This window comes from Acinetobacter sp. 1000160, assembly GCF_000588715.1.
Taxonomy (GTDB): domain Bacteria; phylum Pseudomonadota; class Gammaproteobacteria; order Pseudomonadales; family Moraxellaceae; genus Acinetobacter; species Acinetobacter courvalinii.
In genome coordinates this window covers 1-57,671 of sequence record NZ_JFWP02000005.1, presented here as the reverse complement: position 1 = coordinate 57,671, position 57,671 = coordinate 1, and the positions used below count along the sequence as shown (strand labels likewise).

At 43.4% G+C, this 57,671-nt stretch carries 47 protein-coding genes, 1 tRNA gene and 2 pseudogenes; 17 read left to right on the top strand and 33 right to left on the bottom strand.

All coding sequences use genetic code 11. The annotated features are described in order from the left end of the window. Positions 1-97: 97 nt before the first annotated feature. From pilB to coaE, 4 genes are read left to right on the top strand one after another with little or no spacing between them, the layout of a single operon-like run. Entirely contained in the window at positions 98-1,810 is a 1,713-nt protein-coding gene (pilB, locus tag J699_RS06985) for a type IV-A pilus assembly ATPase PilB (RefSeq protein ID WP_032870576.1), read from the top strand. 24 nt (positions 1,811-1,834) lie between these two features. Further along, positions 1,835-3,061, top strand: a complete 1,227-nt coding sequence (locus J699_RS06990; RefSeq protein ID WP_032882855.1) for a type II secretion system F family protein — start codon at positions 1,835-1,837, stop codon at positions 3,059-3,061. 5 nt (positions 3,062-3,066) lie between these two features. Then, positions 3,067-3,927, top strand: coding sequence for a prepilin peptidase (locus J699_RS19905; protein ID WP_032870575.1), 861 nt, complete (start codon positions 3,067-3,069; stop codon positions 3,925-3,927). Position 3,928: 1 nt separating this feature from the next. Further along, complete coding sequence (gene coaE / locus J699_RS07000; protein ID WP_032870573.1) at positions 3,929-4,534, top strand: dephospho-CoA kinase; 606 nt, start codon at positions 3,929-3,931, stop codon at positions 4,532-4,534. Here the strand turns inward: coaE and J699_RS07005 are convergent. From J699_RS07005 to J699_RS07015, 3 genes are all read right to left on the bottom strand, one after another. Then, on the bottom strand, positions 4,531-5,442 hold the full coding sequence (locus J699_RS07005; RefSeq protein WP_032870571.1) for a DMT family transporter: 912 nt from the start codon (positions 5,440-5,442) through the stop codon (positions 4,531-4,533). The genes coaE and J699_RS07005 overlap by 4 nt on opposite strands. 31 nt (positions 5,443-5,473) lie before the next feature. After that, positions 5,474-6,220, bottom strand: coding sequence for a 23S rRNA (guanosine(2251)-2'-O)-methyltransferase RlmB (gene rlmB, locus J699_RS07010; RefSeq protein ID WP_004774084.1), 747 nt, complete (start codon positions 6,218-6,220; stop codon positions 5,474-5,476). A 195-nt stretch (positions 6,221-6,415) separates the two neighbouring features. Beyond that, positions 6,416-6,742, bottom strand: coding sequence for a pyrimidine/purine nucleoside phosphorylase (locus J699_RS07015; protein WP_004774082.1), 327 nt, complete (start codon positions 6,740-6,742; stop codon positions 6,416-6,418). A gap of 656 nt (positions 6,743-7,398) precedes the next feature. Between J699_RS07015 and recN the strand changes: the two genes are divergently transcribed. The 3 genes from recN to ruvX all read left to right on the top strand — a co-directional run bounded on the left by recN (position 7,399) and on the right by ruvX (position 10,165). Continuing rightward, positions 7,399-9,060 carry a DNA repair protein RecN gene (recN, locus tag J699_RS07020; protein WP_032870566.1) on the top strand — a complete coding sequence of 554 codons (1,662 nt, stop codon included), beginning with the start codon at positions 7,399-7,401 and terminating at the stop codon, positions 9,058-9,060. 114 nt (positions 9,061-9,174) lie between these two features. Then, complete coding sequence (locus tag J699_RS07025; protein ID WP_004774079.1) at positions 9,175-9,729, top strand: YqgE/AlgH family protein; 555 nt, start codon at positions 9,175-9,177, stop codon at positions 9,727-9,729. Further along, positions 9,722-10,165: a Holliday junction resolvase RuvX gene (gene ruvX, locus J699_RS07030; protein WP_005226437.1), complete on the top strand. Its 444-nt coding sequence runs from the start codon at positions 9,722-9,724 to the stop codon at positions 10,163-10,165. Before J699_RS07025 ends, ruvX begins: the two co-directional genes overlap by 8 nt. Before the next feature lie 93 nt (positions 10,166-10,258). On the opposite strand, the gene J699_RS07035 is transcribed toward ruvX, so the two are convergent. From J699_RS07035 to J699_RS07045, 3 genes are all read right to left on the bottom strand, one after another. Continuing rightward, positions 10,259-11,260: an HlyD family secretion protein gene (locus J699_RS07035; protein WP_005280899.1), complete on the bottom strand. Its 1,002-nt coding sequence runs from the start codon at positions 11,258-11,260 to the stop codon at positions 10,259-10,261. Between the two features lie 63 nt (positions 11,261-11,323). Then, positions 11,324-11,530, bottom strand: coding sequence for a DUF1656 domain-containing protein (locus J699_RS07040; protein WP_005226435.1), 207 nt, complete (start codon positions 11,528-11,530; stop codon positions 11,324-11,326). Next, the gene (locus tag J699_RS07045) at positions 11,523-13,616 is read right to left on the bottom strand and encodes an FUSC family protein (RefSeq protein WP_032870562.1); all 2,094 of its coding nucleotides are present in this window, start codon (positions 13,614-13,616) and stop codon (positions 11,523-11,525) included. The genes J699_RS07040 and J699_RS07045 overlap by 8 nt, the downstream gene beginning before the upstream one ends. Positions 13,617-14,050: 434 nt before the next feature. Here J699_RS07045 and J699_RS07050 point away from each other — a divergent pair, with 434 nt between their 5' ends. Further along, positions 14,051-14,830 carry an IclR family transcriptional regulator gene (locus J699_RS07050; protein ID WP_005226431.1) on the top strand — a complete coding sequence of 260 codons (780 nt, stop codon included), beginning with the start codon at positions 14,051-14,053 and terminating at the stop codon, positions 14,828-14,830. A gap of 210 nt (positions 14,831-15,040) precedes the next feature. Here the strand turns inward: J699_RS07050 and J699_RS0218755 are convergent. The 7 genes and pseudogenes from J699_RS0218755 to J699_RS07080 all read right to left on the bottom strand — a co-directional run bounded on the left by J699_RS0218755 (position 15,041) and on the right by J699_RS07080 (position 23,026). Continuing rightward, a pseudogene (locus J699_RS0218755) lies at positions 15,041-16,201 on the bottom strand (hypothetical protein). Between the two features lie 113 nt (positions 16,202-16,314). Further along, the gene (gene pgsA / locus J699_RS07055) at positions 16,315-16,902 is read right to left on the bottom strand and encodes a CDP-diacylglycerol--glycerol-3-phosphate 3-phosphatidyltransferase (protein WP_104021904.1); all 588 of its coding nucleotides are present in this window, start codon (positions 16,900-16,902) and stop codon (positions 16,315-16,317) included. 103 nt (positions 16,903-17,005) lie between these two features. Then, positions 17,006-17,803: a thioesterase family protein gene (locus J699_RS07060; RefSeq protein ID WP_032870560.1), complete on the bottom strand. Its 798-nt coding sequence runs from the start codon at positions 17,801-17,803 to the stop codon at positions 17,006-17,008. Between the two features lie 104 nt (positions 17,804-17,907). Further along, positions 17,908-19,707, bottom strand: coding sequence for an excinuclease ABC subunit UvrC (uvrC, locus tag J699_RS07065; protein ID WP_032870557.1), 1,800 nt, complete (start codon positions 19,705-19,707; stop codon positions 17,908-17,910). A gap of 70 nt (positions 19,708-19,777) precedes the next feature. Continuing rightward, positions 19,778-20,944: a hypothetical protein gene (locus J699_RS07070; RefSeq protein ID WP_032870556.1), complete on the bottom strand. Its 1,167-nt coding sequence runs from the start codon at positions 20,942-20,944 to the stop codon at positions 19,778-19,780. 53 nt (positions 20,945-20,997) lie between these two features. Further along, positions 20,998-21,912 carry a lipid A hydroxylase LpxO gene (lpxO, locus tag J699_RS07075; RefSeq protein ID WP_005280919.1) on the bottom strand — a complete coding sequence of 305 codons (915 nt, stop codon included), beginning with the start codon at positions 21,910-21,912 and terminating at the stop codon, positions 20,998-21,000. A 145-nt stretch (positions 21,913-22,057) separates the two neighbouring features. Next, entirely contained in the window at positions 22,058-23,026 is a 969-nt protein-coding gene (locus J699_RS07080) for a hypothetical protein (protein WP_032870551.1), read from the bottom strand. 487 nt (positions 23,027-23,513) lie between these two features. Here J699_RS07080 and fadB point away from each other — a divergent pair, with 487 nt between their 5' ends. Together fadB and fadA are read left to right on the top strand one after the other, a co-directional pair. Then, a complete protein-coding gene (gene fadB / locus J699_RS07085) occupies positions 23,514-25,667 on the top strand; it encodes a fatty acid oxidation complex subunit alpha FadB (protein WP_032870546.1) in 2,154 nt (717 codons plus the stop codon). Positions 25,668-25,679: 12 nt separating this feature from the next. Continuing rightward, positions 25,680-26,852, top strand: coding sequence for an acetyl-CoA C-acyltransferase FadA (fadA, locus tag J699_RS07090; RefSeq protein ID WP_009514307.1), 1,173 nt, complete (start codon positions 25,680-25,682; stop codon positions 26,850-26,852). A 65-nt stretch (positions 26,853-26,917) separates the two neighbouring features. On the opposite strand, the gene J699_RS07095 is transcribed toward fadA, so the two are convergent. Further along, positions 26,918-27,436, bottom strand: a complete 519-nt coding sequence (locus tag J699_RS07095; protein WP_032870542.1) for a hypothetical protein — start codon at positions 27,434-27,436, stop codon at positions 26,918-26,920. A 252-nt stretch (positions 27,437-27,688) separates the two neighbouring features. On the opposite strand from J699_RS07095, the gene J699_RS07100 reads away from it, so the two are divergent. Next, positions 27,689-28,540 carry a hypothetical protein gene (locus J699_RS07100; protein ID WP_032870539.1) on the top strand — a complete coding sequence of 284 codons (852 nt, stop codon included), beginning with the start codon at positions 27,689-27,691 and terminating at the stop codon, positions 28,538-28,540. 104 nt (positions 28,541-28,644) lie between these two features. On the opposite strand, the gene J699_RS07105 is transcribed toward J699_RS07100, so the two are convergent. Together J699_RS07105 and J699_RS07110 are read right to left on the bottom strand one after the other, a co-directional pair. Further along, the gene (locus J699_RS07105; RefSeq protein WP_032882853.1) at positions 28,645-30,450 is read right to left on the bottom strand and encodes an ABC transporter ATP-binding protein; all 1,806 of its coding nucleotides are present in this window, start codon (positions 30,448-30,450) and stop codon (positions 28,645-28,647) included. A 54-nt stretch (positions 30,451-30,504) separates the two neighbouring features. Further along, on the bottom strand, positions 30,505-31,254 hold the full coding sequence (locus J699_RS07110; protein ID WP_032870533.1) for a hypothetical protein: 750 nt from the start codon (positions 31,252-31,254) through the stop codon (positions 30,505-30,507). Positions 31,255-31,430: 176 nt separating this feature from the next. Between J699_RS07110 and J699_RS07115 the strand changes: the two genes are divergently transcribed. From J699_RS07115 to J699_RS07130, 4 genes are all read left to right on the top strand, one after another. Next, the gene (locus J699_RS07115) at positions 31,431-32,126 is read left to right on the top strand and encodes a DsbA family oxidoreductase (protein WP_009514138.1); all 696 of its coding nucleotides are present in this window, start codon (positions 31,431-31,433) and stop codon (positions 32,124-32,126) included. Between the two features lie 586 nt (positions 32,127-32,712). Further along, positions 32,713-34,146: a hypothetical protein gene (locus J699_RS07120; protein ID WP_032870530.1), complete on the top strand. Its 1,434-nt coding sequence runs from the start codon at positions 32,713-32,715 to the stop codon at positions 34,144-34,146. Between the two features lie 208 nt (positions 34,147-34,354). Beyond that, a complete protein-coding gene (locus J699_RS07125) occupies positions 34,355-35,482 on the top strand; it encodes a hypothetical protein (RefSeq protein WP_032870527.1) in 1,128 nt (375 codons plus the stop codon). 135 nt (positions 35,483-35,617) lie between these two features. Continuing rightward, the gene (locus J699_RS07130; RefSeq protein WP_032870525.1) at positions 35,618-36,496 is read left to right on the top strand and encodes a hypothetical protein; all 879 of its coding nucleotides are present in this window, start codon (positions 35,618-35,620) and stop codon (positions 36,494-36,496) included. Between the two features lie 91 nt (positions 36,497-36,587). Here the strand turns inward: J699_RS07130 and htpG are convergent, their stop codons facing one another. The 5 genes from htpG to J699_RS07155 all read right to left on the bottom strand — a co-directional run bounded on the left by htpG (position 36,588) and on the right by J699_RS07155 (position 42,524). Beyond that, positions 36,588-38,516, bottom strand: a complete 1,929-nt coding sequence (gene htpG / locus J699_RS07135) for a molecular chaperone HtpG (protein WP_032870523.1) — start codon at positions 38,514-38,516, stop codon at positions 36,588-36,590. Positions 38,517-38,631: 115 nt separating this feature from the next. After that, positions 38,632-38,982, bottom strand: a complete 351-nt coding sequence (locus J699_RS07140; RefSeq protein WP_032870521.1) for a lysozyme inhibitor LprI family protein — start codon at positions 38,980-38,982, stop codon at positions 38,632-38,634. Positions 38,983-39,118: 136 nt separating this feature from the next. Further along, positions 39,119-39,721: an OmpW/AlkL family protein gene (locus tag J699_RS07145; RefSeq protein WP_032870519.1), complete on the bottom strand. Its 603-nt coding sequence runs from the start codon at positions 39,719-39,721 to the stop codon at positions 39,119-39,121. A gap of 384 nt (positions 39,722-40,105) precedes the next feature. Continuing rightward, positions 40,106-41,527, bottom strand: a complete 1,422-nt coding sequence (locus tag J699_RS07150) for a Na+/H+ antiporter family protein (protein WP_032882852.1) — start codon at positions 41,525-41,527, stop codon at positions 40,106-40,108. 121 nt (positions 41,528-41,648) lie between these two features. After that, positions 41,649-42,524 (bottom strand): alpha/beta fold hydrolase, encoded by an 876-nt coding sequence (locus tag J699_RS07155; protein WP_032870515.1) that lies wholly within the window; start codon positions 42,522-42,524, stop codon positions 41,649-41,651. A gap of 114 nt (positions 42,525-42,638) precedes the next feature. On the opposite strand from J699_RS07155, the gene J699_RS07160 reads away from it, so the two are divergent. Continuing rightward, entirely contained in the window at positions 42,639-43,130 is a 492-nt protein-coding gene (locus J699_RS07160) for a DUF4442 domain-containing protein (protein ID WP_005280965.1), read from the top strand. A 54-nt stretch (positions 43,131-43,184) separates the two neighbouring features. On the opposite strand, the gene J699_RS07165 is transcribed toward J699_RS07160, so the two are convergent. Then, a complete protein-coding gene (locus tag J699_RS07165; protein WP_004774022.1) occupies positions 43,185-43,544 on the bottom strand; it encodes a YMGG-like glycine zipper-containing protein in 360 nt (119 codons plus the stop codon). Between the two features lie 310 nt (positions 43,545-43,854). Between J699_RS07165 and J699_RS19415 the strand changes: the two genes are divergently transcribed. Then, complete coding sequence (locus J699_RS19415) at positions 43,855-44,256, top strand: hypothetical protein (protein ID WP_131224143.1); 402 nt, start codon at positions 43,855-43,857, stop codon at positions 44,254-44,256. A gap of 139 nt (positions 44,257-44,395) precedes the next feature. Here the strand turns inward: J699_RS19415 and J699_RS07170 are convergent, their stop codons facing one another. From J699_RS07170 to J699_RS07220, 11 genes and pseudogenes are all read right to left on the bottom strand, one after another. Further along, on the bottom strand, positions 44,396-44,761 hold the full coding sequence (locus J699_RS07170) for a hypothetical protein (RefSeq protein WP_004774021.1): 366 nt from the start codon (positions 44,759-44,761) through the stop codon (positions 44,396-44,398). Between the two features lie 163 nt (positions 44,762-44,924). Beyond that, positions 44,925-49,118, bottom strand: coding sequence for a DNA-directed RNA polymerase subunit beta' (gene rpoC / locus J699_RS07175; RefSeq protein WP_004774020.1), 4,194 nt, complete (start codon positions 49,116-49,118; stop codon positions 44,925-44,927). 141 nt (positions 49,119-49,259) lie between these two features. Next, positions 49,260-53,348 carry a DNA-directed RNA polymerase subunit beta gene (rpoB, locus tag J699_RS07180; RefSeq protein WP_005226395.1) on the bottom strand — a complete coding sequence of 1,363 codons (4,089 nt, stop codon included), beginning with the start codon at positions 53,346-53,348 and terminating at the stop codon, positions 49,260-49,262. A 309-nt stretch (positions 53,349-53,657) separates the two neighbouring features. Next, entirely contained in the window at positions 53,658-54,029 is a 372-nt protein-coding gene (gene rplL, locus J699_RS07185) for a 50S ribosomal protein L7/L12 (protein WP_004774018.1), read from the bottom strand. 42 nt (positions 54,030-54,071) lie between these two features. Continuing rightward, the gene (gene rplJ / locus J699_RS07190) at positions 54,072-54,578 is read right to left on the bottom strand and encodes a 50S ribosomal protein L10 (protein ID WP_004774017.1); all 507 of its coding nucleotides are present in this window, start codon (positions 54,576-54,578) and stop codon (positions 54,072-54,074) included. A gap of 313 nt (positions 54,579-54,891) precedes the next feature. Beyond that, entirely contained in the window at positions 54,892-55,587 is a 696-nt protein-coding gene (gene rplA / locus J699_RS07195) for a 50S ribosomal protein L1 (protein WP_005226393.1), read from the bottom strand. Between the two features lie 3 nt (positions 55,588-55,590). Further along, positions 55,591-56,019 carry a 50S ribosomal protein L11 gene (rplK, locus tag J699_RS07200; RefSeq protein WP_004637639.1) on the bottom strand — a complete coding sequence of 143 codons (429 nt, stop codon included), beginning with the start codon at positions 56,017-56,019 and terminating at the stop codon, positions 55,591-55,593. 112 nt (positions 56,020-56,131) lie between these two features. After that, entirely contained in the window at positions 56,132-56,665 is a 534-nt protein-coding gene (gene nusG, locus J699_RS07205) for a transcription termination/antitermination protein NusG (protein WP_004774016.1), read from the bottom strand. Between the two features lie 7 nt (positions 56,666-56,672). Then, positions 56,673-57,113, bottom strand: coding sequence for a preprotein translocase subunit SecE (secE, locus tag J699_RS07210; protein WP_032882851.1), 441 nt, complete (start codon positions 57,111-57,113; stop codon positions 56,673-56,675). Between the two features lie 76 nt (positions 57,114-57,189). Continuing rightward, a tRNA-Trp gene (locus J699_RS07215) sits at positions 57,190-57,265 on the bottom strand. A 54-nt stretch (positions 57,266-57,319) separates the two neighbouring features. Continuing rightward, positions 57,320-57,671: pseudogene (locus tag J699_RS07220) on the bottom strand (elongation factor Tu); the annotation flags it as partial.

The window sequence follows — 57,671 nt, the reverse complement described above, 5'->3', positions numbered from 1 at the left end:
AGGCAAAAACGACACTTTAGCTAGTGGCATTTTTGCCTAACAAAAGTATAATTTTTAGGATACATATTATAAACATTTATTGTCATAAGGCGGACAGATGTCAGGATTACATACGTCTCCAAAGTTTTCGGGGTTTATTCGACGGTTAGTTGAAGACAGTCATCTGTCTGCAACAACCATGCAAACAGCGATTGATACAGCTAAAAAAGCACGTCAAGATATCGTTGCACATTTAATTGAACATCATCGTTTATCACCACTCACCATTGCTGAAACCATTGCAGCCGAGTTTGGTGAGCCGCTATTTGATCTGGCCGTGTACGATACCGCCCTGTTACCGCGTGATCTGGCCGACAACAAACTGATTCAGAAACATCGAGTCGCGCCCCTGTTACAGCGGGGTCAGATTTTATACGTTGCGACCAGCAATCCAACCAATATTGAAGCGCTGGACGCCATTCGCTTTAACACCAAGCTCAATATCGAACCGATCATTGTTGAGCACACCAAACTCGAAAAACTGATTGAACAGCAATTTGGCGATTCAGGTAGTTTCGATTTTGGCGATAGTGAAGATTTTGATCTGGATATTGATGTAACTCAGGATCCAGCCAAAGAAGAAGACGATGCCCCACAAGGTGATGAGTCACCGATTGTTAAATATATCAATAAATTATTAATCGATGCGATTCGTATGGGTGCATCCGATTTACATTTTGAACCCTATGAAAAGATGTATCGGGTGCGTTACCGCGTCGATGGGGTGCTGCGTCAAATTGCCACGCCACCCTTACAAATGGCAACGCGATTAGCTTCTCGCTTGAAAGTCATGTCGCAAATGGACATTTCAGAAAAGCGAATGCCGCAAGATGGTCGTATTAAATTAAAACTGTCTAAAACCAAAGCCATCGACTTTCGTGTTAACTCACTGCCGACACTGTTTGGCGAGAAGCTGGTGCTGCGTATCCTTGATCCATCCAGTGCCATGCTCGGGATTGAAGCGCTGGGTTACGAGGACGAGCAAAAAGCCTTATTTATGGAAGCGCTGGATAAGCCTCAAGGCATGCTGCTGATTACCGGCCCAACCGGTTCCGGTAAAACCGTGTCTTTGTATACCGGTTTGAATATCCTCAATACTGAAGATACCAATATTTCTACTGCCGAAGATCCGGTCGAGATCAATCTGGAAGGGATTAATCAGGTCAACGTCAATCCTAAAACCGGTCTGACCTTCTCTGCTGCATTGAAAGCATTCTTACGTCAGGATCCAGACATCATCATGGTCGGTGAGATCCGTGACCTGGAAACCGCAGAAATTGCCATTAAAGCCGCCCAAACCGGTCATATGGTGATGTCGACACTGCATACCAACAGTGCCCCTGAAACCTTGACCCGTTTGCGCAATATGGGCGTGCCGTCCTTCAACATTGCCACTTCGGTCAATCTAGTGATTGCACAACGTCTGGCACGTCGCTTATGCTCGCAATGTAAGGCACCGATTGATATTCCAAAACAAAGCCTGTTAGAGCTTGGCTTTACTGAACAGGATATGGCCGATCCCGATTTCAAGATTTTTCAACCGGTGGGCTGTGCCGAATGTCGTGAAGGTTATAAAGGCCGTGTCGGCGTCTATGAAGTCATGAAAGTTACGCCAGAAATTTCCAGAATTATTATGGAAGACGGCAATGCCTTACAGATTGCAGCGGCATCCGAACAAGCAGGTTTTAATAATTTACGCCGTTCAGGTTTAAAAAAGGTGATGCAAGGAATTACCTCTTTGCAAGAAATTAACCGCGTGACAAGTGAATAAAATCAATAAAAAGGATTAATAATCATGGCAGCTAAAAAAGCGCAAATGATGCCAACTTTTGCTTATGAAGGGGTTGACCGGAAAGGGGCAAAAATTAAAGGGGAATTACCGGCACGTAATATGGCTTTGGCGAAAGTCACCTTACGTAAACAAGGGGTTACCATTAAGAATATTCGGGAAAAACGCAAGAATATTCTTGAAGGCTTGATGAAGAAAAAGGTGACCACGCTGGATATCACGATTTTTCCCCGCCAATTGGCCACCATGATGAAAGCGGGTGTGCCACTGGTACAGGGCTTTGAAATCGTAGCCGAAGGCTTGGAAAATCCCTCTATGCGTGAAGTGGTGTTGGGGATCAAGGGCGAAGTTGAAGGCGGTAATACGTTTGCCGGTGCCCTAAAAAAGTATCCGCAATATTTTGATAACCTGTTCTGCTCGCTGGTGGAGTCGGGTGAACAGTCGGGTGCGCTGGAAACCATGTTAGACCGCGTTGCGATCTACAAAGAAAAAAGCGAACTGCTCAAGCAGAAAATTAAAAAGGCCATGAAATACCCGGCTACGGTGATTGTGGTGGCTGTGATTGTGACCATTATTCTGATGGTGAAAGTGGTACCGGTATTTCAGGACCTGTTCAGTTCTTTTGGCGCAGACCTTCCGGCATTTACCAAAATGGTGGTGAACATGTCCAAGTGGATGCAAGAGTACTGGTTTATCCTGATTATCGTGATTGGTGCCATTATTGCTGCCTTTCTGGAAGCGAAAAAGCGCAGCAAGAAATTCCGCGATCTGCTCGATAAAATGGCTTTGAAAGCCCCTATTTTTGGCGATCTGGTTTATAAAGCCATTATTGCGCGCTATAGCCGTACCTTGGCCACGACGTTTGCTGCAGGTGTCCCACTGATTGATGCATTAGAATCAACGGCAGGAGCAACCAATAACGTGATTTATGAAGAAGCGGTCATGAAAATCCGCGAAGATGTGGCGACAGGTCAGCAACTGCAGTTCGCCATGCGTGTTTCGAACCGCTTCCCTTCAATGGCGATTCAAATGGTCGCGATTGGTGAGGAGTCTGGTGCTTTAGATAGCATGCTGGATAAGGTTGCCACCCATTATGAAAACGAAGTCGACAATGCCGTAGATGGTTTAACCTCTATGATGGAACCGCTGATCATGGCTATACTGGGTATTTTAGTCGGTGGTCTGGTTGTTGCCATGTATCTACCAATCTTCCAAATGGGTTCTGTGGTCTAATTCGCATGCAACAAATGATTAATTATTTTATTGAAAACCCGACTGCACTGTATCTTGCGGTTGGGCTTTTAAGTTTATGTATCGGCAGCTTTTTAAATGTGGTCATCTTCCGCACACCCAAGATGATGGAACAAGAGTGGCAGCAGGAATGTCAGATGCTCCTGCATCCTGAACAGCCGATAATTGACCAAAGCAAACTGACACTGAGTCAACCCGCTTCGACTTGTCCCAAGTGTGACACTCCTATTCGCTGGTACCAGAATATTCCTGTGATTAGCTGGTTAGCCCTGCGGGGTAAATGTGGCAGCTGCCACAATCCGATCAGTATCCGTTATCCGCTGATTGAACTATTGACCATGCTGTGCTCTCTGGTGGTCGTTGCGGTCTATGGCCCAACCCTACAAATGCTGTTCGGTTTAGTCCTGACCTGGGTTTTGATCACACTGACTTTTATTGATTTTGATACCCAATTGCTACCCGATCGCTTTACCCTTCCCCTCGCTGCCTTAGGTTTAGGAATTAATAGTTATGCCATTTATACCTCGGCCAGTCTGGCAATCTGGGGCTATATCATTGGTTTTTTATGTCTCTGGATCGTGTACTACATTTTCAAATTAATCACGGATAAAGAAGGCATGGGTTATGGCGACTTTAAACTATTAGCCGCCTTAGGTGCATGGATGGGGCCAATGCTGCTGCCTTTAATTGTGCTACTCTCTTCAATGGTCGGTGCGATTATTGGTATTATTTTGATGAAAATGCGTGGTGAAAATCAGCCATTTGCATTTGGTCCTTATATTGCAATTGCAGGCTGGATCGCCTTTTTATGGGGTGATCAAATCATGAAAGTTTATTTAGGTGGTTAATATGGGTTTTATCTTGGGGATTACAGGCGGTATTGGTAGTGGGAAATCAGCTGCGACCCAATGGTTTGAATCTCAAGGTATTAGCGTAGTCGATGCCGACATTGTGGCCAGAGAAGTGGTTGAGCCAGGCCAGCCTGCATTACAGGCAATACAGCAAGCCTTTGGCGACTGGGTCTTATTGGAAGATGGCAATTTAGATCGCAGAGCGCTGCGTGAGCATATTTTCCAGTTTCCAGAAGCTCGTCAAACGCTGGAAAAAATTACCCACCCAGCCATTCGCCAGTCTATTATTCAACAGTTACAACAGGCCGAAAGCCCTTATGTAATTTTGGTTTCCCCCTTACTTTTTGAAACCAACCAGCATCAACTCACACACCATACCTTGCTGGTGGATGCTGATGAACAAACCCAGCTACAACGGGCCAGTCAGCGAGATGGACAAAGCGAAGAACAGATCCGTAAAATCATTGCGGCACAAATGCCCCGTGCGCAAAAACAACAGCTTGCCAATGATATTGTCGTCAATGATGGTTTATTGGAGCATCTGCATCAACAACTAAAACCATTGCACTTGAGTTATTTACAACGCGCAGAACACGCCTTCTAACCTTGTTTCTGCCGGGCCAATTGTGCAGCCAGACTATCTTTACGCAACCAGCGCCATGGCTGCAATGCACCGATTCCCATCCCGATCAGGCCACACACAATCGCAGCATTCAACGGTTCATTCAATAAAGGCACGGCAATAAGCGCAGCAATGAAGGGGGCCAAGGTCACAATACTGCCTGTTTTAAATGCCCCTAATCGCTCAATGGCTGCCACATAAGTCAGGGTTGCCACAATAACCACCAGCACACCATGAAAAAGCCCCTGAATCAATAAATGTGCAGGCGTTGCTTCATGGAAATGCTTGGGAATAAATAGAAGATAAATAGGGAGATAGATAATTGCAGACCAGATCACCACACCTGCGGTTGCATGCCAGGCTGAGAGCTTCCACTGTTTCAGCAAAACCGTGAAAATCCCCCACCATATGGCACTGACAAATAGAAGTAGATCCCCGATACCTAATCCTGAGGCTTGATCATGCAGCATCAAATAGCTCATCAGCAGCAATGCACTCATCATGATGATCAGACTGGCCCAAGTATGCTTATCAAAAGGCTGCCTAAACAAGACATAAGCAGCGACGGCGGTACACAGCGGAATACAGCCATTCAGGAAAATGGCTGCATGGGCGGCGGGTGCATGTAAAAAGGCGCTATATACTGTAAGGCAATACACCAGTCCGCCAATCAGCGCCAAAATCACAGGTCGCGGATTCCATAAAAAAGCGAGATCTTTTTTATAGATCAAAACTGGCAATAAAATCAGGGAAGCAATGGCAAAACGCATGGCCACCAGATCCCAGACACTAACATGCCAGTGTGCGTTGAGGCGGGAAAAAATGGTAAATCCACCCCAGATACACATGGTGATCAGGACAAAGAAATAGCCTTGCGTACGAGCAGTCATCTGGGCTTACATAGAACAATATGAGCTTAAATTATACACCACGTTGACGGCAGGCTTCATACAGTGCCATACCTGTTGCCACGCTGACATTCAAACTTTGCAGGTCACCCGACATCGGAATATACACGGTATGATCACATTGTGACTGGGTAATCGGTCTTAAACCGGTATCTTCAGCACCCATCACGATCACTACAGGACCTTTAAAATCACATTGATGAATCGGTAATGCTTTTTCATCCAGCATGGTCCCAATTACACGGGTATGCGTGCTGTCTTTCAGATGTGCCAAGGTTCTTGCCAGATTGGTCACTTGAATAAATTTAACTTTCTCTGCCCCACCCGCCGCAACCTTACGTGCTGTCGGTGTCAGACTAGCTGAACGGTCACGTGGCACAATCACTGCCTGAACACCCATCGCTGCCGCGGTACGGATACACGCGCCAAGATTGTGCGGGTCAGTCACCTGATCAAGCGCCAGTAACAACGCATCTGGTGACTGCTGCATGAGTTCATCCAGATCTTTTTCATTCAAGGTCGGATGTGGGCGCACCGCAGCAACCACCCCTTGATGGAAAGGTAAACCTGCCAGTTTTTCCAGACTGTCACGACTGGCTTTTTGAATACTGATCCCGAAAGGTTCGGCCAGTTGCAATATCTTTTGCAAACGCTGGTCATCTCGACCTTTTAATGTAAATAAAGTCAAAACGCGTTCAGGCTCTAACTCCAACAATGACTCCACCGAATGAACGCCATAATAATATTCAGGTTTTGCCATGAACGACCTCGTTTAGCACGTCCTCTTTTGTATAAAAAAGAGTGTTAGGAATATTGAAAAATAAAAATCCTGCAAAGTGACTTTACAGGCGAGGAGCGATTATAGCTCCGCAAGAGTACCTAATAAAAAAATCCTGCAAAATGACTTTACAGGATTTCTATTGGCTCTAGTGTACTCGATTTAGAAAGGAATAGGTTAGCCTTCTAAATGACAGACATAATCAAGGACATCGTCTGCTTCAATCAGGAAGGTACTATTGCCAGGGACATAGAATGATTGCCCTGCACGGAATAATTCACTTTCTGTACTATCTGCGATTTTTACACGACATTCGCCAGAAATAATTTCCATACGCTCTGGCACATGTGTCTCAAAAGTTAAAGGCTGTTCAGTGGGTAAAATTACACCTAAAGTCTTTTTTGTACCATCTTCAAATTGTACGGTGTGGCTAATACATGCCCCGCCAAAATACACATTCGATTTCTTAATGACCGTTACATGATCAAACTGCACTGAACTCATGCGTACTCTCCAAATAATGCCGCATTTATATTAGGTTATGCTGGACGTAGTTTAATTGTGCCGTGGCAACTAATCAATCCATTTTCTGGGCTAAACATAGCAATTTTCATACCTGAGCGAGGAAAAGCAAAGTGAAACTTTGCCCGAGCGCAAGACGAGTAGCTCTGCTACGAGTGACGAGGATTAACAAAGCGAAGCTTTGTCCGATCGCAAGACGAGTAGCTCTGCTACGAGTGGCTAGGAAGCACAAAGCAAAGCTTTGTCTTGAGGAACGACTCAAGTTCCGCAAGAAGACGAGCAGCCAAGCTGCGAGTGGCGAAAGCTTTGCCTGAGCACAAAACCTTGCGCCATATATGGCTCATATGCTACGAGTGGCGAGGAACAGCAAACATTAATAATATTTACCTGAGCATAAGACCTTGCACCATATATAACTCATATACGGTACGTAGCGTCGAACAAACAAATTGGATTTACTCAACACAAAACCTGATCTCACTCGCTATAAATGTTGAAGAAAAAGCCAAGAGATCAAACACATCACAAAATAACCCTTTATCCGCACAGTAAATCAGGAAATTCCACCATTCAACTCTTGTAGCAACTTTAAAACTTCTCTATCTTTAAGCAAAAGATTCTGTGCATTGGATGCGTTTATGCTCACCCATTTAACTTTAATTAATTTTGCACTCGCCGACCACTTGGCTTTAGATATTGAACAAGGCTTCAATGTGTTGACCGGTGAAACTGGCGCGGGCAAATCATTATTGTTAGATGCGCTGTCTGCATGTCTGGGTGAACGTACCGATACCAACTATGTCCGCTATGGCGCTGACAAAGCCGATGTGACTGCCGTATTTAGCTATCAGGCGGACAGTGCCGAAGCACAATGGCTCGCCGAACATGAACTGGATGATGATTCAGGTGAAATCCATTTAAGACGTGTGATTTTTGCTACAGGCCGTAGCAAGGCCTGGATCAATGGTCGTCCCAGTAGTTTGGCCGAACTCAAAGAAATCGGCCGTTTACTGGTGCAACTTTATAGCCAGCACAGTCAGCAACAGTTATTAGAGCCGCCTTATCCAAAACGCTGGCTGGACCGTTATCACAATTTTGCTGAACCCTCGAATGCCGTTCGTGAAGCCTATAGTACCTGGCAAAAGAATATTCGCCAGCATCAAGCAGCGTTGGATGCACAGGCAACACGCATTCAGAAAATACAAAATCTCGAATCCCAGATTGAAGAACTCGAAGATGTGGTTCAAACCGATTATCGGGACATTGAACAGGAGTTTGATCGTCTCAGTCACCATGAACATATCATGCAGGACTGTAGCTATAGCCTGAATGTCTTAGATGAAGCGGAACAGAATATTACCCAGGAAGTGGCATCGATCATCCGTCGCCTAGAGTCTCATGCGGGTCGTAGTGAGCAGCTCGCCAATATCTATAATGCTTTGCTAAATGCCCAAAGTGAAATCGATGATGCTACGGCAAGCCTGCGTCAATTTATTGACCGTCAAAGCTTTGATCCAGAGCGGATGGAACAACTAAATGCGACGTTAGAGGTATTCCACCGACTGGCCCGCAAGCATCGTACCCAACCCGAATTACTGAAACAGGAATATGAAGCTTGGCAGCACGAACTAGAACAGTTACACCAGCTGGAAGATCCAGAAACACTGGCGGAACAGGTTGAAGTCTCCTATCAGGACTTTATGCAAAAAGCCCAACATTTAGATGAGATTCGTCGTGCAGCAGCGATTCCCTTAGCGAAACAACTTACTGAACAAGTCAAACCATTGGCACTGCCTGAAGCGCATTTTGAATTTAAGTTTGAACCCTTGGAACCTGCCAATGCAGAAGGCTTAAGCTTTATTCAGCTCTTATTTACTGCCAATAAAGGCATTCCGCCACAACCACTGGCACGCGTAGCATCCGGGGGTGAGTTGTCACGTATTGCCCTGGTCATGCAAGTCATGAATGCAGAAAAAACAGATGCTGAAGTGCTGGTATTTGATGAAATTGATGTCGGGATCAGTGGTGGGACGGCTGAAGTGGTGGGACGCTTACTGGCGGATCTCGCCCAGCACGTCCAATTATTATGTATCACCCATCAGGCTCAGGTTGCAGCACAGTCTGATCAACATCTGCTGGTGAAGAAACAACAAACCGATCCGGCCAGCAGTACCATTATCGAACTGGGCGAAGAGCAGCGTATTTTAGAGCTGGCGCGCATGTCGGGCGGCGTTGAAATTAGTGAGACCACTTTGCAACATGCCAGACAGTTACGACAGCTAAAATTTCAGTCGGCCTGAGCCAAGGCATAAAATATGAGAAAATAATTGGCGAAATCCGATTAACTCTTGTATGTTGATAAAAAGAACCTATATAGATAGATCAGCACCATACATTGAGGGAGAACCGCCTAGGTGACGAAACAATATCTAACTCACCGTTGTCTCATCGCCCCACCTGACATGGCCGATGACTTCTTTGCCAATACGGTCATTTACGTGGCTCGCCATGACGAAGATGGCGCTCAAGGTATTATCATCAATCGCCCTTCTGAATTACAGATCAAAGAATTACTCAATGATTTAGAAATTGATGCCGATAATGTGCATCCGCATGCGGTATTACAAGGCGGTCCATTACGCCCGGAAGCTGGTTTTGTGTTACATACCGGTCAACCGACATGGCATTCGTCTATTGCGGTGGGCGAAAACGTCTGCATTACCACCAGTAAGGATATTTTGGACGCCATCGCGCATAATGAAGGGGTGGGTCGCTATCAGATTGCTCTGGGTTATGCCAGCTGGAGCAAAAACCAGCTGGAAGAGGAAATTACCCGCGGTGACTGGCTGATCTGTGAGTCGGATATGGATCTGATTTTCAATCTGCCTTATGGTGACCGTTGGGATGCAGCCTACAAGAAAATTGGGGTAGATCGCACCTGGTTTGCATCCGAGATTGGTCATGCCTGATATGCAAACAGCTCAATCGATTATGGCCTTCGATTTTGGTACGCAGAAAATGGGGATGGCGATTGGACAATCCACGATTGAAAGTAGCAATCCCCTGCCCTTATTTGCCATGAAAGATGGTATTCCAGACTGGGATAAACTGTTAAAGATCGTCAAGGAATGGCAACCGACCTTATTTTTGGTGGGCTTACCGCTGAATATGGATGACTCTGAATCTGAACTGTCGGCACGTGCACGGAAATTCGCCCGTCGTTTACGTCATCAAACCAATATTCAAACCTGGATGGTAGATGAACGTCTGACCACACGTGAAGCCAGAGAAGAACTCGAATCTTATCAAAGTAAAGGTCAGGCCAAACGTTTATCTGCGGATAGCTTTGCCGCTGCATTATTAATTCAAAGCTGGTATCGCGATCCTGCCGGGATTACCCCTTAGCGAAAACCATCATTTTTATCATTAAGCGGCGTTCCATGCCGCTTTTTGTTGTCTCATTCTTAAATGAATTACACCACTTGGGAACCGTATGGATTATTTTTCAATAATTCTTACGGTCGCGGTACGTCCAGACACGAAGGCCAATGGATTATGCGGCTGCTCATCCAGTACAATTTTTACCGGTACACGCTGCGCCAGACGCACCCAGCTAAAGGTCGGATTCACATTCGCCAATAAATTTGAACTACCAGAACGCTCACGGTCTTCAATCCCTGAGGCAATCCCCTGCACATGACCACGAATCTGTTGACGATCACCCATCAGCTGTACCGTTGCAGCATCACCGACATGAATACGGTTGAGTTTGGTTTCTTCAAAATAACCGACCACATAAAGTTGTTGACGGTCTAACAATGCCGCCACGGCTTGCCCAACTTTGACGTAGTTACCAACACGTAAATCAAAGTTCGATAAAGTGCCATCCGCTGGTGCAACCACTTCAGAACGATGCAAATTCAACTGGGCCAAATGCAGCGTACTATTGGCCACCTCAATCAAGGCCTGTTGTTGCTGGATCGCAGCATTGGCTTGTTCGATATTGGCAGTCAGTTGCTCTTTCTCTGCAATCGCTTGATCACGTGTCGCAAAGACTTGATCCTGTTCTTGCTTGGAAATGGCACCATCCATCAAGCTGGCATAACGCGCAGCATTTTTCTCCGCCAGTTTCATATTGGCTTCAGTTTTGACCAGGCTGGCTTTAGCACCTGCCAGATTGGCATGTGCCTGCGCCAAACCGGCTTTGGCTTTGGCTAAATCCGATTTGGCCTGTTCCACATCCAGCGCCTGACGTGCCACATCAATTTTAAACAGCACCTGACCTTTTTTCACGCTCTGGTTGTCCTGCACCAGCACTTCGGTAACCAACCCATTGACATCGGAGGCCACCTGAATCACATCGCCACGAATACGGCCATCCCGTGTCCACGGTGCAGCATTGTAGTAATTCCATAAATGCACCACCGTATATACTGCGATCAGGACCGCCACAAGCAATACAATTGGACGGATGACTTTTCTCACATCAAATGCATTCATGTTCATTACCTTTACCATTTATCTTTAAATCATTAAATTTCATAGATGCGTTATTCAAAATACTTAAGCCCAGAACCATACAAATAACCCGTGCACCAGCAGCAAGAGTCCCAAGTAAAAGCACAAATTAAAAATACTCGGCAGTGCAATCCAGCCCTTACTGATTAGCCGATCAAGCCATGGACCTGCAAGCTTAAACAACACATAGGCAATAATGGCCTGTACCAAAAGAATCGGAATATAAATGCCATAAAGATTAAGTTCACCCATGAGATATACCTAAGCCATACATGTCTGAATAGCGCTGTTCTGTGGAAATATGACCAATGCTTTCGCAGATATTATTCAGCGAAATCAGTAGTCGTTGACGTAATTGAGCATCTTCAATCTGTGGAGCAATATGCTGCAAACGCGCGATTTGCTGTACGATCTCTGCTGGAAAATGATGGATCGACAGTTGCTTCTCTTGGGCCTGAAAATATGCGGTCAGTTGTTGCTGTAACCCATTCACTTCTTGTTGCAGTTCGGCCAGTTGCGGTAATTTCTGGCTAATTTCCTGTAAACGCACCAGATCCACAATTGAGCTACTTTCCACCAAAGCATTTTGAATCGCTGTTTTAATTTCTGGATTTTGTACCATCTTGGTATTCAATACACCGACACGATCCAGCATGCTGCGTAAATGAATCTTGAAGTCACTGCCATAAGACAGATGTAATGCCTGACGCATGGCCTGATAATGCAAGGCCAGAATCCGTGTCGCACTGGTATCCGGAGAAACCGCACGTACCAGATCAATCACAATCAGCGACACCATCACCCCTAGGACCATGGCAAAGGAACTATCCAGATAAGACACGGCATCCATGGTGTACTGATTATGCAAGTTCAAACCCATCATGGTGTTAATGCCCAGCACCATACCGATTGGCATCAGCATCTGGTTTGCCATCATGGTCACGGCCACCAGAAACACTGGAAACAATACCAGTGCCAACTGCCAGAAGTGAGTGACGTGCGGGAAGATACCAAAGGCATATAGAAACACCAGACCAGCCGAAACGATACTGCCCCAGATAAAGATACGTAACACTGGCACCGGATTATCCAGAGCGGTCAGGATACAGGCCGTGATGGCACCCATTTGCGCCATCATGAAGCCGGCTTTCCAGCCTGATAAAATCCAGGCACCGGTAACAATAAACGTAATCAGCACGGCACTAATGCCACCGCGAATGGCAATACCATGATCGCGGTGCAAACTCGGATACTTGGTAGTGATCGAGGTAATTTCAGCGGGTATGTCTTTTTTGCCCTGCTGGATCTGTTGCCAGATCAGTTTTACCGCCAGCATATTGGCAATAAAATGACGCACGTCCATTTTCAAGGCTGCCAGTACAATTTGCTGTTCAGGCGTTGCAATCGACATCAACTCAGCAAAGTCCTGTTCAAAGCTATCAGGCAACGTTTGTAAATCTGCTGGTGTTAAACCTCGTTCCTGTTTCAGAAAGGTCAAGGTATCCTGACGAAGCCGATCTAAATGTGGGGTCAGACTGGTCAATTGCATTTGCCCCAGCTGTTTCACCCGTTGCGACAAAGCCACCAGATTCGCTACCACCAAAGACACCTGATGCAGCATTTCCTGCAGCGGTTTGGTCATGCCATTGAGCTCACCTTTTTCATAAGCCAGGTGTACGGCCAAGGCATGAATATCGGAAGCATCACGGGTAATGACCGATAAAACCTGGGTATAGTTTTCTGGTTCTTTCTGCGCGGTAATCAAACGCTCAAAGGTATTTTCCAGATCATTCAGGGTTTTATTGACCCGCTGCTTGATCATGGCCCCGACATGGACCGGAAAAAAGGTGGCTGAGACCACGGCAGTAGCCACCACCCCAATAGAAATTTCCAGCACGCGAGCCATGGCAATATCAAAAATATTATAGGTATCGATATACGTAATCGCGTTATACACAATCATTGCCGTGGAATACCCCGCCAACATGAACACATAACTGCGTGGCGTGCGGTCAAGTAATGACACATACAAGGCAAAACCGACCCATAAAGACAGGATAATGGTGAATAGCCACGGCGTATTAATAAAATGCGGTGTCAGCAATAAGGCAATGATTGCCCCCGCAACGGTTCCCACTAAACGGTACACACATTTGGAAGACACCATCCCTGAATAAGGATTGGCAATAATCAGCACGGTACCAATCGACCACATCGGATTGATCAGGTCCAGTTCAAACGAGATAAACAATGCCAGCATACCTGCTACAAATGTTTTGCACGCAAAGATGATGTCGAGTCGACTCGGTCTAAAAGCCAACAACTGTTTAAATAGCATGAACATGTCTCAATTCAGAGTCAGTTTGATCCTCATCACATCAATAAATAGGTGACGACTTGTCCAGACTGATCTGAAGGATTCAAATCAGGGCAATTGATAGGAATAAAACTGGGTATTGGGAGTGATATACAATGCTCGCGTCTGGGATTTTTAGAGAGATTTCCCTAAAAATAATTATCCAAATAAGACATTGTGCTGCTAATTTTTTCAAAACAAAGCGAATTAGTCAACATAAATTATCACTATTTGATAATTTTTAATTTTAATCTAAAATAATCGTGCTGATATTTCAGAATTTTCTCAACAACGGCCTCTATTTCCTGATCGAAGCTGAGCGAATTTAAAATCCCATACCCCACTTAAGCCTTTTCTGTTATAAAGCAATAAAAGTTCGGTTTTCACGTTATTTGGCAAGGAGTAGACAACGCATCATGGCAATTTCGAGTTTTGGTAAAATTCTCACCGTACTGGATTTATTTTCAGTTTCACGTCCGATTATCAATGTCGATATCATTTGTGATGAGCTTGGTCTTTCCAAACCTACCGCCTATCGTTATTTAAAAGAACTGGTCTCGGCCGATATTCTCAAGCGCATTAGTGGTACCTCGGGTGACTATACCCTCGGCTCTAAAATTGCGGTACTTGACTATATTTCGCATAGTACAGATCCTCTGGTTCAGATCAGCATTCCGTTTATGCGCGATATTGTGGAACGCACCGAATTGTGTTGTTTACTCACCTATTTAAATCATGATTACTGTATCGATCTGCATCATGAGACCTTTAAGGATGCCGAATTACTGTCTTTTGGCCGAGGTTGTCCACGTCCGGTGTATATTGGCGCTTCACCTAAAATCGTGATCGCTCATTTATCCAAGCAACGGATTCAGGCCTATTATCAGCAGTTTTCAAAAGAATTGGCACAAGTCGGTTTTGCGCAGACCCAGGAAGAGTTCATTCAACATATGCGCAAAATCAAGAAACAAGGCTTCTATTTATCTCAAGGTGAAATTGATCCTCAACTGTGTAGTTTGTCGGTACCTATCCGTTTCTCCAGTAAAGAAGCACCGATTGCACTGACTCTGGTGGCTTCAAAGAACCGTTTTGACTTCATCAATATTCAAAAGCTGATTGAGATTTTGCAGAATAATGCCCATCAGATTGAACATAAATTTGTAAGCTTGTCTGAGAGCCAAGGCCAGCCAGTTTGAGAATATTAAAAAACTTTTACATTTTACACGGTTGTAAATAGCAACAAATTCTCATATGATGATTATGTTCTTCAGCATACTCTCCCAAAAGAGCATGACTTTCCTCAGAGAACTAAGCTCATCGTTGTTATGGGCTTTTTTCTTGCCTGAGGTATTTTTATGCCATAAAAAAAGCCTTCTTGTTTGAAGGCTTTTACAGTTAAAAGTATATTAACATATGATTTTTTGAATCAGCTTGGCTTCTACCAACATCGTCTCAGTCTGATCAGCTGCAATAGATATCAGGTGCTTTCCATTTGAATAAAGAACTGTACCCTCAGTATTCAAGTTAAAACTCAATACACCTCGTTTAAGTACTTTTTGCTCTCCTGTGCTTGAATACAGGACTAGCTCCCAACTACGTGGAATAACGCCGGCAAATTTCTCTCCAGCATTTTGATTTTACTGCACTGCCTTTTGTGCCTTAATCAAATTTCCTTCCACAAACAGTTCTTCTTCTGATTTCTGTCTCGATTTCGCAGGGTTACTACCTGAGGTTGACTTCAAGGATTCACCTGTATAGCGCTGGGTAAAGAAATCCAACCAACCAAATACTGCCCGAATAATTTTAAATGGCGCAAATACAATATCTTTTAAAGAGTTGCCACGATAGTGTTGATTCTTATAAGGTCGCTTTAAAAAATGTAGCTGTCCCTTCGCATCTATTTTCGGTTTGTAGCAATCATAACGAGGGTCGGCAATAACCGTCTCCAGATCACCTGTTTTCAGATTCAAACGACACACTTCCCGAGGCCCGATACTGACACTTCCTTGTTGATCATAGGCAAAACCGCAACTATCGTAATAAATAATGTCTGGATTTTGTGGATCAAAACATGGGTGCTGATCCTGACAATCACCTTCTGTAATGTATTGAATCCGATTAGAATCTAAACCTAAAATACAAAGATGACGTTCATAGGCATGCTCTGGACTAGCTGATAAAACTAGCCTTTTATTCTGCGCATCGTAATCCATGTGATGAATAATAAATTCATTATTTCTTAATACTAATGCTTCGGGTTGCTGTAGATCCAAGAGTGATTTGATGTAAATCGCACAGCCATCCTGCAATTGTGCTGCATAAATTAAATGCTGCTCATCTATTAAAACCGCATCAACAGGATAAACATGCGCCAACTCCTCTTGCTCGCTATAATTCGCGACACCCATGAATTGCGCCCCCGTTCCCGAGGTTTTCCATTGCTTGCGCTGCCTGATTTCTTGCAAATTTTTCTTGTACTGACTGACCGCATGACAATCAATCGTGTGTGATTTTTGGCCTTGCAATTGATGTAAGAATTGGTCAGATAAATATAATACTGATGACATTGATGTATTCCCAACTTATCGTTTTAAGCACTCACGCTTGTCCAAGCAAGCATCGTGAGTGCAGTTATTCTCTAATTTTTTTTAAATTTGCGCCGGCTAGGTGGACTTAGCTTCTAAGGCTGTTTTAAATACGGCCACGCAGCTTTCATGTAAATAAACATCGACCATAAGGTTAAAATGACAGCAGCATAGAGCAAGGCATAGGCCCAGATCTCCAAAGGTTTCCAGTTCAACAGAAACACACTGATCGCAATCATTTGAAAGGCAGTTTTGTATTTTCCGACCGTTGAAACCGCAACACTGGTACGCGCACCAAGTTCCGCCATCCATTCACGCAAGGCAGATACGGTAATCTCCCGCGAAATAATCACGATCGCAGCAAAGGCCATGGAAATGGTCGGTTGCCATTGCACCAGAACGATCAGGGCCGCTGCAACCATTAACTTGTCTGCAACCGGATCCAGAAAGCGTCCAAAGGCCGAGGTCTGATTCAGGGTTCGTGCCAGATAGCCATCGAACCAGTCGGTTATAGCTGCCAGAACAAAGATCGCCGTCAGTACCATATGACGCACCATGCCCCCATGATGCTCAGCAATTCCAATTGCTGGTGGCCAGTAAGCAATCACCAGAAACACGGGAATCAGGGCAATACGTGCCAAGGTTAAGATATTAGGAATGTTCAGGATTTGCCCTGTGCTCATAAACACCGCCATGTTGTTCGCATCAAATGCAGTTTGCACAAAGGATGTGCTGAGATTGTATTCATGTGTAGGCAACTTTATACGAAATGCACCGCAGTGTCGACTAGGCAAAAACCGCAACTGTTTGTCTAAGCACCGCAATTAAACGGTTTTCACGGTTCCACAGATAAGCATATTCGGTGGAATAACCATGTTCTGCGTACTCGGTCACAACTTTATACTTAAACCAGTCTTGCACCTGCTCCGCCACCGGATGTAAATAGGTAATCTGCCATGATAAAGAACTTGCCGGTGCAGGTATTTTAAACATCGGCAACACTCCCGGCGGCCACACGTCCATCAAGGCAAACAGATCAGGGAGCTGCATGGCACGGTTCTGGTGCAAATCGGGTGAAAAACGGCTCCATCCACCAAAATCAGGCACTTTACTGCCAGCCATGGGATAACTGCCTTCAGCCCAGCACAGTTCAAAATGCTGTAAACATTCAGGCATTAAGCCTTCAATATAAAAGGTTTTATCGAGTTGCTCTGGTGTCGAATAATCAGGCACCTGTGGCAAGTTTTCGACATGAATCCTGGACTCACGCGCTGAACCAAAGCTGGCGATCAAGATTGTTTGTACAGCCTCGTTTTGCCATAACCTCACTTCCAGCGTAGTCACCGACTTGCCTTCACGTAAGACTTCCGCGGTAATATTGGCTTGTCCTTGCTGTACCGGGCCCACAAACGTGATATTACAGCTCAGCAGTTGCTTTGCTGCATCTTGCACAATACTTAAAGCTTTCTGGACCAGAATGCCTGCGACCAGTCCACCAAACACGGTACGGCCTTGCAGCCAGCCAGACGGGATATCAATCCACTGTTGTTGTTCAACCTGCTGATAGAGCGGAAGCAATGACATCATTTTTCCTTCATGATCAAAACGTCCTATCTTTGAACGTTTTTCGTGATTTGTGAATGATCATTGACACAGTCTAAACAGGACGATTAAGTCAATTGGCCCTTTTATTCATGCAAGATTTTATAAATTGTTCGCGCCAGCACTTCACCCAGACCGGGAACAAGCATCAAGTCTTTTTCGGAAGCTTTTAATACCCCCTGAATGCCACCAAAATGGGTGAGCAGATCGCGTCTACGTTTTGGCCCCAAGCCTGGTATCGCTTCCAGAACTGAACTGCTACGACGTTTATCACGCTTGGCACGATGTTTGGTAATCGCAAAACGATGGGCTTCATCGCGGACCTGCTGAATCAGGTGCAAGGCTTTATGATCTTCGGGCAATTGGATCTTGGTGCCATCAGTAAAATGCAGCGTTTCCAGTCCCGGTTTACGTCCTTCCCCTTTAGACACCCCAATCATAAAGGCATCCAGCTGTAGCTCCTGCATCACCTCCATCGCCATATGCAACTGCCCTTTACCGCCGTCGATCAATAGTAAGTCGGGCAGCATATTCTTTTTATAACGACGGATCAGCGCTTGACGCATGGCTGCATAATCATCCCCACCGGTAATATCCTGAATGGCAAACTGGCGATAATCACGTTTTCTGGCACCGCCCTGATCGAACACCACACAAGAAGCAATCGGTGCTTCGCCCATGGTATGACTGATATCAAAACATTCAATCCGGTCAATCGGGCGGCCAACCACCTGTTCTAGCTGATGAAAACGCTCATTCAGTTCCAGATGACTACTCAACTTACCTTTAATCGCATGCTGCACATTCATTTGCGCCAGCTCAAGCCATTCCGCCCGGGTTTCACGCACTTTATGCTTGATCTGGACCTTTTTATGAAAACTTTGCTGTAACGCCTCTTCCAGTTGAACCTTGTCAGGAATGTCGATATTCACAATCAGTTCAGACGGCACTTCATCAGCCACCTGAAAATAAAAATTCGCCATAAAATCACTGAGCATTTGCCCCAAGTCATCGCTCAACATATCCGGGAAATAACTTTTACCGCCCAGCATCCGTCCATTACGTACATGCATGATCTGGACACAAGTCACCCCTGCCTGATAGGCAATCGCCAGAATATCGGCCTCACCCTTAATTTTAAATACCGCTTGCTGAGCCTGAACTTCACGTAATAAGCCCAAACGATCGCGATAGAACACGGCTTTTTCAAATTCCAGCGCTTCTGCCGCCTGCTCCATTTTGCTGATCAGTTCCTGATTCAGCTCTTTGGTATCGCCTTGCAAGAAGCGGATCGAGTTATCGACATCTTCTTTATAATCTTCAGGGCTAATCAGACCTACACATGGGGCGGTACAACGTTTAATCTGGTATTGCAGACACGGGCGTTTACGCTGGGAAAAATAGCTGTTTTCACACTGACGTACATTAAATAATTTTTGTAAAACCAGTAAGGTATCTCTGGCACTATAGGCACTAGGATAAGGCCCAAAAAATTTGCCAATCTGATGCTTGCCCTTGCCTCGCCCACTGGCAATCCGAGGATAAGGTTTATCGGCAGATACAAAGATATAGACATAAGACTTATCATCCCGCAGCATAATATTGTAGGGCGGACGATGCAGTTTAATCAGGTTTTGTTCGAGTAATAATGCTTCCGTTTCCGAGCGCACCACCAGCGACTCAATATCATAAATACGGGCCACCAAAGCCTGTGTCTTCGGATGATCGATGGTTTTTACAAAATAGCTCGAGACACGGTTTTTCAGGTTTTTGGCTTTGCCCACATATAGCAGTTCGCCGTCCTTACCCAGCATTTTATAAACACCGGGTAATTGGGTCATATGCGCCAATATTTTTTCAATGTGTTCTCGAGCGTTTGAATTCACTAGTCAACTTTAATCATCAGTATTATCTTGATGATGTTGGCGCAGTTGCTGCTTTTCAAGTGCTGAACCGTCAATTTTCATGCTGAAATGGTAAGAGCAACCATTGCGTCACTTTCTGTTTGTCTACTTTCTTTTTTAATCCTCTGATTTTTATACTGTCCCAATCAAACTGGTATTCCGGATTTAGGTTTTTTAACCACTCAGGAAACCCGATCACAGCATACTCCGTAAAAGGGGGCATCTTTAATTCATTTTTATACTGATCATGACAATAGTGTTGCGAATAAATTTGATTGAATGGACTCACAAACAATTTAATATACCAGTTGAATTCACTGTCATCTTGCAATTCCAGTAACACGTAACCATTGTCATGCTGAAGATCAATCCAGATACTGACACCCCAGTCTTTTAAAGGTAAATCCAAATCAAGTTCTGTTTTCCAGATAAAGCTATCACTTGCTTTGCGTTTAGCATTTTCCAGTTCAATCAATTGATCGACATAGGGACGAGCTTTAACCGTGAAAATATCATCGCCGTATTGTTCCTGCATTTTTTCACAGTACAGACATAGGATTCGCAAGTTATCAGCACCAAAAACGTGATATTGACCCTGCAAAAAATTTTCTAGAAAAATAGCCTGATAGTCGGGATTAAATAAAGCCAACAAAGCCATGGCCCGAATCTTCAACCCTAATATTAACTGGTTATCATCAGAATAAAATTCGTACTGACTCATATGTTCTAAACATTGCAAGGCGTATTCAGCAAATTCCTGCTGTTGTTTAAAAAAATCCATTTTTTTTAAATGACCGCGAATTGAGGTATAGCTCTCAATGCGGGTATATAATTTTTTTAGTTTTTCATATTGTTCAAAGGAGTTGCCTTGAGCAAGCGGATTAAATTGATCAAATCCATAGAGGAATAAAGGTTCTATAACATCATAGACACCGATCACCGTCTTGAAGCTAGCCAGATATTCACGATAAGCTTCAATAAAAATGGCATAATTTTTTGCTTTAAGCTTGATGGAACATCTTAAATATAAAATGACTTTATAGAATTTGAGTAAGTCTTCTGGAGTTAAAATTTTATCGGCTTTTGCCGCAAGCTCATTCAAACGTTCCCAGTGCTGGCTATAAAGCGCTTTTAGCGTTTCATTTTCTTGACCACAACGAGGATAAATAGAGTCACTGATAAAATAGTGTAAAAATTGCTGATCATCGAATTGTTTCATTATTATTCCTTGTTATAAAAAAACGCCCTTTCGGGCGTCCACATTATTCGAACTTAAAAGACATAAGGACGAATAAAAATCAGGAAGAACAAACCTAGCATAATGAACCACTTCAAGAAGTAGTACAACGAACGGTTTGACTTCTTCAAGGCTTTGGCTTTAATTCGGATCTGGTAAATATAACCAAAGGCCTTGTTTAAACCACCTGTCTGGTCACCTGCTTCATTGGGTGAACTCGCAGCCGTCATTACCTTTTTCCCAAACCAGTGATTAAATTTTTCCATAAAACGTGTTTTTAGTGGACGCTCAACATCGGCAAAGAAAATGATACGGTTTTGATCGGTCGTATTTTCAGCATAGTGGATATAGGTCTCGTCAAACACGACACTTTCACCATCACGCCAAGAATAACGTTCACCATCCACATCAATAAAGCAACGGTCATCATTTGGTGTGATTAAGCCCAAATGGTAACGTAATGAACCAGCATACGGATCGCGGTGGCGAACCAGACGGCTATCTGGTGCAAGTTCAGTAAACATCGCCGCTTTAATCGTAGGCAATGTTTTTAATAAAGCCGTAGTTTTTGGACAAAGTTCAGCTGCTGATGGATGTGCAGAGTCATACCATTTCAAATAGAAACGTTTCCAGCCGGTTTTAAAGAACGAGTTAAAGCCCAAGTCATCGTAAGTACTTGATGCTTTAATCCCACCTTTGTCATATAAGGCTTTGGCTTCATCACGAATCATTTCCCAGTTTTCATCAAGGATTTTTAAATCCTTAAAATGCTGGGTGTCGATATAAGGCTGATTCGGCACTTTGGAAAACATGTACATTAAAAAGTTAATGGGCGCAAGAATCGTCGAATGGTCAAAGAATTGACGATAAAACGAATGTTTCACTTTCCCACGACGCTGGATATACAATGCAGAAATGATAAAAATCGCTAATATGATCCACTTAATCATATAGTTACCCCTTCTCGGTTTAACTAAGCTAGCTTCAAAGCTTGGGAGTGTCTGGAAAAATTTTAGCAATATTAACAAAAGCTACTGAAATAGAGAAATATAAAAAGCAAGGGAGGTGCCTTGCTTTTATTAAAACATTTAAAAACTATAGTTTCGCTATTGTTTGTGCTGCAATATCGTTATACCACGAACAACCTTTTTCCAACTCAGAAACATAAGCTTTTTGATTATAATAGTTATATGGGTCCATTTCTTTATTGAGGGCAGCTAAACGACTTTTCTGTTCAGTAATCATATTACTTAGATGAGCATCTGCGAAATGATTCATTTCACCTATAACAAGTTCTCCTTTGAAGTTAATAAGAACTGTCTCAAAAACAACTCCATAGGCATCAGATTCACGATAATAGCGCCATGAATAACCATTCCATTTACCGTTATCCACTTTTAATGTATGTCCTAATTTTTCTACTTCATTTTTAAATGCCTGTTCGCTTTCTGTAATCACATCTGCATAATTTTCACCTGTCATCCCTTCTTTAGAAAAAGTTATGTAGGGTTTTTCAGCCTTTTCTTCTTGAATCTGATAGCAATAAGATCCCTGAGGAAAATATAATGGTACCGTTCTTTGATAGGCCTGACCGACTTTTTGTTCTTCAAACCCACTAGCCCCCCATTGATCAAAAATAACTTTATAACCAGGGTAAAAGCGATCAAAAACATTTTCACCAGAGATATTTATCTTCTTAAACGTATGGTAATAGCCTGTTTTAGGTGCATCACTAAAATAAAACTTTAAGGAAGTAATAGCTTTCGTATCTGAATAAACCCAAGTATTTGTAAAAAGTTGATCTGCCGTCAACAAAAACTCATCTTCACTTAACGGAGTATAGTATTGCGTTCCTTTAAGTATACTATCGACATACGCATATTTTTTCGCAGATAAAGTTTCAGGATCTACATGATATAAATCTACTGTAACTTTTTCCTGAATGGGTGCAGTTGTATTATTGTCACTCTTTGGACCGGAATCATTTCCTGAACTACCACCTCCTCCACATGCGCTTAACATCAATGGAAGCATGGCCAATACAACAATTTTAATTTTTAACATAATTTTACTTTCTTAAACATTTTTATCACATGAAGATTATCTAAAGATAAAAAAATAGACAAGTCTTTCTGTCTACTGTTTATAAAATGTCCTGTTTTGTTTAATAAAAATGCTTGTTTGATATTTCCAATCTTTATATTAAAGTCAAAATTTATAGAGTTAGTTCCCCATCCATAGGACTGATTCACAGCATTAAAAACAGTTGAATATTTAAAGAACGCAGGCATTTCGACACGATAAATAAAGCCTCATAAAAGCCATAGTAGACACCAACAAGAATACTTAAAAATTATTTTTTTCAAATAGATAAATTCAAACATAGAGCAACAAAAACAAATGGTGACCCTAGCGTCACGGCTTGATACAACTTGTTATGTCCTTTTTGGATATAGTTATCGTAAGATTAGCGAAGCTTTTTTATGTGCTCAAACTGCACATATGCTTTATGACATCCACTTAGAATCCTCCACAACAAGGGAGATCAGGCATGATCCACGCTGGCAATGCCATTACCGTCCAAATGCTTGCGGACGGAATTGCAGAATTCCGCTTTGACTTACAAGGTGAGTCGGTTAACAAGTTTAACCGTGCAACCATCGAAGACTTCCAAGCAGCAATTGCTGCAGTAAAAGCCAATAACGATATTAAAGGCTTAGTCGTAACTTCTGGCAAATCAACCTTCATCGTTGGTGCTGATATCACTGAGTTTGGCGATAACTTCGCTGCTGGTGAGCAAGCGATTGTTGATTGGCTTATGCCTGTACATGAAATCTTCAACAGTTTTGAAGACTTAGATCTACCTAAAGTTGCTGCCATCAATGGTACAGCGTTGGGTGGCGGTTTTGAAATGTGCTTGGTGTGTGACTACCGTGTGATGTCAGAACAAGCGCAAGTCGGCTTACCAGAAATCAAATTGGGTATTTATCCTGGTTTCGGTGGTAGCGTACGTTTAAGCCGTTTAATCGGTATCGACAATGCCGTTGAATGGATGGCAATGGCGAACCCGAAAAAACCAGCTGCTGCATTGAAAGACGGTGCTGTAGACGCGGTTGTTGCTGCTGACAAATTACAAGAAGCTGCGGTTGATCTCGTTAAACAAGCCATCGCTGGCCGTTTAAACTGGAAAGCAAAGCGTCAAGAAAAATTAGAAGCAATCAAATTGAATCCGCTTGAACAAATGATGGCGTTCAATACGGCGAAAGGTGCGGTACTTGCGAAAGCAAACCCGGCTCAATACCCTGCGCCAAAATTATTGCTGGATTCTTTACAAGCAGGCGCAAGTTCAACCCGTGATGACGCGTTAAAAGCAGAAGCACAAGGTTTTGCAAAAGCAGCGATTACGCCACAGGCAGGTGCATTGATCGGTTTATTCATCAATGACCAAGTGGTGAAGAAAACTGCGAAAAAATATGAGAAAGGTGCTCACCCTGTTAACCAAGCAGCGGTATTAGGTGCTGGTATCATGGGTGGTGGTATTGCTTACCAAGCGGCAAGCAAAGGCACACCAATCATCATGAAAGACATTGGTAACCCACAACTTGCACTCGGTATGAAAGAAGCGAATGGCTTGCTCACCAAGCAAGTTGAACGCAAGAAAATGAAACCTGCGCAAATGGGTGAAACACTTGCTCGCATCCGTCCAACTTTAAGCTATGACGAGTTTAAAGAAGTGGATATCGTGATCGAAGCGGTGACTGAAAATCCAAAAGTAAAAGAAATTGTACTTGCTGATACTGAAAAACATGTTCGTGAAAACACGATCATTGCATCTAATACATCGACGATTTCAATCACACGTTTAGCAAAAGCATTACAACGTCCTGAAAACTTCGTGGGTATGCATTTCTTCAACCCGGTACACATGATGCCACTGGTAGAAGTGATTCGTGGTGAAAAGACCTCTGAAGAAGCAATCGCAACAACTGTAGTTCTTGCTCAAAAAATGGGTAAAACACCAATCGTTGTTAACGACTGCCCAGGTTTCTTGGTGAACCGTGTATTGTTCCCTTACTTCGGTGCATTCGACCTGCTTGTAAAAGATGGCGCGGATTTCCAGCAAGTGGATAATGTCATGGCGAAATTCGGCTGGCCAATGGGCCCTGCATACCTGATCGATGTTGTTGGTATCGATACCGGTGTTCACGGCGCTGAAGTGATGGCTGAAGGTTTCCCTGACCGTATGAAGCCAGATTACAAGGGTTCAATCGAAGCAATGTATGAAGCAAAACGTCTTGGTCAAAAGAACGACGTTGGTTTCTACAAATACGTGTTAGACAAGAAAGGTAAGAAAGCGAAAACTGTTGATCCAACAGCTTACGACATCATTGCACCTTTCGTGACTGGTGAAAAACGTGAGTTTGACAACCAGGAAATCATTGACCGTATGATGCTTGCTTTCTGTAACGAAACTGTTCGTTGCTTAGAAGACAAGATCGTTGCAACTGCTTCTGAAGCAGACATGGCAATGATCATGGGCGTTGGTTTCCCTCCATTCCGCGGTGGTCCATGCCGTTACATCGACCAAACAGGTGTTGCTGAATATGTTGCGCTTTGCGACAAATATGCACACTTAGGTAAGGCTTATGAAGCGCCACAAATGTTGCGTGACATGGCTGCTAACAACACAAAATTCTACGGTTAAGGAGCGACGTGAATGGCTACTTTAAATCCACGTGACGTTGTGATTGTTGATGGCGTTCGTTCTGCCATGGGCAAATCACGTAACGGTATGTTCCGCAATGTACGTGCCGACAGTTTATCTGCTGAATTAGTACGTGCACTTGTTGCTCGTAACCAGTTTGATACCAACGAAGTTGAAGATGTAATCTGGGGCTGTGTCAACCAGACTTTAGAGCAAGGTATGAACATTGCTCGTAATATTGGTCTATTAGCTGACATTCCAAAAACTGCGGGCGGCCAAACAGTCAACCGTCTGTGTGGTTCTTCTATGCAAGCAATCCACACGGCTGCAGCACAGATTGCAACTAACCAAGGTGATATCTTCATCATCGGTGGTGTAGAGCACATGGGCCACGTTGGTATGATGCACGGCATCGACCTTAACCCAGAAGCATCTAAACACTATGCGAAAGCATCGAACATGATGGGCTTAACCGCTGAAATGTTAGGTCGTATGAACGGTATCTCTCGTGAAGAGCAAGATGCGTTTGGTGTTGAATCTCACCGTCGTGCATGGGCTGCAACTCAAGAAGGTCGCTTCAAAAACGAAATCGTCGGTGTTGAAGGTCATGATGCAAACGGCTTCAAAATCCTTTGCGACATCGATGAAGTGATTCGTCCTGATGCGAATCTTGAAGCATTCCAAGCATTGAAACCAGTGTTTGATCCTAAAGGTGGTTCAGTCACAGCAGCAACTTCATCTGCTCTTTCTGACGGCGCATCTGCAATGTTATTGATGTCTGCTGAACGTGCTCAAGCATTGGGTTTAAAACCACGTGCCGTGATTCGTTCAATGGCCATTGCAGGTTGTGACGCTGCGATCATGGGTTACGGTCCAGTACCAGCAACTCAAAAAGCGCTTAAACGTGCTGGTTTAACCATGGCGGATATCCAGACCATCGAGTTAAACGAAGCATTTGCTGCTCAAGGCTTATCAGTGATGAAAGGCTTAGGCGTGTATGACAAGCAAGACATCATCAACTTGAATGGTGGTGCGATTGCATTGGGTCACCCATTGGGCTGTTCTGGTGCGCGTATCACTACAACCTTGTTGAACGTGATGGAACAACAAGATACACAAATCGGTCTTGCGACCATGTGTATCGGTCTTGGTCAAGGTATCGCGACCATTATCGAACGTGTTTAATCGACACTAAGATAAAAGAAAATCCCCGCACTATGCGGGGATTTTTTTATTGCTAAGATCAAATTTTAACGCGGCAATAAAGGATTCTGTGGCGGATTTAATCCATCTCGAATCTGTTGCTGCAATTTCAAAATATCGCCTAAATCGATTTTAATCGTGCCATTGCGGATGCCGTCAATATTACCGCGGTTAATATTCAAAGGCTCCAGCATTTTAAAAAGACCATTGGTCGGATCTGAAGACTGAAAACCTGATGCCACAGCCAATATGTACTGCTGCAAAATCGGAGAATATTGAGACAGATCCGGCTGTGCCGTCGTAGGCTGATAATTCACAGTAGTCGGACTTGCAGTCACACCTGCATTCTGTATGTCATTGTGAATTTTATAGACACGATGCTGCAGTGCTTGGCGAGTTTGCTTATCTTCTTGATAAGGCACGAAACCAACTTCTTCACGTAGCTCGGATTCAGCCATGACCCGAATTGTCGGTAATGCCGTCACCTCACCCTCTTGCGCATAAGCCATTGGCATGCCTGTAATCATCAACAGGGAGATTAAAGCTGCTTGTTTTTGAAAATTCATTGTTTGCTCCAAATATCCCTCATCCATAAGAAAATAGTGAGTTAAATAAAAGCATATATAAATAGGCTACAGCAAAGTCAGAATTGATTCAGTAAGGGTCAGATAAACGGTAAATTTCAATTTAAATCCACCCTGCTTCGTCCAAAATAAAAACCTATTTAATTTATTAAAAAATAATAATGATAACTATTTACTTAAATACATTATTTATCCATAATTTTACAAAAATTTACTCAACCTCCTAAAGTACACATGAAAAAATTACTCTGTTGTTTGGCAATTGGTCTTTCTGTCACCGGCTGCGCAACCACTAAAATCTCTCCAGAAGAGCGAAATAAACTCAATCAAACTCAAATGCTGATCAAAACAAATCAGGTTGCCGTTATATCGGATGGATGTTTAATTCGAAGTGAGTTGGGCACCAGTCTGATTGAAGGTGAACAGTCTCGTTTAACCGCCCAGAAATTTGCAGCCCTGCTCTCCAGCCAGCTCAATGAACAAGGTGTAACGGTCAGTCATACTTTCATGCCTTTTGTGTGTGGTCTTATGCCTGAAGAGCAACTGAAGAAATATGACTATCGCCTAGATAGTGAAACTAAACGTGCTGAAATTAAAAATTATCCACTTGTTTCTTTAGAAAACAAAACCTTGTCAGAGCAACAGCAGCAAGCTCTGCTCAATCTTAATCAAAGCTTTAATAAACAGGTAGCATTGGCTCTTAAAAATGCCAAAGAAAAAAAACCGGTGAGTAATCTGCTTGAACTAAGCGATCAAGACGTTACGGTAATTAAAGATTTAACCCAATCCAATTACGCATTTATTGCATCAGTGACAGGTACGGATGCGTCTTTTGGTAAGAAATTTGCCGCCGGCGCTTTAAGTGTAGGCGTTACCCTTGCAACCGTCGGTGCTGGTAGCGGTCTGGTAACGGCCTATATTCCACAGGAAGGGCAACAGTATGTGGTACACATTGTTGATTTAAACAATAAAACTATTATGTGGACAAAAGCGGGTTTACTGATGGGCAAACCTTACTCCAAGAAAAATCATTCTGTTGAAGCGAAAGCAATCTTGAATCCACTCTTCGAAGTCGCAAGTAAATAAAATTTTAAAAGAAATCCTCATCAACTGTGGGGATTTCTTTAGCTCTGTTGCAAATCGTCGCAAGGATATTTAACTGAGAATTTGTCGAACTGAATGAAAATCCACTAACTATGGGTTTCCTCTTCATCATCCCCCTCAAAAGTCTTGGAAATTTTTTCGATATTCAGACTCTTGGCCATCGCATCAAAGATGTTTTTATACACGCCTTGTTGCTGGTACAGCTGATGATGCTCACCATGTTCCACAATCATGCCATCCTGCATGACATAGGTATAATCCGCATCAATAATCTGTGACAGACTATGGGAAATAATAATCACGGTCCGTCCCTGCTTAATCTCATCCAGACTATGTTTGATCTGTTCAGTTGCGATTGCGTCCAGACTTGCGGTCGGCTCGTCCAGAAAAATAATGGGAGGATTTTTCAGGAACATGCGGGCAATCGCAATCCGTTGCTGCTGTCCACCTGAAAGCAATAAGGCGTCGGACTGATAGGCCTGCGGTAATTTCAGAATCTGCTCATGAATCGAGGCTTTTTGTGCCGCTGCAATAATTTCATCCTGTGTTGCATTCATCTTGCCATAACGGATATTTTCCTCAATCGTTCCCTGAAAAATATGATTTTTTTGCAATACCAGACCAATATGATCCCGTAAATATTGGGTATCGATATCATTTAACGAGGTGCCATTCAGTAGAATTTCACCCGACTGCGGCAGATAAAACTTATCCAATAGACTGATCAGGGTAGATTTCCCCGCTCCCGATAAGCCAACCAAAGCCGTAATCTTGTTGGGCTGGATGGTCAGGTTAATATCCTTCAAAGCATGAAAACCATTGGGATAGGAAAAATTCACCTGTTTCAGCTCAAATTTGCCGGTGAGTGGCGAGGGTTTTAACTGGCCCGACGTCTCCACCTCATCATCCGCTTCCAGTATCTTGAAAAAGCTTTCTGCATAAATCATCGCGTCATTGACTTCATCATAGATCCGGTGCAAGGACCGGATCGGCGCAGAGACATTGTTAAATAGCAGAATATGAAACATGATCATGCCGATGCTCATATCACCGACCAGCACAAAATAGGCGGTGAGGATGATAATAAACACCACACCGATCTGTTCAATAAAGGTTTTTAAGCCCTCGAACAGGAAACTGAGCTGCCGTGTCCGCATCTGGTGATCGGTTAACTGTTTTTGTAGCGTCAGCTGTTTTTCCGCTTCGATCTGTTCACGGTTAAAGGATTTGATCACGGTGATCGAGTTAATGATACTTAAAATACCCTGACTTTTACGTTCACGCCCATCACGTAAATTACGGCGTGTGCCACTGAGTTTCTGCGCCTGTTTAAAGGTGACCCAGAAATAAATCGGGACAATACACAGTGCCACCAGACCGATCCAGACATTGGCATAGAACATCAAACCCAAGGCGATCAAGGCACTACTAAACAGCGGGAAAATCTCGATAAAGAAAATCTGTACCAGTCGGGTGATCGAACCGATCCCCCGATCAATACGGGTCTGTAATTTTCCGGCCTGATTATCATCCTGGGTAAAGAAAGCCAGCCGATATTGTAAAAATTTCACGATGATCGACTGCGCCACATCCTGCGAAATCAGAATGCGGAGTCTCTCACCAAAAAGCTTTTGTCCAAACTGAATAAAGATATTGATGATTTCTTTACTCAACAGAATCACACTGATGGTCACCAGAATATGCCAGCCTGCACTCAAGCCCTGTCCTGATTCAACTACGGCATTGATCTGGTCAACCGCATATTGCAAGGTCAACGCATTGACCTGTGCGGTTAAAGCACCTATCAGGGTCAGCAGCAAGGTCATGGCAACCAGCCACTTATAGGGAAGGACAAAAGGTTTTACTTTATGAAATAACTGCCATAAATTCATATATTCAACGTCTGCCTTTTATGCGTGCAATGTGTATTGGGTCAGCGATATTGACTACAGTTCTTCTTCCAGTACCTCTGCATTATTTCTCTTGATCTTTTCCATTTTGCTATTCAATTTCAGCACATCCTGATACAGCGTATTAAACTTTTTCACCTGCGCGGATTCACGGAAAAGGATCATCTTGTCTTTTCTTTGCCATTGCTGCTTTTTCAGCATGTCAAACATGGCTTGTGCTTTTTCAATAATCTGCTGTTCGATCGGGAAAATATCATGCGCTTTATCCGCTTTCAGGTTACTTTCCAGTTTTGCCTGTAAGGACTGTCGCATTTCATTATGAATGGCCAGACTTTTTGCCTGCTGCATAGAACTGGACTGAATCTGTTGTCGCGCTTGTTCATATTCAGCAGATGCTTTACGCACATCGGCCAGCATCTGTTCAGTTTCTTTATAATCCTGTTTACGATCCCGATCCAGACGCTCCACATCCAAAAAGGTATCCCAGTTCGCAGCTTTAAGTTCACGTAGATAGCGATTACGCGCCTCAACATTCTGCATCCAGTAGTTCAGCAGGAATTCTGACATCAGCTTATAATCGCCAGATAAGCGATCATCATGAATATCCAGTTGTACAGGTGTGCTCCAGTCTTGAGCCTGATCATAAAGCGTACGCATTTTCTCTGCCATCACCACTTCAAACATCTGTTTGTTGTTGGCGGCACGTTGCTGTAAATGATGCTGATAAAGAAAAAAAGAACCGATGCCAAGAACCACCACAAGGACAAATAATAAAAAACGGCGCATGTTGCCTCCAAATTCATTATATTTTTTTATGTTCTAAATCTTAGTTTAATCGATCAAAGACAATCCTTTATATGCTTTTTATTTCAGTTCTCGTAACGCAGCATTACATATTCATCGCTTTAAATTCATCGGTTGCGCCCCTATTATCTGTTTAACGAGAATTGAAGAGATACGCCATGCGTGTAGATATTTGGTCAGATGTGGTCTGCCCTTTTTGTTATATCGGTAAAAAACGTCTTGAACATGTCGCAGAACAAGCAGGCATCGAGCTGGAAATTCACTGGCATAGCTTCGAGCTGGACCCAGACGCACCAGCCAAGCATGACACCTCAAATACCGAACGCCTAGCCAAAAAATATGGCCGTAGTTATGCGGAAATGGAAGAGATGGAGCGTAATGTTGCAGCGATGGCAGCAGCTGAAGGCATCGACTTTCAATGGCAAAAAGCCAACTCCGGCAACAGCTTCAACGCGCATCGGATTATTCATCTTGCCCAGAGTAAAGGCTTGGGGAATGAAGCAGAAGAAGCATTCTTCCATGCCTATATGACCGAAGGTCTGGCCATTGGCGAACGTGAAGTGGTGGAAGAAATTGCATCACGTATCGGTCTGGATAATGCCGAAGTCGAGTATGTACTGGATTCCGATGAGCTGGCAGATTTTGTCCGTCATGATGAGAAAATTGCACGTGAACAGTTGAATGTCACGGGCGTACCGTTCTTTGTGTTTGATCAAAAACTGGCGCTGTCTGGTGCCCAGCCACGTGAGATTTTCTTGCAAGCCTTACAACAGGCACAATCCACATCCTCTGAACAGATTGAGCAGGATGACACCGCTCAATGTAATGATGAGCAATGTGAAATCAAGCCTTAGTCATCACACTCAGCTGCTTTAATCTCATGATTAAAGCAGTTTTTTCTCCTGAAATGATAATCCCTCTTATTGACCGCGTGCCCTTTTATATCCCATCAGCGCTGTATTGCTGTGCCCTATCAGTGTGTCACCAAGCCGCTTTTTTATTTGCTGGACTTTTCACCGCTGCTTCTGTGAGTCTGGTCACAACTCGCCCATAAATTTATAGATACCTTTTTGCTTTATCATCTAGATATCCGATCTATTGTTTTAAAATGTTTTTATTTTCAAAGACAAACCATGATCCACATCTCGATTTAAACTGTTTGAATGTGATTTTCTACTCATTTTCGAGCTATAGATTTTGTCTGGTTTTCTTCTATAATCGTCATAAAGTGACAATCTTTTGTGATGTATATTCAAGCGTTACGCGCGTTATTCGAACTTTTAATGCCAGTCGAATAGACAGATAGCTCACAGCTTGTCATAGGGGCAAACATATACTTGAGCAACAATAATTGATAAAGCCGGTCTAAAACAGCGGTCAAATTTGCACTGATTCATTATTTAAAAAACAGGCTCAAGCCTATCTCTAAGGAAACAGCAGATGGACGTATTAGAGAAAGCACTTTTGGTGGATGAGCTGCAACATCTCATCGATGGGCTCAACAATGAAAAAACCTCACTTTTTGAAATTGCAAAAGCCAAACAACGGATTAAAGATATTTGCGCCTCTTGCGATGATCCTGCATTTCAGCAACAAGTGACCCCATTCAAGCAGTTTATTCTGAATGAAGAATTTTCGGCTGACGATTTAGCCAGCTATGGTTTTAGCATGACCTATCGCGGGACCTATAACTTCATGGGACGGGTAGAAAATGCCTTATTTGCTTCAGCAGATATGGGCTGGGCAGCGTTACGTCAGGCACAACTCTGGCAAGTCTGGGTGATCCGGCCGGCCTTATCCTTTCTCAAAAGCCCTTGGCTAAACTCATCAACAGATGCCCTGCAGTGGCTGCAAAATCATGCTCATGAATATATCAAAACCGATCATGAACTCCATTATCTAATTCCGGTTCTGCAACCGCTGGATCAACATGTATCGGATCAAGATCAGCAGGCTTCAAACGATGCACTGGCAAGAATCAAACAAGAAAGCGCCAACTTTCAATCCCAGCTCGATGCGATCATTCAAGATAAAATCAGAACAGTGCCAGAAAGCGTAGCTGCGCCAGTACCTACCGAGAACCGGATCAAACCGGGTTTTAGACACAGTGCCAAGCCTTCACCGCACCTGAATAAAGCACAGCCTTTAGCCTTGAATGATTTTAATCTGGATGGGCTGATCTGCCGTCTGGAACGTATTGATGCACGGACCTTTCCCTCGTTGTATCGGGCCGATTTGCATAATGAGATTGACCAGAATATCAAAATTGACTGGCTCTATTTAAAAGCCGAAAACGAAGCACAACCCATCTGGGAATCTGCGCAGGTTTTTGTCGCGGAACAGCTCTATGCACAAGGGCAGTTTTCCCATTATGTGGTGCTGGTGGGAACCCATAACGTGGAATACGCCATTACTATTCTGCAAGCCTATACCGATCAGCGCCATACCCGCACCAGCTCGATTCATCAAACCAGCTGGTCCCATTTCAAACAGCATTATCATCAGCATGAAAGTCTGTTTAATGAATGCATTATGAATGGTACCTTGGTATGGCAACGTGATCAGCGCGTTTATCCGTATATTCCTGCGTCATTTATCAATACGCAAAAATTCATTCCATTTGAAGAAACCTCTGCGACCTTTTTTACTCCTGTGATTTTATTACGGGAACGTCAGAAAATCCGGGTCATTCATGGCTTGGAACGGGTAAAACTTTCCAGTGAAGATCAGGCCTATCCCTATTTATTATTAGACCGCAGCGATGGTTATACCTGGCAGTTGATTCGTCAGGTGATTAGCCGATTACCGCAACCGATTTCGGTGCACGATTTATATCAGGCACTGGAAAACAGCATGCCGGTCGAATCCTCTTAAACGCCTTTCAATCGCTCATTTATTTCATCCATCATTTCAAGCTATTCAAAAATCGACTGAAGCTTGGAATGATGGCTATTTATTACGCTAAATCCTTATGATCTTTAGCATTTTTATACAGTTAAATTGCTGCTTTTTGTGACAGCCGCTTGATTTTATGCATTAAATCATCAAAAGTTAAACCAAGAACAACATATAAGCCTTTATTATGAATAATTTACAGCAAATGGTACCATCGCGTATCGTTTTTGCTTTGCTCGCATTGACGATGGGTACGTTCAATGTAGCGCAAGCAGAAACTACTCCCTCACCGCAAAACCAGCAGCCGAATACAACTTCGCAAAGCAATTCGGAAAATGCGCTGGACTATATTCCCCGTTTGGTCGATGCCACTCCGACGATTTTTCCCGAGCAGTCCGACCAAGTGAATGTTCCTCCCACCGCGGAAACAGAAGATAAAACCTGGTTTGATAAAAAACAGCGTCGTATTCGGGAATGGGCCGATAATACTTCAGTGAAAATTGATGACTGGTTTGGCGAAGTCGATCCTGATAAACCTGCCTCAGCAACCATCCGGGTCATGCTGGATAATTACTGGAATGAATATGATAATTATGAGGTCAAGCCCCGTATTCGCGGTAAGATTAAATTACCGACCTTAGAGAAAAAGGTCAGCGTGGTGTTCGGTGATGACACCTTGGATGATGAATTCAAGAACAATGTCGGCAATACCAATAATCAGCCCAATCAGGACCCAGATAAAAAATTTGACTCCAAGCAGACCCGTGATAGTAATGGCTCGCTGGCCTTGCGTTGGTCAAATTTCTCCAAAAAATTACCTTTTGAGACCGATGCCGATCTTGGTGTGCGCTCAGGCACGGATATTTATGCGCGTTTAAGAGCCGAAAAACACTGGGATTTACGCAATGATTTCCGTTTTAATGCCGAACAGATCTATCGTTATGGCAGTAAAAGTGAAAACTATCTACGCACCAATCTTGAACTGATCCATGCGCGGCCAAACCAGCCCTTCTTATCTAATCAATTCAGCTTAACTTATGCCGATAAGCAGGATGATGATCTATGGTGGGACAACCGTATTTTCCGTCAACACCAGTTCTTTGCCCACAATACCTTTAACTATGGCATCTACACAGGCGGTTACTACAATAACAGTGACCTCCGTTTAAATAACTGGGGTCCATTCGTATCATGGCGTCAACCGCTTTGGCGTGAATGGTTCTATGTGCAAGGTGATCTTAACTATTTCAATGATCACCGTGAAGATCGTAACCATTACGTGAGTACCTTTGTCCGGCTGGAAACTTTATTCTAAATTTTACGCCAGCCTCGAAAAGCCCAAATGCTCCGTTGTTTGGGCTTTTTTTATTGAAAAAATAATATTTCTTTCAATAAATCCTTAAGCTTTGCTTGTTAACGTCATCTTTTTTTTATTGTTCTTGTTTATGGCATGCGTCATCAATACGCTGTGGTTGTGTATTTTTTGATTATAGGAAACCTGTGTCTGGGGGATCTGCTGATGCCTTTATTTCCACTGCTTTTACCTGTCAGCAGATCGTTTAATCGTCCTTCTGTTTCAGGGCATACAGCATTTGTTCAAGCCCTCCACATTCCGACAACCAGTTTTAGTTGCGCAGAAGAAAATAAGCTTACTGCCGATGATTCACAACTTGCCCACGACTTAATGGCGGTTTTCGGCAACAACACCCTGTGGCAACGGGCTCAACAGCCTCAACCAGTCAAAAAATTAGGTAAAAACAACAAACATCACAGCCAGCAAAAGCTTGCGACACCGAATCCGCTCAGTGCAAGCTGGTCAACCATTTCAAGCCTATTACCTTTTAGTAACGATCTTGATCTGGGTGCAAATTCAGATACCGATATCTATATCCAGTTTCTCGCCAAAAAGAATTGGGCTTTGCCTTTAGGATTACAGCTCAATACGGCGCAAATTTTCCGTTATGGCTCCAGCAGTAAAAACTATGCCGAAACCAATCTTGATCTGACCCAAAAACTTCAGCATCAAAACCAACTGTCAAGCCAGTTCAATGTTTCCAAAACTCAGGATACCGACTATAGCTGGAGTAATCGTACCTTCCAGCAACTACATTTCTTGTCGCAGGATAAGCTGAGTTATGGCATTTTCAGCACAGGAGAATATGAAAATAGAGAACTGCGCGTTAATGAATGGGGGCCCTACTTTTCCTGGCGTCGTCCCATCTGGCGCAACTGGATTTTTATGCAAAATGATCTGAATTATTTAAATGTTCCTGCCACCCGACAAGCGGATCATTTTAGTTACCAGATGAGCTTTGAAGCACAGTTCTGACGAAAATATCGACACAACTGTGGATAACTTTAAGGTTATCCATAGCAATAAAAAAACCTCTACCGAAGCAGAGGTTTCTTGATCAAATGACTTATTTCAATAATAAACTATTGATGCGTTTGACATAGGCTGCTGGATCTTCTGGTAAGCCACCTTCTGCAATCACTGCCTGATCAAAGATCACATTGGCCAGATCATCAAATTGCGCCGAGCTTTCCAGTTTTTTCACCAATGGATGCTCAGGGTTAATTTCCAATGTTGGTTTAATCTCTGGAACCGCTTGACCCGCCTGTTTCAACATACGAATCAATTGTGGAGACAGCTCCCCTTCACTGGTCACCAGACAGGCTGGTGAATCAACCAGACGTGTTGTGACACGCACTTCTTTGGTTTTGTCTTTTAACGAGGTACTTAAACGCTCTACCACCGGCTTAAACTGCTCTGCTGCCTGCTCTAAGGCTTTTTTCTCTTCAGCATCTTGCAGGTCGCCCAAGTCAACAGCACCTTTCGATACGTTTTGAAGCGGCGTACCATCAAACTCAAACACGAAGTTCATGGCCCACTCATCGACACGGTCTGCCATAAGCAGGACTTCGATGCCTTTCTTCTTGAACACTTCAAGCTGTGGCGAGTTTTTCGCAGCAGTCAGGTTTTCTGCGGTGACGTAGTAAATGGCCTTCTGGCCTTCTTTCATCCGAGCTTTATAATCAGCAAAAGAGGTTGAAATGTCATCATTATTTGAAGTCGCATAACGTAATAGCTTTAAGATCCGTTCACGGTTACCGGTATCCTCACCCAAACCTTCCTTCAATACTGAACCAAACTCGGTATAGAAAGTCTTGAATTTCTCTTGGTCTTTTTCATCTTCAGATTTTGCCAACCCATCGAGTAAAGTCAGCACACGACGTGCATTGCCTTCACGAATGGTTTTTACATCACGGCTTTCTTGTAGTAATTCACGGCTGACATTAAGCGGTAAATCAGCGCTATCGACCACGCCTTGAACGAAACGTAAGTAATTCGGAATCAGGTTATCCGCTTCATCCAGAATAAATACACGTTTTACATAGAGCTTAATCCCCGCCTTGGCTTCACGGGTAAATAAATCCTGTTTGGCCTGACTTGGGATATACAATAATTGCGTATATTCGGTACTCCCCTCAACACGGTTATGTGCCCATGCCAACGGTTCAGCAAAATCGTGGCTCAGGTTTTTATAAAATTCGATGTATTGTTCATCGGTGATTTCGCTCTTATTCCGCGTCCATAGCGCGCTTGCCGAGTTAATCGCTTCCCATTCATCGGTCTTGACCATCTGGCCGCCGCTTGTAGCCTTAGCCTCTTCACCTTCAGCGACTTCGTCCTCTTGCCACACTTCTTTTTGCATTTCGATAGGCAAGCTAATGTGGTCAGAATATTTATTGATAATTTGTTTAACTTTCCACGACTCTAGATACTCAAGCGCATCATCACGTAAATGCAAGATGATGTCTGTACCACGTGTGGCTTTATCAATGCTTTGAACTTCAAATTCACCTGTGCCGCCGCTAATCCAGCGCACACCTTCTGCTGCATCTAGACCAGCACGGCGTGATTCCACCGTAATCTTGTCCGCCACGATAAAGCCTGAATAGAAACCAACACCAAACTGACCGATCAACTGCGCATCGGCTTTTTGATCACCGGTCAGTTTAGACATAAAGTCTTTGGTGCCCGACTTGGCAATGGTTCCCAGATTATCAATCGCTTCTTGCTGGCTTAAGCCAATCCCGTTATCCGAAATGGTAAGGGTTTTATTGTCTTTATCTAAAGTGACGCGAACACGCAGGTCTGGATCATTTTCATAATATTCAGGATGATTAATCCCTTCGAAACGTAACTTATCGCACGCATCAGACGCATTTGAAATCAATTCACGTAAGAAAATTTCAGGGTTGGAATACAGAGAATGCGTCACTAAATGTAATAACTGAGCAACTTCAGCTTGGAAACTATAATTTTGTGCGACTTGTTCACTCATAAATCACTCCTTTCTGTGAGGCTTATCTATTTGGAATGATTTATGAATGGTGTATATCTTGAATTTTTCAATCCTTGAAGCGTATTTTTCAGGCAAAAAATATACAAAATGGTAATTAGAAAGGACCTCGACTCAATACTCGCTCCTGTAACAGCTGATCAAGCTGCTGTTGACGTTGCGCATAAGCACGTTTGATACACGGCGTATTGGCACCACATGAGTTACGTTGTTTTAACCACTGAAATTGTCTATCTTTTTCAGCATCACGTCCGCCCATTGGCAAGGCATGTAAAATAATCTGATAGGTCGTTGCCATTCTCACATCCGCATCATTCAAACTGCGCTCATTACAGATTTGCTGTTCGACTTTCAACTTGGCTGCCTTACAGGAGTAACTGGCCGCATGCGCTTGGGATAAAAATAACACGGGGATCAACAATAAAATCGAAGTCATTACTTTTTTCATGATGATGGTCTCACTTTTATTAAGATTATTTTTTCAGCATACAAAACTCTCTGTGTAAGGCCTGTATCGGTTTTATATTGGAATTGCAAAAATAAAAAAGCCCCACAAGGTGAGGCTTTTCAAGAGCAAGTTCTGCTTAGAACTTATAGCTATAACCCAATGTGTATACCATCGGATTAATATCTAGATCAGTCAGCTTCTGACCATTTAATTTTACTTCAGGACTGATTTGTGCATAACGCGCATCAAAGAATACACCCCAGTTTTTTGCATCAGCAGGCTGGAAGTTAAAACCGACCTGACCGGCAAAACCAAAGTCTTCTTTCACTTTTAATTTTGCGCCTTCTAAAGCACCTGTTGTTTCTTCATCCCAAGTTACAAAAGCTGTGCCGCCGACACCAATATAGGGTGTGAAACGGGTTGAGTTTTTAAAGTTATATTTAAAAGTCACAGTAGGTGGCAATTGTTTAAGCTTCGCTACTTTTTCACCATTTAATAACACGTCATGTGAAATCGGTGTCGCCAATAATAATTCAGCAGAAAAAGGCGTATCACCGAAGAAATATTCAACCGATGGTGTAAATGCAAATTCATGATCTGCTTTTAATGTGCCAACACCCGCAACCACAGTATCGTCTGTTGGTGAAATTACACTTCCACCAAACTTAACTTGAAAGCCCCCTGCAAATGCAGTTGAAGATAACCCCAATAAAGCAACAACTAAAACTTTCTTTAACATTTAAACAACCTCTTTAACAATTTATGTTCTTGTTCAACATAATAAACACGCATATTTACATTATGCAATAGAGATTAATTCCAACTATTTTAATTTACTTTATAATACATTGAATCTTAATAAAATATAATTGTTAAAATATGTAATAATTAGTAATTCAGACTATTTTAATCAACTTAAATCACTATAAAACCTAGTATTTTTATCAGATTTAAAAATAAATTAAGCCAAATTTAAAAATATAATCATATATAACTTAATATTAAAAACCCATTATAAAACCAGATTTAAAAAGAGACAAAAAATGTCATTTAATGATTATTTCTAGTTTTAAGCCATACTTTATAAAGCAAAAAAAATGGCTCATTTCTGAGCCATTTTTGATTATAAAACCATTGCTGCAATCCAGCCAAAAATAAGGAGCGGGATATTAAAATGTATAAATGTAGGCACAACCGTATCCCAAATGTGATCATGTTGACCATCAACCCCCAGACCTGCTGTTGGCCCCAAGGTTGAATCGGAAGCTGGTGAACCAGCATCCCCTAAAGCAGCGGCTGTACCAATCAGGGCGATGGTTGCCAAAGGAGAAAAACCGAACTGTACGCACAATGGCACATAGATCACCGCCAGCACAGGTACGCTTGAAAACGATGAACCAATCCCGATGGTGACAAACAGCCCGATAAAGAGCATCAGGAATGCCGCAAGCGCATGATTATCCCCAATGATATGCACTACACCATTGACCAGATGCGTAATGTCGCCTGTATGCGTCATCACTGAAGCAAAACCTGCCGCAGAGATCATGATAAAACCGACCAGCGCCATCATGCGCATGCCCTGCACAAACACATCATCGGCATCTTGCCATTTAAAAATGCCCGAAGCAGACAGCACGGCAAAACCGCCCAGACCACCCAGAATCATCGAGCCTGAATAGAGCTGTGCAACCAAGGTTAAACCAATCGCGAGCAGCGCCATAAACATGGTTTTCTTGGAAATATAAGGCACATTCTCTGCTTCATGTTTCAGCTCTTCAGCATCGGCTTTGAGATCATATTCTGCTTGCGTGGTGACTTTTAACGGTTTATCCAGATCAATCGTTTTAACTGGCGTAATTGAACGGTCAACATAGATTCGTGGCTTACGATAGCTGATAAATACCGCAACCAGCGTACCCATCACCATGCCTAATACTGGAATTGCCATACCAATTGGCATCATGCCACGTTCTACATGCAAGCCATAAGCGGCGCCAATCTTGTTGATATTGCCCATCAGAATCTGTTCAAGGAAGATCGCACCAAAGCCCACAGGTAGGAAAATATAGGTGCCGACCAGACCAAGTGTCATGACACATGCCGCCGCACGTCGATCCAGCTTCAAGTGATTCATCACTTTCAATAAAGGCGGAACCAACACCGGAATAAAGGCAATGTGGACAGGAATCAGGTTTTGAGAAAAAATCGCAGCAATCAGTAAAATCGTCAGCAAAAGATATTTCACTTTGGTCTGCTGATTTTTACCTGCTTCCATCCCCAATAACCCAATCAGTTTATGCGCCAGCAAATCGGGCAATCCTGATTTGGACAGTGCCAATGCAAATGCACCCAACACCGCATAAGCCAATGCAACTTCAGCCCCATCGCCTAAGCCGGCATTAAATGCTTCGACGGTTTGAGAAAGGCTTAGACCAGCGACCAAGCCGCCAATAATGGCTGAAATCACTAATGTGAGAACAACAGAAACTCGTGCCAGTGACAGGATAAACATCACGGCAATCGCAATTACGACAGCATTCATGAACAAATTTAGGAGCAAAGAAAAGGCGATATTCTAGCAGATTCATAAAAACCTAGCTGAAAATATCGCCTGATTATCGCTAATCTTAAGTGATTTTTAGCTTAATAATTCCACTAAAGCCTTAAGCCGCCTGACGCTGGACAAACTGACGGATCAGTTCAGCAATTTTTTCTGGTTGGCTCAACACTGCCCAGTGATTGGCATCCAGTTCGGTATATTCAAAGTTTTCGACCCATTTTGGCATCGACTCGGTAATGTACTCGGGGCTGACGAAAGCATCGCGCTTTAACACGATGGCCTGCACGGGACATTGTGCATAACGCTGGCGTGGCCGGGTTAAAGACGGAATAAAGTTGGCGCGATACAGGTTAATCCCGTATTTGCCATCGGAGGCGATGTTGGCATTTAATGGCAAATCTTGCTTTCTCTCTAAACCACTTAAAATCTTGCCCCATTTTTCAGGACTAAAAAAGGTCCATACCGTCGGTGCAATCAGGGGTAAATGAAAAGCCCCGATATACCAGGATTTCGTCAGCATTTTTAATACATTGCTTGGCGCAGCTTTAAATTTTTCCCGTAGATAAAACGAGGCATGATCCAGACAAGGTCCTGAAATCGTGGTATAGGACAACAGGCGGCCTTTCAGTTTTGGTTCAGTTGCAGATTCCCAAGACTGCAAAGATCCCCAATCGTGCGCTGCCATATGAAAATTACGATTTGGTAACACCTGATCAACAACTTCCTGTAAATCCAGTGACAAGCGTGGCAAACGGTAGTCCTTAATCCGTTTCGGAATAGACGATAAGCCGGCACCACGTACATCATAGGTCACCACATAATAGTCATTGACCAGTTGCTCAATGATCGGCTCCCAGACTTCCTGATTATCTGGATAGCCATGTACCAGCACCAAAGCCGTGTTTTTCTCATCGCCCCATGTTTTGACACAGAGTGTTTGCTGATCCGATGTGGTTACTGTTTTTACTTGTGTTTGCATAATTCTTTCCCATTTTGTTTTCTATCGGCCTGGTGATAAAACAGCCATTGCCAGCGATACACTAAAAATGATACTTATGGAGTATGAATAGAGTTGCAAGAAAAAAAATTGACCATGAAAGACTTTTTCAGAAAAATTCGAACCATTCCGGCAATTTCCAGATTTCTGCTGAATCACTACTCCCCTTATCGTGGTGCGGGAATCGAGATTGAAACCATTGATCTGGATGACTACTACATTCGGGTCAAAATGCCACTCACCAGACGCAATCGCAATCTGGTTGGAACGCATTTTGGCGGTAGTTTATATTCGATGGTCGATCCTTTTTATATGTTGATTCTGATCCATCATCTGGGCAATAAATATATTGTCTGGGATAAAAGTGCCACAATTAATTTTATTGCCCCAGGCCGCAATACCGTTTATGCCGAGATCCAGCTGAATGCCAATGAAATCACCGAAATTAAGCAGCTGGCAGAAAATCACCAACCGGTTTTACGGCATTACAGCTTAAATATTGTGGATGATGCCGGCACACGTATTGCCGAAGTCGAAAAAGTGCTTTATATCCGGCGTAAAAAACCCAAAGCATCGTTAAAACCATAGCAATAAAAATGCCTGCAACACGTGCAGGCATTTTTTAAATCTGTTGCGCAGAAATTATCTTTTCTTCTCTTGAATGGCTGCACCTGCACCACCGCCGATTGCACCACCAATCGCAGCGCCTGAGTCACCACCAAAGATGGCTTTACCTACCACAGAACCGATACCCGCACCAATCGCGCTACTGGTTGTAGAACTGCTATTCGCGCCTTTTGCATTGGCACCTACACCTGCACCCGCAGCTGCACCAACGCCCGCACCAAGACCACCGCCCACGTGGTTACCTAAACCACCACCGACAGCACCACCAAGCGCTGCGGTACCAATACGCTGGTCAGAGGCACTCATATTTTGACAGCCTGTGAACATTACCGCCGATAACACCAAAGTTGAAACTAAACCGATTGTTTTTTTCATGCCTATACTCACTTCTCTTATGCTCTATCCAAAAGCATAATCCTCTTTTATGGGGAATTTGATCACATTGTGTTATCACTCTGTCCCAATCGATTAGTATTTTGTAAAAGATGATCGCTTTAAGATGTCCCTAACAAACGATGGCAGAGTCGAAATAAAAGTATTAAAGGAAAGCTGATCATTTAGCTAGGTGCCCTACAAAAAGTGAATTATATAATTTCCCATTCAGATAACTTTCTATGATTGCTGGGTTTATTCTGCTCAAGAATGATCTGTTATATTTTAGCCACGATAAAATCAGGCAGAATATATGAAAAAAATAAGTTTTCTTTTTTTATTTATATTATTACTGACAGGCTGTGCAGGTTCTCCTGTTGGAAATCTTATAAGCAATCAGCGTAATGAAACCACTAGAGATCGCATGCAATCATGGGTAGGTGCATCAGCAGATGAGCTGCTTAGTTCATGGGGGCCACCTTCTAATCAATCCAGATTATCGAATGGATCTCATCTTATGGTCTATGAATCTTCTTGGGACACATATAGGAAAGGTGGTACCTATAGCTTCTATACCAATTATTGTTCACAGAAGTTTTTAATTGAGCGAAATATAGTGAGTAAATGGGGAATATCGGGAGGATGTAAACGTTATCCTAAAAATCCTAAATTACTTCCTGCAACCACGGCTATACCAGAACCAACTTTACCTTAATCTAGGGATTCATAAATAATTTAGCTTTTCCCAGCACGCTGTATGATGGCCGAGAAAAGCTGAATTATAAGATGAGATGATAGCGATACCAATGATCCAGATCATTACTGAATCATCAAGCCGCCCATCTCATAACGGCTTAGTACTTGCCTTTTTTCTCGCCATAAGCAGAGCCAGCACTACCACCTAATGCGCCACCGACTGCAGCGCCTGAGTCACCGCCCAATACCGCACCACCGATCACTGCACCTAAGCCGGCACCGATTGCGCTATTACGTGTATTTTTACTATTTGAACCTTTAGCATTGGCCGCAACACCTGCACCAATTGCAGCACCAAGACCAGCGCCAAGGTTACCACCAACGTGCTTACCTACCGCACCACCTGCACCGCCACCAATCGCAGCAGAACCGATACGTTTGCTTTCTGGGCTGGCATTTTGACAACCGACAAACAAGGTGGTTGACATCAAACCTACACCAGCAATCATCATCATTTTTTTCATTCGAACATCTCCTCTCTCAGATGTGCATAGGATAGTATTGTTTAATGAACTGTTTACTTTGATTAAGTAATCAAATACTGATGCTGTAATGCGTTTTTGTAACAACTGCTTCATTTTTCCACAAAAAAAGGCACCCGAAGGTGCCTTTTTCATTGGTTAAGACTTAGAACTGGTCTGAGTTCAACGCTTGACTAAATGCTTGGTCAACTTCACTAAAGTCATTGTGAAGTTCAAATTCAGCAGCTTCTGCTTCTTGACGACGACGCTCTAGGTGATACGCAAGACCTGTACCCGCTGGGATCAAGCGACCCACAACAACGTTTTCTTTCAAGCCACGTAAATCATCTTCTTTACCTGTTACAGCCGCTTCAGTTAACACACGTGTGGTTTCCTGGAACGATGCAGCAGAGATGAACGAGTCAGTAGAAAGCGACGCTTTGGTAATACCCATCAATTGACGTTCAAACTTCGCAGGGAACTTGTTCTGAGCCAAGACAGCTTGGTTCTCTTGAACAACGCGGATGTAATCCACTTGCTCGCCTTTGATGAAGCTTGTGTCACCGCCATCAGTGATATCAACTTTACGCAACATTTGACGTACAACAACCTCAATGTGCTTATCGTTGATTTTTACACCTTGGAGACGGTAAACGTCTTGAACTTCGTTCACGATGTAGTTGGTTAATGCCACTTCGCCTTTCAAACGTAAGATGTCATGTGGGTTTTGTGGACCATCAGAAATGGTTTCACCACGGTTGACATGCTCACCTTCGAACACGTTAATGGTACGCCATTTTGGAATCAATTCTTCGTAAATCTCAGAACCATCATCCGGAGTAATCACTAAACGGTTCTTACCTTTGGTCTCTTTACCGAAGCTGACAACACCTGATACTTCTGCAAGGATCGCATGTTCTTTCGGCTTACGTGCTTCGAACAAGTCAGCTACACGCGGCAGACCACCGGTAATATCACGAGTACGTGACGTTTCTTGTGGTACACGACCAATAACGTCACCCACACCAATCGTTTCGCCATCACGGACAGTCACAATTGTGTTTTGTGGCAAGAAGTAGAACTGTTCGCCGCCATCTGTTGTATCCAACACGATTGCAGGACGTAAATCTTTACCAGAAGCAGGACGAGCTGTTACAGGCAAGATTTCAACAGTAGTCATACCGGTTGCATCATCAGTTTTCGATGTTGCAGTTACGCCATCAGCAATCTGGCTGAAACGCGCTTTACCAGCAACTTCTGTAACCAATGGATGTGTATGTGGATCCCAAGTCGCGACGATACCGCCAGCTTCTACAGCTTCACCATCTTTCAACAAGATGCTTGCACCGTAAGGAAGCTTATAACGCTCGCGCTCACGACCTAAATCATCCGCAATACCAATTTCACCTGAACGTGAAACAGATACTTGGTGACCTTTGGCATGTTGTACAGTTTTCACGTTGTGGAAACGTACAGTACCTTTGTTACGTACTTGAACACTGTTTGCAGCAGAAGTTCGGCTCGCAGCACCACCCACGTGGAAGGTACGCATCGTTAACTGTGTACCTGGCTCACCAATTGACTGTGCAGCCATTACACCCACTGATTCACCTGGGTTCACCAAGTGACCGCGTGCAAGGTCACGACCATAACAACGCGCACATACACCGAAGGTAGATTCACAAGCGATAACTGAACGTACTTTAACTTCATCGACACCCGCTTCTTCAAGCTGAGCAGCAATTTTCTCGTCAATCAAGGTACCACGTGGAAGAACCACTTCATCATCAGATGCACGACGTACATCTTCAGCAGTTACACGACCCAATACGCGGTCGCGTAATGGTTCAATAACGTCACCACCTTGAATGAACGGAGTCATCACTAGGCCGCCAGCTGTACCACAGTCAGATTCAGTAATCACCAAATCTTGTGCTACATCTACAAGACGACGTGTCAAGTAACCAGAGTTCGCAGTTTTCAATGCGGTATCGGCCAAACCTTTACGCGCACCGTGTGTCGAGATGAAGTACTGAAGTACCGTCAAACCTTCACGGAAGTTTGCTTTAATCGGGGTCTCAATGATCGAGCCATCCGGCTTCGCCATCAAACCACGCATACCAGCAAGCTGACGGATCTGCGCCGCACTACCACGGGCACCCGAGTCAGACATCATATAGATCGAGTTGAATGATTTCTGTTTCTCGTCTTCACCTTGTTTGTTTTTCACAAGGGTATAAGACAAGTTATCCATCATCGCTTTCGCTACCTGGTCGTTAGTACGCGCCCAGATATCGACAACTTTGTTATAACGCTCACCTGCAGTTACGAAACCTTGCTCGAACTGTTGTTCGATTTCACGAACTTCGGTTTCAGCTTTATCGATAATCGTATGCTTGGTTGGTGGAATCAACATGTCTTCCATACCAACAGATACACCTGAACGCGTCGCTTGACGGAAGCCCAAATACATCAATTGGTCAGCGAAGATAACAGTATCTTTCAAACCAAGTTTACGGTAGCAAGAGTTGATTAACTTAGAGATGTTTTTCTTGGTCATCTCAAGGTTGATCGATTCGAAGCTTAAACCTTGTGGAACAACTTCCCATAACAAGCAACGACCAGGTGTTGTATCAACAATGATAGTTTGCTTTTCACGGTTACCGTTTTCATCAATCACAGTTTGGTGTACACGTACTTTTACACGTGCATGGATCGCAACTTTACCCGTTGCTAACGCACGGTTCACTTCGTGAGTATCGGCAAACACCATGCCTTCACCTTTGGCATTTACCGCATCACGTGTGATGTAGTAAAGACCCAAGACCACGTCCTGAGAAGGAACGATGATTGGCTCACCGTTTGCAGGTGACAAGATGTTGTTGGTAGACATCATCAAGGCACGTGCTTCAAGCTGTGCTTCCAATGTCAATGGAACGTGTACCGCCATTTGGTCACCATCGAAGTCGGCGTTGAACGCAGCACAAACGAGTGGGTGAAGACGGATTGCCTTACCTTCGATCAGAATAGGTTCAAATGCTTGAAGACCTAGACGGTGAAGTGTTGGCGCACGGTTCAACATCACTGGATGTTGACGAATTACAGAAGCTAGAACGTCCCAAACTTCCGGCGTCTCGCGCTCAACCATTTTCTTCGCAGCTTTAATGGTTGTTGCTTGGCCAGAGGCTTGTAGTTTCGCGAAAATAAATGGCTTGAATAATTCAAGTGCCATCTTCTTCGGAAGACCACATTGGTGAAGACGTAAAGTAGGACCTACGGTAATTACCGAACGACCAGAATAGTCAACACGCTTACCAAGTAAGTTTTGACGGAAACGACCTTGTTTACCTTTGATCATGTCTGCCAAAGATTTCAATGGACGTTTGTTCGAACCGGTAATTGCACGACCACGACGACCGTTATCAAGCAACGCATCGACAGACTCTTGTAACATACGTTTTTCGTTACGTACGATGATGTCTGGCGCAGCAAGGTCAAGAAGACGCTTCAAACGGTTGTTACGGTTGATCACACGACGATATAAATCGTTCAAGTCTGAAGTCGCGAAACGACCACCTTCAAGTGGTACAAGCGGACGTAAGTCTGGTGGAAGTACTGGAAGTACGTTCATCACCATCCATTCAGGTTTGTTGTTCGAATCTTTGAATGCTTCCATCAATTTCAAACGTTTAGACGCTTTTTTAAGTTTCGTCTCAGAGGTTGTTTGTGGAATTTCTTCACGTAAACGCGCAATCTCAGCTTCAAGATCGATATCTTTTAATAAATCCTGAACTGCTTCTGCACCCATTTTCGCAGTGAATTCATCACCGTGTTCTTCAAGGGCATTGTAGTATTCTTCGTCTGTTAAAAGTTGATACTTTTCAAACGGAGTCATACCAGGATCAGTAACAACATAAGATTCGAAATACAATACGCGCTCGATATCACGTAATGTCATATCAAGAAGTAAACCGATACGGCTCGGTAATGATTTCAAGAACCAGATGTGTGCAACTGGAGAAGCAAGCTCGATGTGACCCATACGTTCACGACGAACTTTAGCAGTTGTTACTTCAACGCCACATTTTTCACAAATGACGCCTTTGTATTTCATACGCTTGTATTTACCACACAAGCATTCGTAATCTTTTACCGGACCAAAGATTTTGGCACAGAACAAACCGTCACGTTCAGGTTTAAACGTACGGTAGTTAATGGTTTCAGGCTTTTTAACTTCACCGTGAGACCATGACTTAATCATCTCTGGTGACGCAAGACCAATACGGATACGGTCAAATTCAATAGGTGCATGACCTTCTGAATCCGTTTTCTTACGCATGATATCGAGCAAGTCTTTCAATTTTTTTCTCCGTGTGTCGGGGAGCTAAGCTCTCCCGACTGGGTCACAAATATTGTTTTTACTGAAATTTGGAATCTCCCCTAGCCCCTCTTTAAGAAAGAGGGGAACTTCCCCCTTTAATAAAGGGGGATTGAGGGGGATTTAGTCACCATTTTTCAGTTCAATGTTGATACCTAAAGAACGGATCTCTTTGGTCAATACGTTGAACGATTCAGGCATACCCGGATCCATATAATGGTTACCATCTACAATATTCTTATAGATGCGTGTACGGCCTTCGACGTCATCCGACTTCACGGTAAGCATTTCTTGGAGGGTATATGCTGCACCGTATGCTTCAAGTGCCCATACTTCCATCTCACCGAAACGCTGACCACCGAATTGTGCTTTACCACCAAGCGGCTGTTGCGTTACAAGTGAGTAAGAACCAGTTGAACGCGCATGCATCTTGTCATCAACCAAGTGGTTCAATTTGAGCATGTACATGTAACCTACAGTTACAGGACGGTCAAACTGTTCACCGGTACGACCATCAAACAATACCGTTTGACCGGTACGTGAAATGTCTGCCAATTCAAGTAAGTCTTTGATCTGGCTTTCTTCAGCACCATCGAATACTGGAGTTGCCAATGGAACACCAGCGCGTAGGTTACCTGAAAGCGCCAAGATTTCTGCGTCAGTCAAGCTATCCAGCTCTTCCTGCTCACCACCAACCTTGTTATAAATCTTGTCTAAGAATTCACGCAGTTCAATCACTGTACGTTGTTCTTTCAACATTTTTTCGATCTTATCGCCAAGACCTTTCGCCGCCATACCCAAGTGAGTCTCAAGAATCTGACCCACGTTCATACGTGACGGTACACCCAGTGGGTTCAATACGATGTCGACTGGTACACCATTGGCATCATGTGGCATGTCTTCAACTGGCAAGATGTTAGAAACAACCCCTTTGTTACCGTGACGACCCGCCATTTTATCACCAGGCTGGATACGACGTTTAACCGCAAGGTAAACCTTAACAACTTTCAATACACCCGTTGTTAATTCATCACCTGTAGAAAGTTTACGCTTCTTCTCGGCAAACTTCTCGTCAATCTCGTAGCTCTTCTCTTTCAAGAACACTTGAATCTGAGTTAAACGTTCAGCGATTGCTTCATCATTTGGCTGGATTTCAAGTAAATCAACCAGCTCTAAACCAGACAATACGTCTTCAGTCAGTTTATCGCCACGTTTAGTTGAACCACCACCGTTAGATTCTTGACCTTTCAACAAACGAACAATACGTTCACGTGCTGCTTCTTCGAAGATTTTGTATTCTTCTTTCAAGTCTTTACGGTATGCATCAAGCTGAGCTTTCTCAATTGCTTGAGCACGTTCATCTTTTTCCAAACCATCACGAGTGAAGACTTGAACGTCAATCACCGTACCTTTAGTGCCAGATGGAACGCGTAAAGAAGAGTCTTTAACGTCAGCTGCTTTTTCACCAAAGATTGCGCGAAGTAATTTTTCTTCAGGGGTTAACTGAGTCTCACCTTTAGGCGTTACCTTACCAACAAGGATGTCACCCGCAGTCACTTCAGCACCGATATAAACAATACCTGACTCATCCAGTTTAGACAGTGCAGCTTCACCGACGTTAGGAATATCGGCAGTAATTTCTTCTGCGCCTAACTTGGTATCACGTGCTACACATGACAATTCCTGAATGTGAATCGAGGTTAAACGGTCTTCTTGAAGCACACGCTCAGAAAGTAAGATCGAGTCTTCATAGTTATAACCGTTCCATGTCATGAACGCGACGCGCATGTTTTGACCCAGCGCAAGTTCACCCATGTCAGTCGATGGACCGTCAGCCAAGATATCACCACGAGCAACTTTGTCGCCCAGGTTCACGATGACATTCTGGTTAATACAGGTATTCTGGTTTGAACGTGTGTATTTGATCAGGTTATAGATATCTACACCTGCTTCACCCGCGATCATTTCATCTTCGTTGACACGAATAACGATACGAGATGCATCAACATATTCAATCGCACCACCACGGTTTGCGATTACACACACACCCGAGTCACGTGCTACGTTTGCTTCCATACCGGTACCAACAAGCGGCTTGTCAGCACGCAATGTAGGAACAGCCTGACGTTGCATGTTCGAACCCATTAATGCACGGTTCGCATCATCGTGTTCAAGGAATGGAATCAATGATGCTGCAACAGAAACAACCTGCTGTGCAGAAACGTCCATATGTGTGACGCGCTCAGGCGACATACGTACGAATTCACCTTGATGACGTACAGAAACCATTTCTTCAGTCAAGTTGCCATCTTTATCTACTGCAGAATCGGCCTGTGCAATGACAGTACCCACTTCTTCAATTGCAGATAAATATTCAACATCATCAGTTACACGACCATCTACAACTTTACGGTATGGTGTTTCCAAGAAACCGAAGTCATTCGCTTTTGCATAAACAGAAAGCGAGTTGATCAAACCAATGTTTGGACCTTCAGGTGTTTCAATTGGACATACACGGCCATAGTGAGTTTGATGTACGTCACGTACTTCGAAGCCCGCGCGTTCACGTGTCAAACCACCAGGACCAAGCGCAGATACACGACGTTTGTGTGTGATCTCAGACAATGGGTTGTTTTGGTCCATGAACTGAGATAACTGGCTTGAACCAAAGAATTCTTTGATTGCAGCAGCAACTGGTTTCGCGTTGATTAAATCTTGTGGAGACAAGTTATCAGTTTCTGCCTGGCTTAAACGCTCTTTAACAGCACGTTCAACACGAACTAGACCAACACGGAATTGGTTTTCAGTCATTTCACCAACAGAACGTACACGACGGTTACCCAAGTGATCGATATCGTCGACTTCACCTTTACCGTTACGGATTTCAACCAATGTACGCAGTACATCAATAATATCTTCGTGCGATAAAATACCTTCAACTTCACGTGACTTCTGATCAGTACCCACTTCGTAAGGACGACCCAAACGACGGTTGAACTTCATACGACCTACTGGAGAAAGGTCATAACGCTCAGAAGAGAAGAACAGGTTATTGAATAGGTTTTCAGCAGCTTCTTTCGTTGGTGGCTCGCCTGGACGCATGACTTTATAGATTTCAACCAGCGCTTCTTCACGGCCAGTTGTGGTATCTGCACGTAATGTATCTGCAACGAAAGGACCACGATCAATGTCGTTGGTGAACAGGATGTTAAATTGTTTAACACCACCTTCAGCCAACTTCACCATCACTTCATGGCTAAGCACGGTATTCGCAGGAATCACATCACCACTTTTCAGGGTGATATCTTCAGCAGTAATACGCTCATATAAATATTCATCAGGTACAGAAAGCTTGGCTAAGTTCGCAGCTTCCATTTGACGTACGTGACGTGCATTAATACGTTTACCCTGTTCAACAATGGTTTTACCATCATTGTCTAAGATATCAAATTGCGCCATTTCACCGCGTAAACGATCTGGAACGAGGTCAATTTGATAGCTACCCATGTCAAGATAGACAGGTACTTTTTCGTAGAACAAATTCAGGATTTGTTCATTGGTATAATTCAAGGCACGTAGAATCACCGTTGCAAGCAACTTACGACGACGGTCAATACGTACGAATACTAAATCTTTTGCATCAAATTCAAAGTCTAACCATGAACCACGGTAAGGAATAATACGTGCTGAATACAACACTTTACCGCTTGAGTGGGTTTTACCCTTGTCATGGTCAAAGAATACGCCTGGTGAACGGTGTAATTGAGATACGATTACACGCTCAGTACCGTTAATAACGAATGTACCGTTATCGGTCATGAGTGGCATTTCACCCATGTAAACTTCTTGTTCACGAACGTCTTTAATTGATTTCGTTTCACGATCTTTAATGATCAAACGAATTTTTACGCGCATTGGTGCCGCATAAGTTGAACCACGTAAAATACATTCACGTACGTCAAACTCAGGCTTACCAAGACTATACTCAACAAATTCTAAAGCAGCATTGCCAGAATAACTTTCAATAGGAAAAACTGAACGAAATGCGGCTTGGAGACCGATATCTTCGCGATTTTTTGGTGTTTTACCGCCTTGTAAGAATGTACGGTACGAATCGACCTGAATCGAAAGTAAGTACGGTGCTTCCATTACGTGGGGCAATTTACCAAAATTCTTACGGATCCGTTTCTTTTCGGTATATGAGTATGCCATCTGGAGTCCTCGGAAAGTAAACTAAACCCGCCTGCAGAACGGGCTTAGAAGGAATTACGCAGGCCGATATGGCCACCACTGTTTACAAATGCTGCAATTTTTAGTGGTATTAAAACGCTTAACAATATTTTTATAAGCAAAAAAATATTGGTAAGCGTTTGATTTTATTGATTTTGCTCAAATAATACGCGGATTATACGCAAAACTAACAAAAAACGAGCCGATTATTGTAACGCAAAAAGGCTGATGACCCAAGAGCCATCAGCCAATTTTTGGAGCCGATTATCAAAAAACCGACTCCCTACAGAATTACTTAAGTGTAACTGTAGCACCAGCTTCTTCAAGCTTCTTCTTAAGTTCTTCGCCTTCTTCTTTAGAAACGCCTTCCTTAAGAACAGCTGGAGCGCCTTCAACCATATCTTTAGCTTCTTTAAGGCCAAGACCAGTAGCTTCACGTACTGCTTTAATTACAGCAACTTTGTTAGCACCGAAAGAAGTCAACTCAACGTTGAATTCAGTTTGTTCTTCAGCAGCAGCAGCGCCAGCACCTGGAGCAGCAGCAACAGCTACAGCAGCAGCAGATACGTTAAATTTCTCTTCGAAAGCAGAGATTAATTCAACAAGTTCAAGAACTGTTTTTTCAGCAACTGCGTTTAAGATTTCTTCGTTAGTTAAAGCCATGAGAGTAACTCCAAATGGATATTGAATGGTGTGAAAATAGGATTAAGCCGCTTCTGACTCGTTTTTCTCTTTGAGCGCTGTAATGAGGCGACCCAATTTCGAAATCGGAGCTTGAAGAACAGAGGCAAGCATAGTAAGTGCTTTCTCTTGGTTCGGAAGGTTCGCAATAACGCTAACGTCAGCACCTTTATAAACTTTGCCATCAAATGCAGCAGCTTTAAGTTCAAATGCTTTGTTAGTTTTCGCAAATTCTTCGAACAAGCGTGCAGCTGCACCCATGTCATCTTCAGAAGTAGAGAAACCGAGAATTGTTGGACCAACAAGGTCGTCATTCAAGATATCGAATTGAGTACCTTCGAATGAACGCTTAGCCAAAGTGTTACGCACGATACGTGTAGTAACACCTAACTTACGAGCTTCAACACGAAGTGTTGTTAATTGCTCTACAGTTAAGCCTTGGTAGTCAGCAACAACGGCAGAGAACGCTTTAGAAGCAACTTCGTTTACTTCTGCAACGATCTGTTTTTTGTCTTCGATAAGAAGAGCCATCGTAAAACCTCCTAACGGTGATTTATGCACCCTTAACGGATGCACTCCCAATTCGTAAGCCCTATTCAGACTTACACGCGGAGGAGGAACAAATCACACCACCGCGTCTACTCAGACTGGATGATTAAGAAAAACATTCGAAAATATTTCTCGCCTGAGGTCTTTGACGCTGATAAATATTCATTTATCAATTCAAAGTTTGCCTAAAAACCCCTTCTCCCTCAGGGAGAAGGTAGGGATGAGGGTATAAAACCTCTCCCCAGCCCTCTCCTAAAAAGAGAGGGAGCTTTCAGGGCTTTAAAATTCTTTCTAATTACTTAGATACGTTGCTTACGTCAACGATCAAACCAGGACCCATAGTTGAGCTCAAAGTGATCTTTTTAACGTATACACCTTTAGAAGTTGCAGGTTTCAACTTTTTCAAGTCTGCAATTAAAGTTTCAACGTTTTGACGTACAGCTTCTTCGCTAAAGCCAAGTTGGCCGATCGCAGCGTGGATGATACCCGCTTTGTCTACACGGTAACGTGCTTGACCAGATTTAGCATTCTTAACCGCACCAGCAACATCAGGAGTTACTGTACCCACTTTCGGGTTTGGCATTAAGCCACGTGGACCAAGAATTGTACCCAACTTACCAACAACGCGCATTGCATCAGGAGCAGCAATTACTACGTCGAAATCAAGATTTCCACCTTGAATGCTTTCAGCAAGGTCATCAAAACCAACGATATCAGCACCAGCAGCTTTCGCAGCTTCAGCAGCAGCACCTTGAGCAAATACAGCTACACGTACAGTTTTACCAGTACCTGCAGGTAAAGTCGTCGCACCACGAACAACCTGATCAGATTTACGTGGGTCTACGCCAAGGTTTACAGCGATATCTAAAGATTCTTTGAACTTCGCAGCTGGAAGGCTGTTAAGAACTTGTACTGCTTCTTCCAAAGTGTAAACTTTGTTTGCTTCTACAGCAGCAGCAATGGCTTTTTGACGTTTAGTTAACTTTGCCATGTCTTATAGCTCCACTTCCAAGCCCATAGAACGTGCAGAACCAGCGATGGTACGAACACGAGCGTCTAAATCAGCACCAGTCAAGTCTGGTTCTTTAGTAGTCGCGATTTCTTCTAACTGAGCACGAGTCAACTTACCAACTTTAGTTTTGTTCGGTACAGAAGAACCCTTTTGAATACCAGCAGCTTTCTTAAGAAGAATAGATGCAGGTGGAGTTTTCATGATGAAAGTGAACGACTTATCGTTGTACACAGTGATCACGACAGGAATTGGCAAACCAACTTCAAGTTTTTGTGTAGCAGCATTGAATTCTTTACAGAATGCCATGATGTTTACACCACGTTGACCTAAAGCAGGACCAATTGGTGGAGATGGATTCGCTTTACCAGCTGGAACTTGCAGCTTGATATAGCCGTCAATCTTCTTAGCCATTGAAAATTACCTCTGGGTACAGACGCCGCTAGGCTCCCCAAAAAATTAAACAACACCGAAGTGTTTGAACAACAATGCCCGATCAGATCGGGCGCTTATCAACCTAGACAGGTTAAATCGTTTTTTCGACTTGGCGAAACTCGAGTTCAACCTGAGTTGGTCGATTAAATACATTAATCGTCAACGTTAAACGTGACTTATCGTATTGAACTTCCTCCACGACTCCTTTAAAGTCAGTGAACGGACCGTCAACAACGAGCAATTCTTCACCTGGTTCAAACATCGTCTTAGGACGTGGTGCTTCACCAGTATTACGTACACGCGCAAGAATCGCATCAGCTTCACGTTGTGAAATAGGTGCCGGCTTTTCTGGTGTACCACCGATAAAACCAAGGACCTTTGGACACTCTTTAACGATGTGCCAAGTATCATCATTCATTTCCATTTCGACTAATACATAGCCTGGAAAGAATTTACGTTCAGACTTACGCTTCTTACCATCCTTCATTTCCACTACTTCTTCAGTAGGAACGAGGACTTCACCAAAGCTATCAGCAACAGTGCTGCGCTGGATTCGGTCATTAAGTGAACGCATCACTTGTTTTTCAAAACCTGAATAGGCATGAATAATATACCAACGTTTCATCGCACTCTTACCCGATAATTAACTTAATAAACCAACCTAACCCGTAATCGAAACACCATAAAACCAATGATGCAACCACTACAACCAAAAGCCCCTGCCACGAAGTCGTGATCGTCTCTTGTTTTGTTGGCCAGGTCACTCGACGCAGTTCAATTCGCGCATCTTGCAACAAACGCACAAAGCCTTTGCCTTGATGGGTGGCGTATAATAAACCTAAAGCGACGACGATACAAGCCAAAATTACCCCAACGCGCACCCAAACATCATTTGCTGGCGCCCAATAGGCAGGTAAATGTTGATTTACCAATGCTGAACCGATTAATAAAACGATAGCAATCAACCACAAGACGACATCAAGTGGAGTACCAGCGCTTACAACTTCTGCAGCATTATTTCTTTGAGGGATTGGCGCGTCGCTTAATGCGTCACGCGATTTATCATTCGACATTTTTTTACTCGTCGTAGAATTCGCGACTTATTATATGACAACTCAGCCAGAATTAAGCTTTTTTATAAAAAAAAAGTGGCAGGCCAGGAGGGACTCGAACCCCCAACATTCGGTTTTGGAGACCGACGCTCTACCAATTGAACTACTAGCCTATTATGCAAATCGAAAGCCGAAGCTTCCGATTTGAGTGTAACACAGTATTGGGCTTATGCAGTTACTTTAGCAACAACACCAGCACCTACAGTACGACCACCTTCACGGATCGCAAAACGTAGACCTGGGTCCATTGCGATCGGGTGGATTAACTCTACTGACATTTCTACGTTGTCACCAGGCATTACCATTTCTACGCCATCTTGTAATTTGATCGCGCCAGTTACGTCAGTTGTACGGAAGTAGAACTGTGGACGGTAACCGTTAAGGAATGGAGTGTGACGACCACCTTCTTCTTTAGAAAGTACGTATACTTCTGCATCGAATTTAGTGTGCGGCTTGATTGTACCTGGTTTAGCAAGTACTTGACCACGTTGTACGTCTTCACGCTTAGTACCACGAAGC

What these genes read in the sequence shown, in the direction of transcription:
- J699_RS07040 (WP_005226435.1), bottom strand. Translation starts at nt 11,530, where the DNA reads ATGGGTGAACTTAATCTTTATGGCATTTATATTCCGATTCTTTTGGTA.
- rlmB (WP_004774084.1), bottom strand. Translation starts at nt 6,220, where the DNA reads ATGGCAAAACCTGAATATTATTATGGCGTTCATTCGGTGGAGTCATTG.
- J699_RS07005 (WP_032870571.1), bottom strand. Translation starts at nt 5,442, where the DNA reads ATGACTGCTCGTACGCAAGGCTATTTCTTTGTCCTGATCACCATGTGT.
- J699_RS07120 (WP_032870530.1), top strand. Translation starts at nt 32,713, where the DNA reads ATGGACGTATTAGAGAAAGCACTTTTGGTGGATGAGCTGCAACATCTC.
- J699_RS07140 (WP_032870521.1), bottom strand. Translation starts at nt 38,982, where the DNA reads ATGAAAAAAGTAATGACTTCGATTTTATTGTTGATCCCCGTGTTATTT.
- J699_RS07100 (WP_032870539.1), top strand. Translation starts at nt 27,689, where the DNA reads ATGAAAAAATTACTCTGTTGTTTGGCAATTGGTCTTTCTGTCACCGGC.
- J699_RS19415 (WP_131224143.1), top strand. Translation starts at nt 43,855, where the DNA reads ATGAAAAAAATAAGTTTTCTTTTTTTATTTATATTATTACTGACAGGC.
- J699_RS07050 (WP_005226431.1), top strand. Translation starts at nt 14,051, where the DNA reads ATGGCAATTTCGAGTTTTGGTAAAATTCTCACCGTACTGGATTTATTT.
- J699_RS06990 (WP_032882855.1), top strand. Translation starts at nt 1,835, where the DNA reads ATGGCAGCTAAAAAAGCGCAAATGATGCCAACTTTTGCTTATGAAGGG.
- rplJ (WP_004774017.1), bottom strand. Translation starts at nt 54,578, where the DNA reads ATGGCTCTTCTTATCGAAGACAAAAAACAGATCGTTGCAGAAGTAAAC.
- htpG (WP_032870523.1), bottom strand. Translation starts at nt 38,516, where the DNA reads ATGAGTGAACAAGTCGCACAAAATTATAGTTTCCAAGCTGAAGTTGCT.
- rplK (WP_004637639.1), bottom strand. Translation starts at nt 56,019, where the DNA reads ATGGCTAAGAAGATTGACGGCTATATCAAGCTGCAAGTTCCAGCTGGT.
- nusG (WP_004774016.1), bottom strand. Translation starts at nt 56,665, where the DNA reads ATGAAACGTTGGTATATTATTCATGCCTATTCAGGTTTTGAAAAACAA.
- J699_RS07035 (WP_005280899.1), bottom strand. Translation starts at nt 11,260, where the DNA reads ATGAATGCATTTGATGTGAGAAAAGTCATCCGTCCAATTGTATTGCTT.
- J699_RS07130 (WP_032870525.1), top strand. Translation starts at nt 35,618, where the DNA reads ATGCGTCATCAATACGCTGTGGTTGTGTATTTTTTGATTATAGGAAAC.
- J699_RS07045 (WP_032870562.1), bottom strand. Translation starts at nt 13,616, where the DNA reads ATGCTATTTAAACAGTTGTTGGCTTTTAGACCGAGTCGACTCGACATC.
- coaE (WP_032870573.1), top strand. Translation starts at nt 3,929, where the DNA reads ATGGGTTTTATCTTGGGGATTACAGGCGGTATTGGTAGTGGGAAATCA.
- J699_RS07015 (WP_004774082.1), bottom strand. Translation starts at nt 6,742, where the DNA reads ATGAGTTCAGTGCAGTTTGATCATGTAACGGTCATTAAGAAATCGAAT.
- ruvX (WP_005226437.1), top strand. Translation starts at nt 9,722, where the DNA reads ATGCCTGATATGCAAACAGCTCAATCGATTATGGCCTTCGATTTTGGT.
- fadA (WP_009514307.1), top strand. Translation starts at nt 25,680, where the DNA reads ATGGCTACTTTAAATCCACGTGACGTTGTGATTGTTGATGGCGTTCGT.
- J699_RS07170 (WP_004774021.1), bottom strand. Translation starts at nt 44,761, where the DNA reads ATGAAAAAAATGATGATGATTGCTGGTGTAGGTTTGATGTCAACCACC.
- pgsA (WP_104021904.1), bottom strand. Translation starts at nt 16,902, where the DNA reads ATGAGCACAGGGCAAATCCTGAACATTCCTAATATCTTAACCTTGGCA.
- J699_RS07070 (WP_032870556.1), bottom strand. Translation starts at nt 20,944, where the DNA reads ATGAAACAATTCGATGATCAGCAATTTTTACACTATTTTATCAGTGAC.
- J699_RS07150 (WP_032882852.1), bottom strand. Translation starts at nt 41,527, where the DNA reads ATGAATGCTGTCGTAATTGCGATTGCCGTGATGTTTATCCTGTCACTG.
- rpoB (WP_005226395.1), bottom strand. Translation starts at nt 53,348, where the DNA reads ATGGCATACTCATATACCGAAAAGAAACGGATCCGTAAGAATTTTGGT.
- J699_RS07155 (WP_032870515.1), bottom strand. Translation starts at nt 42,524, where the DNA reads ATGCAAACACAAGTAAAAACAGTAACCACATCGGATCAGCAAACACTC.
- J699_RS07095 (WP_032870542.1), bottom strand. Translation starts at nt 27,436, where the DNA reads ATGAATTTTCAAAAACAAGCAGCTTTAATCTCCCTGTTGATGATTACA.
- lpxO (WP_005280919.1), bottom strand. Translation starts at nt 21,912, where the DNA reads ATGATTAAGTGGATCATATTAGCGATTTTTATCATTTCTGCATTGTAT.
- rplA (WP_005226393.1), bottom strand. Translation starts at nt 55,587, where the DNA reads ATGGCAAAGTTAACTAAACGTCAAAAAGCCATTGCTGCTGCTGTAGAA.
- secE (WP_032882851.1), bottom strand. Translation starts at nt 57,113, where the DNA reads ATGTCGAATGATAAATCGCGTGACGCATTAAGCGACGCGCCAATCCCT.
- J699_RS19905 (WP_032870575.1), top strand. Translation starts at nt 3,067, where the DNA reads ATGCAACAAATGATTAATTATTTTATTGAAAACCCGACTGCACTGTAT.
- J699_RS07080 (WP_032870551.1), bottom strand. Translation starts at nt 23,026, where the DNA reads ATGTTAAAAATTAAAATTGTTGTATTGGCCATGCTTCCATTGATGTTA.
- fadB (WP_032870546.1), top strand. Translation starts at nt 23,514, where the DNA reads ATGATCCACGCTGGCAATGCCATTACCGTCCAAATGCTTGCGGACGGA.
- J699_RS07145 (WP_032870519.1), bottom strand. Translation starts at nt 39,721, where the DNA reads ATGTTAAAGAAAGTTTTAGTTGTTGCTTTATTGGGGTTATCTTCAACT.
- rplL (WP_004774018.1), bottom strand. Translation starts at nt 54,029, where the DNA reads ATGGCTTTAACTAACGAAGAAATCTTAAACGCAGTTGCTGAAAAAACA.
- J699_RS07115 (WP_009514138.1), top strand. Translation starts at nt 31,431, where the DNA reads ATGCGTGTAGATATTTGGTCAGATGTGGTCTGCCCTTTTTGTTATATC.
- pilB (WP_032870576.1), top strand. Translation starts at nt 98, where the DNA reads ATGTCAGGATTACATACGTCTCCAAAGTTTTCGGGGTTTATTCGACGG.
- J699_RS07110 (WP_032870533.1), bottom strand. Translation starts at nt 31,254, where the DNA reads ATGCGCCGTTTTTTATTATTTGTCCTTGTGGTGGTTCTTGGCATCGGT.
- J699_RS07125 (WP_032870527.1), top strand. Translation starts at nt 34,355, where the DNA reads ATGAATAATTTACAGCAAATGGTACCATCGCGTATCGTTTTTGCTTTG.
- recN (WP_032870566.1), top strand. Translation starts at nt 7,399, where the DNA reads ATGCTCACCCATTTAACTTTAATTAATTTTGCACTCGCCGACCACTTG.
- J699_RS07105 (WP_032882853.1), bottom strand. Translation starts at nt 30,450, where the DNA reads ATGAATTTATGGCAGTTATTTCATAAAGTAAAACCTTTTGTCCTTCCC.
- J699_RS07160 (WP_005280965.1), top strand. Translation starts at nt 42,639, where the DNA reads ATGAAAGACTTTTTCAGAAAAATTCGAACCATTCCGGCAATTTCCAGA.
- J699_RS07060 (WP_032870560.1), bottom strand. Translation starts at nt 17,803, where the DNA reads ATGTCATTGCTTCCGCTCTATCAGCAGGTTGAACAACAACAGTGGATT.
- J699_RS07165 (WP_004774022.1), bottom strand. Translation starts at nt 43,544, where the DNA reads ATGAAAAAAACAATCGGTTTAGTTTCAACTTTGGTGTTATCGGCGGTA.